The 57,671-nt window shown below is 68.3% G+C and carries 46 protein-coding genes (2 of these 46 only partly in view); 16 read left to right on the top strand and 30 right to left on the bottom strand.

Going from position 1 to position 57,671, the window contains the following annotated elements:
- Nucleotides 1-778, bottom strand: the 5' portion of a protein-coding gene (locus tag KEG38_RS02870; RefSeq protein WP_272417417.1) for a vWA domain-containing protein. The gene continues 734 nt to the left of window position 1, outside the view; only the first 778 of its 1,512 coding nucleotides appear in the window; it begins with the start codon at nucleotides 776-778; its stop codon lies beyond the left edge, outside the window.
- 136 nt (nucleotides 779-914) lie between these two features.
- Nucleotides 915-3,002, bottom strand: coding sequence for a beta-galactosidase (locus tag KEG38_RS02865; protein ID WP_272417416.1), 2,088 nt, complete (start codon nucleotides 3,000-3,002; stop codon nucleotides 915-917).
- Nucleotides 3,003-3,089: 87 nt separating this feature from the next.
- Here KEG38_RS02865 and KEG38_RS02860 point away from each other — a divergent pair, with 87 nt between their 5' ends.
- The 4 genes from KEG38_RS02860 to KEG38_RS02845 all read left to right on the top strand — a co-directional run bounded on the left by KEG38_RS02860 (nucleotide 3,090) and on the right by KEG38_RS02845 (nucleotide 10,934).
- On the top strand, nucleotides 3,090-3,614 hold the full coding sequence (locus tag KEG38_RS02860; RefSeq protein WP_272417415.1) for a hypothetical protein: 525 nt from the start codon (nucleotides 3,090-3,092) through the stop codon (nucleotides 3,612-3,614).
- A gap of 33 nt (nucleotides 3,615-3,647) precedes the next feature.
- On the top strand, nucleotides 3,648-6,212 hold the full coding sequence (locus KEG38_RS02855) for a delta-60 repeat domain-containing protein (RefSeq protein ID WP_272417414.1): 2,565 nt from the start codon (nucleotides 3,648-3,650) through the stop codon (nucleotides 6,210-6,212).
- Nucleotides 6,213-6,280: 68 nt separating this feature from the next.
- Entirely contained in the window at nucleotides 6,281-8,827 is a 2,547-nt protein-coding gene (locus KEG38_RS02850) for an NHL repeat-containing protein (protein ID WP_272417413.1), read from the top strand.
- Nucleotides 8,828-9,128: 301 nt separating this feature from the next.
- Nucleotides 9,129-10,934, top strand: coding sequence for an SMI1/KNR4 family protein (locus KEG38_RS02845; protein WP_272417412.1), 1,806 nt, complete (start codon nucleotides 9,129-9,131; stop codon nucleotides 10,932-10,934).
- A 29-nt stretch (nucleotides 10,935-10,963) separates the two neighbouring features.
- Here the strand turns inward: KEG38_RS02845 and KEG38_RS02840 are convergent, their stop codons facing one another.
- A complete protein-coding gene (locus tag KEG38_RS02840; RefSeq protein WP_272417411.1) occupies nucleotides 10,964-11,944 on the bottom strand; it encodes a Uma2 family endonuclease in 981 nt (326 codons plus the stop codon).
- Between the two features lie 9 nt (nucleotides 11,945-11,953).
- Nucleotides 11,954-12,658: a hypothetical protein gene (locus tag KEG38_RS02835; protein ID WP_272417410.1), complete on the bottom strand. Its 705-nt coding sequence runs from the start codon at nucleotides 12,656-12,658 to the stop codon at nucleotides 11,954-11,956.
- Nucleotides 12,659-12,798: 140 nt separating this feature from the next.
- Between KEG38_RS02835 and KEG38_RS02830 the strand changes: the two genes are divergently transcribed.
- Together KEG38_RS02830 and KEG38_RS02825 are read left to right on the top strand one after the other, a co-directional pair.
- The gene (locus KEG38_RS02830; protein ID WP_272417409.1) at nucleotides 12,799-13,536 is read left to right on the top strand and encodes a hypothetical protein; all 738 of its coding nucleotides are present in this window, start codon (nucleotides 12,799-12,801) and stop codon (nucleotides 13,534-13,536) included.
- 264 nt (nucleotides 13,537-13,800) lie between these two features.
- Complete coding sequence (locus KEG38_RS02825; protein ID WP_272417408.1) at nucleotides 13,801-13,956, top strand: hypothetical protein; 156 nt, start codon at nucleotides 13,801-13,803, stop codon at nucleotides 13,954-13,956.
- 1,527 nt (nucleotides 13,957-15,483) lie between these two features.
- On the opposite strand, the gene KEG38_RS02820 is transcribed toward KEG38_RS02825, so the two are convergent.
- The 7 genes from KEG38_RS02820 to KEG38_RS02790 all read right to left on the bottom strand — a co-directional run bounded on the left by KEG38_RS02820 (nucleotide 15,484) and on the right by KEG38_RS02790 (nucleotide 24,997).
- Nucleotides 15,484-16,059 carry a hypothetical protein gene (locus KEG38_RS02820; protein WP_272417407.1) on the bottom strand — a complete coding sequence of 192 codons (576 nt, stop codon included), beginning with the start codon at nucleotides 16,057-16,059 and terminating at the stop codon, nucleotides 15,484-15,486.
- Nucleotides 16,056-17,207, bottom strand: a complete 1,152-nt coding sequence (locus tag KEG38_RS02815) for a HigA family addiction module antitoxin (RefSeq protein WP_272417406.1) — start codon at nucleotides 17,205-17,207, stop codon at nucleotides 16,056-16,058. Before KEG38_RS02815 ends, KEG38_RS02820 begins: the two co-directional genes overlap by 4 nt.
- Nucleotides 17,200-17,466, bottom strand: coding sequence for a hypothetical protein (locus KEG38_RS02810; protein WP_272417405.1), 267 nt, complete (start codon nucleotides 17,464-17,466; stop codon nucleotides 17,200-17,202). Before KEG38_RS02810 ends, KEG38_RS02815 begins: the two co-directional genes overlap by 8 nt.
- A 585-nt stretch (nucleotides 17,467-18,051) precedes the next feature.
- Complete coding sequence (locus KEG38_RS02805; RefSeq protein WP_272417404.1) at nucleotides 18,052-18,861, bottom strand: hypothetical protein; 810 nt, start codon at nucleotides 18,859-18,861, stop codon at nucleotides 18,052-18,054.
- A 33-nt stretch (nucleotides 18,862-18,894) separates the two neighbouring features.
- Nucleotides 18,895-19,581, bottom strand: a complete 687-nt coding sequence (locus KEG38_RS02800) for a restriction endonuclease subunit S (RefSeq protein ID WP_272417403.1) — start codon at nucleotides 19,579-19,581, stop codon at nucleotides 18,895-18,897.
- Complete coding sequence (locus KEG38_RS02795) at nucleotides 19,574-21,154, bottom strand: type I restriction-modification system subunit M (RefSeq protein WP_272417402.1); 1,581 nt, start codon at nucleotides 21,152-21,154, stop codon at nucleotides 19,574-19,576. The genes KEG38_RS02800 and KEG38_RS02795 overlap by 8 nt, the downstream gene beginning before the upstream one ends.
- Nucleotides 21,155-21,157: 3 nt before the next feature.
- Nucleotides 21,158-24,997 (bottom strand): NADH-quinone oxidoreductase subunit M, encoded by a 3,840-nt coding sequence (locus KEG38_RS02790; RefSeq protein WP_272417401.1) that lies wholly within the window; start codon nucleotides 24,995-24,997, stop codon nucleotides 21,158-21,160.
- Nucleotides 24,998-25,121: 124 nt separating this feature from the next.
- Here KEG38_RS02790 and KEG38_RS02785 point away from each other — a divergent pair, with 124 nt between their 5' ends.
- Nucleotides 25,122-25,994, top strand: coding sequence for a PAS domain S-box protein (locus KEG38_RS02785; RefSeq protein WP_272417400.1), 873 nt, complete (start codon nucleotides 25,122-25,124; stop codon nucleotides 25,992-25,994).
- Nucleotides 25,995-26,021: 27 nt separating this feature from the next.
- Here the strand turns inward: KEG38_RS02785 and KEG38_RS02780 are convergent, their stop codons facing one another.
- The 3 genes from KEG38_RS02780 to KEG38_RS02770 all read right to left on the bottom strand — a co-directional run bounded on the left by KEG38_RS02780 (nucleotide 26,022) and on the right by KEG38_RS02770 (nucleotide 27,828).
- Nucleotides 26,022-26,639, bottom strand: a complete 618-nt coding sequence (locus KEG38_RS02780; RefSeq protein WP_272417399.1) for an RNA polymerase sigma factor — start codon at nucleotides 26,637-26,639, stop codon at nucleotides 26,022-26,024.
- A gap of 107 nt (nucleotides 26,640-26,746) precedes the next feature.
- The gene (gene yihA / locus KEG38_RS02775; protein WP_272417398.1) at nucleotides 26,747-27,496 is read right to left on the bottom strand and encodes a ribosome biogenesis GTP-binding protein YihA/YsxC; all 750 of its coding nucleotides are present in this window, start codon (nucleotides 27,494-27,496) and stop codon (nucleotides 26,747-26,749) included.
- Nucleotides 27,493-27,828, bottom strand: coding sequence for a gamma-butyrobetaine hydroxylase family protein (locus KEG38_RS02770; protein WP_272417397.1), 336 nt, complete (start codon nucleotides 27,826-27,828; stop codon nucleotides 27,493-27,495). The genes yihA and KEG38_RS02770 overlap by 4 nt, the downstream gene beginning before the upstream one ends.
- A 91-nt stretch (nucleotides 27,829-27,919) precedes the next feature.
- On the opposite strand from KEG38_RS02770, the gene KEG38_RS02765 reads away from it, so the two are divergent.
- Entirely contained in the window at nucleotides 27,920-29,068 is a 1,149-nt protein-coding gene (locus tag KEG38_RS02765; RefSeq protein WP_272417396.1) for a metallophosphoesterase, read from the top strand.
- Here the strand turns inward: KEG38_RS02765 and KEG38_RS02760 are convergent.
- The 3 genes from KEG38_RS02760 to KEG38_RS02750 are packed head-to-tail and all read right to left on the bottom strand — an operon-like array spanning nucleotide 29,034 to nucleotide 33,011.
- Nucleotides 29,034-29,993: a Gfo/Idh/MocA family protein gene (locus KEG38_RS02760; RefSeq protein WP_272417395.1), complete on the bottom strand. Its 960-nt coding sequence runs from the start codon at nucleotides 29,991-29,993 to the stop codon at nucleotides 29,034-29,036. The two genes, KEG38_RS02765 and KEG38_RS02760, sit on opposite strands and share 35 nt — an antisense overlap.
- A gap of 60 nt (nucleotides 29,994-30,053) precedes the next feature.
- Nucleotides 30,054-31,001, bottom strand: coding sequence for an acetyl-CoA carboxylase carboxyltransferase subunit alpha (locus KEG38_RS02755; protein ID WP_272417394.1), 948 nt, complete (start codon nucleotides 30,999-31,001; stop codon nucleotides 30,054-30,056).
- Between the two features lie 12 nt (nucleotides 31,002-31,013).
- Entirely contained in the window at nucleotides 31,014-33,011 is a 1,998-nt protein-coding gene (locus KEG38_RS02750; protein WP_272417393.1) for an adenylate/guanylate cyclase domain-containing protein, read from the bottom strand.
- 175 nt (nucleotides 33,012-33,186) lie between these two features.
- On the opposite strand from KEG38_RS02750, the gene glpK reads away from it, so the two are divergent.
- Both glpK and KEG38_RS02740 read left to right on the top strand, forming a co-directional pair.
- Nucleotides 33,187-34,698, top strand: coding sequence for a glycerol kinase GlpK (glpK, locus tag KEG38_RS02745; protein WP_272417392.1), 1,512 nt, complete (start codon nucleotides 33,187-33,189; stop codon nucleotides 34,696-34,698).
- A gap of 360 nt (nucleotides 34,699-35,058) precedes the next feature.
- Entirely contained in the window at nucleotides 35,059-35,865 is an 807-nt protein-coding gene (locus KEG38_RS02740; protein WP_272417391.1) for a UPF0158 family protein, read from the top strand.
- A gap of 6 nt (nucleotides 35,866-35,871) precedes the next feature.
- On the opposite strand, the gene KEG38_RS02735 is transcribed toward KEG38_RS02740, so the two are convergent.
- Nucleotides 35,872-36,549, bottom strand: coding sequence for a hypothetical protein (locus KEG38_RS02735; RefSeq protein WP_272417390.1), 678 nt, complete (start codon nucleotides 36,547-36,549; stop codon nucleotides 35,872-35,874).
- Between the two features lie 65 nt (nucleotides 36,550-36,614).
- Between KEG38_RS02735 and KEG38_RS02730 the strand changes: the two genes are divergently transcribed.
- Nucleotides 36,615-37,664 (top strand): BMP family lipoprotein, encoded by a 1,050-nt coding sequence (locus KEG38_RS02730; RefSeq protein ID WP_272417389.1) that lies wholly within the window; start codon nucleotides 36,615-36,617, stop codon nucleotides 37,662-37,664.
- A gap of 3 nt (nucleotides 37,665-37,667) precedes the next feature.
- On the opposite strand, the gene KEG38_RS02725 is transcribed toward KEG38_RS02730, so the two are convergent.
- Genes KEG38_RS02725 through folP form a run of 3 tightly spaced genes read right to left on the bottom strand, consistent with a single transcriptional unit; the run spans nucleotide 37,668 to nucleotide 40,729 of the window.
- Nucleotides 37,668-38,612, bottom strand: a complete 945-nt coding sequence (locus tag KEG38_RS02725) for a CdaR family protein (protein WP_272417388.1) — start codon at nucleotides 38,610-38,612, stop codon at nucleotides 37,668-37,670.
- Nucleotides 38,609-39,904, bottom strand: a complete 1,296-nt coding sequence (gene cdaA / locus KEG38_RS02720) for a diadenylate cyclase CdaA (protein WP_272417387.1) — start codon at nucleotides 39,902-39,904, stop codon at nucleotides 38,609-38,611. Before cdaA ends, KEG38_RS02725 begins: the two co-directional genes overlap by 4 nt.
- 3 nt (nucleotides 39,905-39,907) lie before the next feature.
- On the bottom strand, nucleotides 39,908-40,729 hold the full coding sequence (gene folP / locus KEG38_RS02715) for a dihydropteroate synthase (RefSeq protein WP_272417723.1): 822 nt from the start codon (nucleotides 40,727-40,729) through the stop codon (nucleotides 39,908-39,910).
- 361 nt (nucleotides 40,730-41,090) lie between these two features.
- Between folP and KEG38_RS02710 the strand changes: the two genes are divergently transcribed.
- The 3 genes from KEG38_RS02710 to KEG38_RS02700 are packed head-to-tail and all read left to right on the top strand — an operon-like array spanning nucleotide 41,091 to nucleotide 45,594.
- Complete coding sequence (locus tag KEG38_RS02710) at nucleotides 41,091-42,821, top strand: HDIG domain-containing metalloprotein (protein WP_272417386.1); 1,731 nt, start codon at nucleotides 41,091-41,093, stop codon at nucleotides 42,819-42,821.
- A 37-nt stretch (nucleotides 42,822-42,858) separates the two neighbouring features.
- A complete protein-coding gene (locus KEG38_RS02705; protein ID WP_272417385.1) occupies nucleotides 42,859-44,586 on the top strand; it encodes an acyl-CoA dehydrogenase family protein in 1,728 nt (575 codons plus the stop codon).
- A 39-nt stretch (nucleotides 44,587-44,625) separates the two neighbouring features.
- Nucleotides 44,626-45,594 carry a GNAT family N-acetyltransferase gene (locus tag KEG38_RS02700; RefSeq protein WP_272417384.1) on the top strand — a complete coding sequence of 323 codons (969 nt, stop codon included), beginning with the start codon at nucleotides 44,626-44,628 and terminating at the stop codon, nucleotides 45,592-45,594.
- Between the two features lie 4 nt (nucleotides 45,595-45,598).
- On the opposite strand, the gene KEG38_RS02695 is transcribed toward KEG38_RS02700, so the two are convergent.
- A complete protein-coding gene (locus KEG38_RS02695) occupies nucleotides 45,599-46,237 on the bottom strand; it encodes a hypothetical protein (RefSeq protein ID WP_272417383.1) in 639 nt (212 codons plus the stop codon).
- 81 nt (nucleotides 46,238-46,318) lie between these two features.
- Entirely contained in the window at nucleotides 46,319-47,521 is a 1,203-nt protein-coding gene (locus KEG38_RS02690) for an exo-beta-N-acetylmuramidase NamZ family protein (protein WP_272417382.1), read from the bottom strand.
- Nucleotides 47,522-47,688: 167 nt separating this feature from the next.
- Between KEG38_RS02690 and KEG38_RS02685 the strand changes: the two genes are divergently transcribed.
- Together KEG38_RS02685 and KEG38_RS02680 are read left to right on the top strand one after the other, a co-directional pair.
- Nucleotides 47,689-49,167 carry a serine/threonine protein kinase gene (locus KEG38_RS02685; protein ID WP_272417381.1) on the top strand — a complete coding sequence of 493 codons (1,479 nt, stop codon included), beginning with the start codon at nucleotides 47,689-47,691 and terminating at the stop codon, nucleotides 49,165-49,167.
- A gap of 141 nt (nucleotides 49,168-49,308) precedes the next feature.
- A complete protein-coding gene (locus tag KEG38_RS02680; RefSeq protein WP_272417380.1) occupies nucleotides 49,309-50,874 on the top strand; it encodes a serine/threonine-protein kinase in 1,566 nt (521 codons plus the stop codon).
- Nucleotide 50,875: 1 nt separating this feature from the next.
- On the opposite strand, the gene KEG38_RS02675 is transcribed toward KEG38_RS02680, so the two are convergent.
- The 7 genes from KEG38_RS02675 to purN all read right to left on the bottom strand — a co-directional run.
- The gene (locus KEG38_RS02675; protein ID WP_272417379.1) at nucleotides 50,876-52,252 is read right to left on the bottom strand and encodes a trypsin-like peptidase domain-containing protein; all 1,377 of its coding nucleotides are present in this window, start codon (nucleotides 52,250-52,252) and stop codon (nucleotides 50,876-50,878) included.
- A 76-nt stretch (nucleotides 52,253-52,328) separates the two neighbouring features.
- Nucleotides 52,329-53,162, bottom strand: coding sequence for a tRNA pseudouridine(38-40) synthase TruA (truA, locus tag KEG38_RS02670; RefSeq protein ID WP_272417378.1), 834 nt, complete (start codon nucleotides 53,160-53,162; stop codon nucleotides 52,329-52,331).
- 16 nt (nucleotides 53,163-53,178) lie between these two features.
- The gene (locus KEG38_RS02665; protein ID WP_272417377.1) at nucleotides 53,179-53,550 is read right to left on the bottom strand and encodes a hypothetical protein; all 372 of its coding nucleotides are present in this window, start codon (nucleotides 53,548-53,550) and stop codon (nucleotides 53,179-53,181) included.
- A gap of 25 nt (nucleotides 53,551-53,575) precedes the next feature.
- On the bottom strand, nucleotides 53,576-54,157 hold the full coding sequence (rsmD, locus tag KEG38_RS02660; RefSeq protein ID WP_272417376.1) for a 16S rRNA (guanine(966)-N(2))-methyltransferase RsmD: 582 nt from the start codon (nucleotides 54,155-54,157) through the stop codon (nucleotides 53,576-53,578).
- 25 nt (nucleotides 54,158-54,182) lie between these two features.
- On the bottom strand, nucleotides 54,183-55,322 hold the full coding sequence (locus tag KEG38_RS02655) for a PEGA domain-containing protein (protein ID WP_272417375.1): 1,140 nt from the start codon (nucleotides 55,320-55,322) through the stop codon (nucleotides 54,183-54,185).
- A gap of 100 nt (nucleotides 55,323-55,422) precedes the next feature.
- Nucleotides 55,423-57,018, bottom strand: coding sequence for an NAD(P)-binding protein (locus KEG38_RS02650; protein ID WP_272417374.1), 1,596 nt, complete (start codon nucleotides 57,016-57,018; stop codon nucleotides 55,423-55,425).
- Nucleotides 57,019-57,031: 13 nt separating this feature from the next.
- Nucleotides 57,032-57,671: the 3' portion of a phosphoribosylglycinamide formyltransferase gene (gene purN / locus KEG38_RS02645; RefSeq protein ID WP_272417373.1), read on the bottom strand. 26 nt of this gene lie beyond the right edge of the window; the window shows 640 of its 666 coding nt (coding positions 27-666); the start codon falls outside the window, past its right edge; it ends in the stop codon at nucleotides 57,032-57,034.

The following is a 57,671-nucleotide window of genomic DNA, read 5'->3' as shown; positions in this document are numbered from 1 at the left end:
AATGCTGGCCCGCGAGCTGATAACCGACCGCGAGGCCCGTCGAGAGATCGGTGCCGCCGCTCGCCTCGATGGATGCGGCCATCGCGAGCACCTGCGGATCGTTCGGCCCCGTGACCTTGTGGCCGGAGAGGACGATGTTGTTGCTCGTGTTCCAGGTGACGGCATTGACGATATCCCCCTCGGCGAGGCTCTGCGCGATGGCGGTGATGGTGGCGCGCTCGCGCTCGATGGGCTCGCCGCCCATGGAGCCGGAGGTGTCGAGGACGAACGTGATCGTCACGGGGCGGCGAGGCTTGACCGCGTCGTAGGAGCGGACGCCGAGCTGGAGGTCGAGCTCGCCCGCGACCTTGGTCTCGCCGAGGTGCGGGAGGATCGAGAGCTCGCCGGTGGGCGGCGCGGGGTACTGGATGCGGTAGTAGTTGAGGAACTCGTACGTGCGCACGAGGCTCGCGGACGGGGTGATGCCCTTGTTCAAGAGCTCGCGGATCTGGACGGGAGAGCCCATCGAGTTGGAGTCGTCCGCCGAGAGGTAGAGGATGACAGGGCTGTCCTTGTCGAGGCCATCACACGCAAAAGGTGCAGCGGCGTCGGTGCCCGCGTCGGTGCCCTCCGAGGGCGGCGGGGCCGGTGGCGGCGCGACGTTACCGCCCGAGGATTCTCCCGGCGGCTCCGAATAACCCCCGAAGTCGCTGCCAGCCTCGTCGGCCCCGCACGCAGCGAGACCCACGGCGACGATCAGCGAGAGGGCGGCCGAGCCTATGAAAACGACGTTCTTCATCGAGCACCTCCGAGCCTCACCCCCAACCCCTCTCCACGCGGTGGAGAGGGGCAAAGAGGCATTTCATCTCCCCTCTCCACCGCGTGGAGAGGGGGCGGGGGTGAGGTCTGGAAAGCAACGGACATGCCCTCCGCGATCAACGCAATGCCAGCATACGCACCGTACGAGGCTTCATGCGCACTTCGAGCGTGCCCGCGCGGGCCTCGAAGGTGGAATCGTCGATGAGGTCGGTCGCCTTCGTGCGCGCAGCGCCGGCGCTGACGCGGGCGACGATGTCCCGCTCGGAAGGATTGACGATGAAAAGCACGCGCGGCGCGCCCGAGGCATCCTCGTGCACGGTGACGTAGACGCCGCCAGGGTCGCAGGCGTACGCGGGGAGGCCGAGCGTCTCGATCGCATGCGAGACGGCCGCGTCGGCCGCAGCGGGGACGTCGCCCGTGAGGAGGCCGTCCTCGCCGAGGCGGCGTAGATCGAAGGGGACGGAAAGGGGCCGGAAGGCGCCGTCGAAGCGAGGTTCGCGCGGGCCGATCGTGACGCGCGCGCCGCGCTCGTGGGCCTCGGCGAGGCGCTCGAAGAGCTCGGGCTTCAAGGCGCCGGAGGTGGCGCAGATGAGCCAGCGCGCGTCGCCGAGCGCGATGTCGCGGTCCTCGCCGCCCACGACGGCAAACGGCACGCCGCGCGCTTCGAGGGCTTGCTCGAAGGCGCGGGCGAAGTTGTCGGCCTCGATGGCGAGCGGATACCCGAGGCCGAGGTCGTCCTCGACGCAACGCTCACGCGCGCCGGCCCCGACGATCGAGAAGAACGCGCCGGAGAGCGGGCCAAACGCGTGCATGACCCGCGCGAGCCTGCGCTCGGTGCGAGGAATGAGGATGCGGACCGGGGTTTTTCGGCGCAGGTCGTGGAAGCTCGTCTGTTCAAGGGCGGCCGAGAGCTTCCGCCAGAAGACGGCATAAGGCCGCGCGCGGCCGTGGCGATCGATGGGCGCGCCGATCCATCGGTCGCGCTCGACGGCCATGTAGACGTTGAAGCCACGCAGGCCGTACGCGAGGGCGCAGAGGACGGTGAAGGCGCCGTCGCGCTCGTCGAGGGGCGGGAAAAAGGGCGGAAAGCCCGCGCCCATCTCGCAGGCGAACGCAGGGACGGAGAGGGCCTCCGAGCGCGTCGCGAGCTCGCTCGTGCGGCGCGCGATGACGGCGCGGCTCGTGGGATCGGCCGCGTGGTAGTAGTCGAGCCCGACGAGGTCGACGACCTTGGTGACACGCGCGGCGTTGAGCGGCGTCGCGTCCTGGCCCGGCGGGAGGTTGTGCGTCGTGGGCAGCCCCTCCATGCCCGCCGCGGCGAGCGCGCGGCCGAGGCGCTGGAACGCGGTGGCGAGCAGGTGCTCGTGGAACTCGGACCAGTCGAGGTGGCGCGCGAGGTCACGCGGGCGCTCGGCGTCGAACTTGCGCGGAGGGTCGATCGAGGAGAAGCGTTTGACCTCGCCGCGGCGGCTCGACGGGACCTCGCCCTCCGCGAGCTCGGTGCCGTAGGAGGCGCGCAGGGCGTCGATGGTGCCGTATTTCTCCCGGAGAAACTCGCGGTAGAGGCGGATCGCGTCGGGGTGGTAGTCCTGGTCGTAGGCGCCGTCGCGGAAGTAGAGCGCGCCTTCGTTGTCGATCTGGAAGAGGACGATCGGCCCGTTCGGGTAGAGGAGCGGCGTGAGCACGGGGCCGAGGGCCTGGAAATACCGGGCGGCCTCGTCGTGGAAGGCGTCGCTCGCGTAGCTCGGGACGGGGAACGCGAACGGGAGCATGGGAAGCATCACCGGGTTCTGGTCGGGCGATCGCGCCTGGCAGGCCGGGTCCCAGACGATGCGCTCGGGGAGGCCGAAGTACGTGAGCTCGGCGTTGATGTGCGGCCCGGGACGGGCGATGACGTACAGGCCGAGCTCCTCGGCGATGCGGCAGAAGCGGGTGATGTCGCGCTGGGGGTCGGTCGCGCCGAGCTCGAGTTTGCCGGGGGCGACCTCGTGAACGCCCCAGGGGATGTAGATGTCGACGAGGCGGAGGCCCATGGCCTTGACGGCTTCGAGGCACGCGCGCCACTCGTTCGGATCGAGGCGCCAGTAGTGAACGGCGCCCGCGCGGAGCGGAACGACCTCGCCAGCGATCTCGAGGCCCCCAGGGACGAGACGCACCCTACGATCGAGGCCCTCGCCCCCTGCCCTGTCTTCACGTGCGGTCATGACGGCGGGAGCGAGGGTAGCAAAGAAGGGACGAACCCGGTGAGCTTCAAAGGCGGACGAGGCGCCGAGTTTTGGTAGTGTACGCCCATGGCGAGCAAGACCCACGTCGACGGCAACAAGGTGACGATCGACGACAGCCTCTACCACGTGAGCTCCGCGGGCGGTCAGTACGCCGTGAACGACGAGTTCGGCGTGCGAACCGGCTACTTCTCGGTGCGCGGCCGCGTCGTGACGCCGGAGGACTACGGCGTGGAAGGCGCGCACCCCATCTTGCAGATCGGCAAGTTGTGGGCCGCGGCGAACCTGTGGAAAGCGAACGAGAAGTCGGCGTCGTCGGTGCCCACGAAAGGTTTCTGCCGGGTGGTGACGCACGAAAAGGCGAGCGACGCGGACCTGGAGAAGGCGCGCGCGCACCGCGCCTGGATGCGAAAGCAGCCCGGATGCAAGGCAAGTTATTTCGTGACGGATCCGGCGACCGGAAAAGGAATGACGATCAGCATTTGGGAGACGCGTGATCAGCTCAATGCGTTCAAGGAGGCAAGGCCGCCGGAAGGCGCCGTCGCGCTCAAATCGCTGAGCGTGGAGGTGTTCCCGATGGTGGAGGAGCCGTGAACGTGAGAATGTGATCTCCCACGCGGAGGTCACATGCGTCGACACTTCTTTCTTCTTTCAATGGTCCTCGGCGGCTTCTGCCTGCATTGCGGCGGTGGAGGCGACGCCCCTTCATCGAGCTCCAGTTCATCGAGCTCCGGCGGCTCCGGCGGCGCGGGCGGCTCCGGAGGCGTGGGCGGCTCCGGCGGCAGCGGCGCGTCGGGCGGCGCGGGTGGCGCGGGCGGCGGCGCGGGCGGCGGCGAGACATTCTTGCCGCTCGACCCGAGCTTCGGCGCGGCGGGCCTCGCCACGACGGCCGGGAGCCAGCCGAACAGGGATATCGTGTATGCCTCCACGCGCCAGCCAGACGGCAAGACCCTCGTCGCAGGCGGCACGTCGGACACCTCCTACGGCGAGGGATTCCTCTTCCGCGCCAACGCCGACGGCACGCTCGACAAATCCTTCGGCGACGGCGGCAAGGTGCTCGCGACGACACGCAGCCGCGCCGCGTTCCACGGCGTGGTCGTCGCGCCGAATGGAGACGTCCTCGCCGCGGGCCTGGCTTCGCCGCAAATCAGCCTCAACCTCACCCGCGTGCTCGTCGCGCGCTTCGATGCGACCGGCAAGCCCGTCGCTTCCTTCGGCGAGGGGGGCCTCGTGCTCGGCGCCTCGGGGACGGCGTTTTCGATCGCGCTCCAGCCCGACGGCAAGATCGTCGTCGCTGGCCTGCTCCTTCCGCCCTTCCAGCAGCCCGGATACCTCGTGCAGCGCTTCCTCCCCGACGGGAGCGTGGACATGGCGTTCGGGAACGCGGGCATCGTCGAGATCCCGTTCGAAGATGGGTCGTTCGCCTCGGCCGTGGCCCTCACGAACGAGGGCAAGATCGTCATCTGCGGCATGCCGGGCGATGGCTCCGGCACGACCCTCGTGCGGCTCCTGCCGGATGGAGCGCTCGATCCGAGCTTCGACGAGGATGGCATCCTCATGACCTCGCTCCTCGACCTGTACGATGATGCGAACTGGACGTCGCCCCTCTCCGGCTCGATCTGCGGCGTCGCGCCGGACGGCAAGATCCTCGTGGCGGGCGGCAGCCCCCTCGCCACGTCGGTGCTCCGCCTCGATTCGAGCGGCAAACCCGACACGACGTTCGGCGGCGGGGACGCGCTCGCCTCCCTTGCCATTGCGGACGGCGGCTCGGCTTGGGCCGAGTCCTTGCGGATCCTCCCGGATGGCTCGGTGCTCGTGGCATTCCGAACCGACGATGGGCCCTACGCCGTGGCGCATTTCTCCGCGGACGGGACCCTCGACACGAATTACGGCACGGCGGGCCTGGCCAAGTTCCCCACCATGGGCGCGGTTCGCGAGATCACCCTGGCCCCCGATGGAAGCGTCGTCGGCGCCGCCCGCTCGAGCTTTTCGAACATCGGCACGACGCTCGCGCAGCTCACGCCTTCCGGCGCGCAGGACACCACGTATGGGCAGGGGGGCATCAGCACGCTGCAATCGGGCGCGACGCGTGACGTCGCCTTTTCGGTGAAGCTCGCCGCGGACGGCAAGATCGTCTCGGCCGGCACGATGGGCGCCCAAACGGTCGCCACGAACGCCATGATCACGCGGCACCTTTCGGACGGCACGCCCGACGCGGGCTTCGGCGCGGGGGGCGTCGTCCTGCTCGACAAGGTCTCGCCGGCCGTGGACCTCGCGCTGCAACCGGATGGCAAGACGCTCGTCATGGGGGCTGCCTTCGGCACGAGCTCCTACGGGGTGGCGCGGCTCGACGCGTCGGGCGCGCCCGACACGAGCTTCGGCGTCAATGGAACCGTCAACCTCCCGGAATCGATGGCCACGGCGATCACGCTCGGCGTCGACGGCGAGGGGCGCGTCGTGGTCGGAGGGATTGGAATGGGCTCGCCGTATGGGATCCCCTCGTTCGCGAGGCTGCTCGCGACGGGCGCGCTCGATACGACCTTCGACGGCGACGGGGCGGTCACGCTGCCGGCGACGTTGGGACAGGTCCACGACCTCGTGGCGCTCGACGACGGCACGATCGTCGCCACGGGCTGGAAGGATTACACGAGCTCGTTCGTGGTCCGATTGCTCCCGAGCGGCGCGCTCGACCCGTCCTTCGGCGACGGGGGCGTGACGACCGTGCAGAATGCATCCGCGCTGAACCGGCTTTCGCGGGAAACGAACGGCGGATTTTTGGTGGCGGGCATCTTCATCGTGCCGGGCGCCCTCGACGGCTTCGAGATCGGCATCGCGCGTATCGACGACAAGGGCGTGCGTGACATGACGTTCGGCGAGAATGGTCTCGTCAAGCGGAGCGTCGAGGGCGTCGTGACCTCCGACGTCCCCGCGGTCATACCGCTGCCGGACGGCGGTTTTTACGTCGCGACCACGGCGGTGCTCGACCGCGAGACGATGGTGGTCTTCAAGTACCTGCCCGACGGCAAGCCCGACCCGAGCTTCGGCAATGCAGGGCGCGCGCTGGTCTCGGCCCCGGGGCCGTGGGGAGCGTACGATGGGCTTTTGCAGCCGGACGGGAAACTCGTCCTCGCCGGGCGCGGATTCTCGCCGAAGAGCGGTACGGATTTCGGGCTCGTGCGGATCGCGCCGTGAAACGCGTGATGTTTCCAATGGTGGTAGCTTTGCAAACATGAGAATGTGACCTCCTTCGCGGAGGTCACATGCGTCGACACTTTTTCCTTCTTGCAATGGTCCTCGGCGGCTTCTGCCTGCATTGCGGCGGCGGAGGCGGCTCCCCTTCTTCGAGCTCCAGTTCGTCGAGCTCCGGCGGCTCCGGCGGCTCGGGCGGCTCGGGCGGCGTGGGCGGTTCCGGTGGCGTGGGCGGCTCCGGCGGCTCGGGCGGCTCGGGGCCGAACGTCCCGGAGGCCGTCGTCGCGCTCGACCCGAGCTTCGGCACGGACGGCGTCGCCACGGCGGCCGGAAACAAGCCCAATTGGGATCACGTCCACGCCTCGTTACGCCTTCCGGACGGCAAGCTCCTCGTCGCCGGCGGCACGTCCGACACTTCATTTGGCGAGGGGTACCTCTTCCGGGCCACCGAAAGCGGCACGCCCGACTTCTCGTTCGGCGAGGGCGGCAAGGTGCTCACGAGCAACCTGACCCGGACCTCGTTCCAGGCGGTCGCGGTCGCTCCGAATGGAGACATCCTCGCCGCGGGCCTCTCCGTGCGCGGCACCGAGCAGAGCCACGTCCTCCTCGCGCGCTTCGACGCGACCGGCAAGCCCGTTTCTTCCTTCGGCAAGGCGGGCCTCGCGCTCGGCGAACAGGGGGTGGCGGTTTCGATCGCGCTTCAGGGCGACGGCAAGATCCTCGTCGCCGGCCGGAGCGGCGAGCCTCTTTCGCCGGGATACCTCGTGCAGCGGTTCCTCGCCGACGGGAGCATCGACTCGAGCTTCGGACAGGGCGGCGTCCTCGAACCCCCGTTCGAGAATGGATCGTTTCCTTCGAGTGTGAACATCACCGGCGACGGCAAGATCGTCCTCTGCGGCAAACACGGAAACTTCGATGGAATGGCATTCGTGCGGCTCTTGCCGAGCGGCGCGCTCGATCCGAGCTTCGACGGCGACGGCAAGGCCGTGGTGGAGGAGCTCCGCCTGTTCAATTACGACCCCGCGACCCCGGCCTATGCGTCGTCATTCTGCGCCGTCGCGCCGAATGGGAAGATCTTCGCGACCGGGGAGGCCACGGGGGGTACCTCGGTCCTGCGGCTCGACGCGGATGGAAAACTCGACCCGACGTTCGGCGACGGGGATGGCATCGCGACCACGTCGGTCTCCGCGAACGCCGCGGAATCCATGCAGCTCCTTCCGGACGGCAAGGTGCTCACGACGTTCAACGGCTCGGGCGGGTACAAGGTGGCTCGGTTCGACGCGAATGGGATCCTCGACAAGACGTATGGCGTGGATGGGATTGCGCCGGTCCATCCGGCGTGCAGGGTCCGCGACATCACCGCGGCCCCGGACGGGAGCGTCATTGCCGCTGGGCGGTGGGACTTCCCGCCGAGCACCGGCACCACGCTCTCGCGGATCACGCCGGACGGCGCGCAGGACGACGCGTACGGCCTGGCAGGGCTCGCCACGCTGCAATCGGGCGCGTCGCTCGACGCAGCCATGTCCGTGAGACTCGCCGCGGACGGGAAGATCGTCTCGGCGGGCACCACGGATTATGGCCATGGATACTTCACGAACGTGATGATCACGCGGCACTTACCGGACGGCGGGCTCGACGGGGTCTTCGGCCCGGGGGGCGTCGTCGTGCTCGATTCGCTCTCGAGAGCGCTCAGCGTCGCGCTGCAATCGGACGGCAAGACGCTCGTCGCGGGCGTTGCCCTCGACCCGTCCGTCCGCCATCTCGTGCGGCTCGGCGCGACGGGCGCGCTCGACCCGAGCTTCGGCGACAATGGCGTGTTCAACATACAGCACCCGCTCCAGGGCACGCCGAATCCGATCGCCGTCGACGGGGACGGGCGTATCGTGATCGGAGGGACGACGAAGGGCCCGTTCTTCAACATCCCCTATGTCAAAAGGCTCCTCGGGACGGGCGAGCACGACACGAGCTTCGCCGTCGACGGGTTTCTGGCGCTCCAGTTGACGGAGGCGCTGATCACGGACCTCGTGGTGCTCGCGGACGGCACGATCATCGCCTCGGGCCGGAGCGGCGCCACGACGTCCTACGTGGTCCGTGTCCTCCCGACCGGCGTGCTCGACACGTCCTTCGGCAATGCGGGGGTGACGACGATCGAGAATTCTTTCCCGGCAACCCGCCTGGCGCGCCAAACGAACGGAGGATTCCTCGTGGCGGGCCTCTTCATGAAGCCGGGCGACGTCGACGCCTCCCATCTCGGGATCACGCGCCTCGACGACAAAGGCGCGCTCGACATGACGTTCGGAACGAATGGCCTCGTCGAGCAAAGCATCGGGAGCCTCGCGCCCACGGGCGTGCCCGCCGTTGTGCCCCTGCCGGACGGCTCGTTTTTCGTGGCAACCGAGGCCGTGCTCGACCGCGAGACGATGGTGGTCTTCAAGTATCTGCCGGACGGAAAGCCCGACGCGAGCTTCGGCAATGGTGGGCGCGCGGTGGTATCGGCCCCGGGGTCGTGGGGCGCGTACGATGGGCTCTTATCGCCGGACGGAAAGGTCATTCTCGCCGGTCGTGGGTTCTCGCCGAAGACCGGGACGGATTTCGGCCTCGTGAGGCTCGCGCCGTAGGGTCAGGTGGAACGCGGCGCCGGGCGCGTAGGGGGGGTTCGCGCCCGGCGCCGCGTCATGCTCTGCCTCGGGTCATCGAGCGAATCATGGCGTCGCTGGGACCGAAGGGTCTATGCAGAGTAAGAATCGACCCACGGAGCGTCAAGGGTCTGACGGTGCGGAGTCCGGTAGGAGAGCAAGATTCCAGCGGATGCGCACATGGGGACGGCGGACAAACGACGCCGACGCGCGCTCGGCGGACGTCGACACGAGTCCTTGTGAATGTTGAGGTTGTCCCAGGTGACGATTAGCCTCCGCGGCCATGTCCGACGCCTGGCTCGACCCCACCCTCGTCCGCAGCCGTCTGAACGGTCCCGGCGAGAACGCGCTCCGCAAGGCATTCAAGCCTGACAACGAAGCTCACGCCGCGACGCTCCTCGCCCTCGACGACGCCGAACGTATAGGCCTCCTCGAACGCTCCGATGCGTTCGGCTCCTTTCGTCGCGCGTTGAACCAGCTCTCGCACGCGTGCGCGAAGACCCGGCCGCGCGACGCGCTCGTGATCTTCGATGCGCTTCTCCAGGGGAAAAATCCCGACCTCGCCACGTACTGCAACGCGCTGTGGGCGGTGCAGGACGACAACACGCACCTCGGCAAGGATCCCGAACGCGCCCGCAAATACCTCGCCGCCTGCCTCCCCCACGGACCGAAAAACCCCGCGATCTTTTACAATGCCGCGTGCGTCGCCATCGAGCTCGACGATCTCGACGCCGCGCTCGGCTACGTCGAGGACGCAGTACGCTTCGGGTATGGCGGCCGCGAGGCCATGCGGACGGCGTTCCGCACCGAGGCGCTTTTCGCGAAGATCCGCGACGACCGCCGCTTCTTCGACGCGCTCGACGACCGCGGTCCGCAGGGCGTCGCGCTGGTCGAGCGCGTGATTGCGAAGGTCCGTGAGGAAGGCTTTTCAGCGCTCGGCGTCGAGGTCTCGAAGAAGAAGAAGCGCGCCTGGCCGAAACACGACAAGGACTTCCGCCCGCTCTCGCCGGAGGTCCTCGACGCGCTCACGCTCCCGAACGGCGCGCCGCTGCCGCCGAGCCTGAGGAGGTGGCTCGCCTTCGACGCGCAATGGCTCTCGACGCTCGGATGGTTCGAGCTCGCGCCGGCATTCCGGTGGACCCCGCGTTCCCTCGAAGCCATCGCCAAGGCCGAATTCGGCGACATGGACGAGCCTCCCTCCGATCCCGAGCCGGGCGAGGTCGAGGAGGGCGAGCAATCCTGGGCGTCCTTCTTCGACGTGCCGGCAATGGAGTACGGATTCCTCGTGCCTGGCGGGGCCGAGCACCGCCGCGTGTGGATGCTCTCGAATGCGCCGGATCGCGAAGGCGACTATCCGGTCCTTTACATGGACATCGACGACGTGCCCTCGCTCGGGCCGATGTACCCGGGCTTCGACGTATGGCTCGCGCAGGAGGCGAACGTCATTCGCATCTCGTACGAGACGTACTCGAGCGCATTCGAGGACTTCCGCTTCGCCTCCCGCCTCCGGCACCACGCGCGGACGATGTGCGACGGCGCGGAATACGTGCAATGCCCGTCGGTGGCGCTGCGCCCGCCGCACCCGGACGACGGTGTCCGGGTGTCACTCGACCGGGACGACTGGTTCGAGCGTCTTCTCGCGCTGCGCGCGTCGCACCTGCCGGCCGACGACGCGCCGATCCGCGGCGCCTCGGCGGAGGACCTCACCTGGCTGCAAGAGCACCTCGGCGCACCTTTGCCCCCGGCCGTGGTCCGCTTTTACGAGCGGGTGAATGGCCTCTCGTGGGGACCGTTCCGCTTTCTCTCGATCGACGAGATACGCGACCGCGCGGCGCAGCGGAGCATGTTCGGAGAGGCGACGCCGCCGGCATCTCCGTTCGCCGTGCTCCTCGTGTCGCCGGGGACGGCCGACGGCTTCCTTCTCCTTTCGGAGGAGGGCATGGTCGACGGATACCAGTTCGCAGACGAAGATCTCTCCCTCACGTCGCCGAAGTCTGCGCTGGAAGAAGGGATCGAGAGCGTGCGGCATGCGGCGCTGTTTGCCGGGGAGGACGAGGAGGAGGTGGACGAGGACGAGGACGAGGACTGAAGGGGGCGTCGAGGGCGTAGCCCCGTGGCTCACCCCGATGGTGGCGGATCCGTAGGGGCGTCGACGGTGGCCCATAGGGCGGCGAGGTCGATGGTGAGGCCGTCAAGGCTGGGGGCGGGGAAACGCTCGTCGTCCGCGATCACGGCGAGCATGCAGTAGCCCTCGGGTCCGATCTCCGCAAATTCGAGCACGCGCGACACCGAGTCCAGGCGCCAGTACCATCGAACGCCGAGGTGGGCGTATTCGCGCGCCGCGTGTTGTCCGACGCGACGCAGATCGACCTGATTCCTCGTGAACACTTCGAGGATCAGAGCGGGTATCGAGGTCGCGTCGTTCTTCTTCGATGGGTCGCCTGGCATGTACACGCAGACATCTGGCTTTCGGCCGGTCGCGTGGGAGACGGCGAGCTTGTGACCCCGTCCGTGGACGACGCCACCGCGGGGGATGGCCCAGTCGCGCAGCGTGGCGAGAAACCACGCCGCAATCGCGTCCTCCCGCGGCGTCGAAATCTTCTCCGCGATGAGGAAACCGTCGACGAGCTCACCGGGGCCTTCATGGGCGAGCCATTCGTCGATCGTCATGGGTTCGGCGCGGAGGATGCGGGGCATGGCGGGAGGAGGAGGGGGCTCGGGTTCCTCGGAAGGGCCTTCCCAGCGATCCCAGCCTTCGTCGGGCTCCGGGATATTGAGCGCTTGGAGGACCCTGCGCGCCGCGTGCACGATGGGCTCCGGGGCGGGGCTCCTCGGCTCCCAGGTCGCGACGTGGCCGCGGAGCTCGCAAAGCGCCTGGGTGAGCCCCGTGGAGTCGACGGAGGAGCCGAATGCCTTCACCGCATCTTCGAGGACCTTGGCGAAAGCTTCTCGGGTCGGGGTTTTCTTTTGTTGATGAAATGCATTCGCCAGCACCCGCGGCGCCGCGAGCAGCCCGGCGAGATTCAAAGCGTCAAAAAGGCCCGTCGCGAGGACTCTGGCGCGGTCCTCTAGAGCTTCCTTGGGATCGTCGTCCGCCATCGGTACGCCTCACGGCTCCTTGCAGATCGGGCCGACGAAGTAGCCCTTGAATGCAGAGATTCCACCGGCGCCGATGGCGACCACCTTGCGCGGCGCAAGCCCCGTTTCCTGGCACACGTAAGCGCACCAGGTGGTCAACACGAGGCTTTTCAAGAGGTCTGCAACCCAATCTGGACATATCGAGCACCTCGATTTGCCACAGTCCGTGACGGTGCACCGATGATTCACCGCGGGCGCGTTGTATTCGCAGCGTATGTTCGATTTGCAGTTGAAGTCGAATTCGCACGCCTCGCTGTACGGGGCGGTGTAGAGCGGGAGCGTCGCCGGATCGAGCGTTGCGAGCCACGCATCCGCCGAAGCCGACGCCGCGGGCAGGTACTGCGCCATGAGCTGTCCGAGCGCGTCGGCGTCGAGCGTACTCGGGTCGATCCCCGAGGACTCGGCCTGCGCGACGAGGTACGCGGTGGTCAACGACGACTTCGCCTGCACGAGCGCGAGCTCCTGGGGATCGATCCCCTCGAAGGGATCCGCCTCCTCCTCGGGCGTCGGCTGCGGCTCGTCCGGCTGGTCAGGCGTGTCCGTCCTCCCGTCGTCCGTGGTCTGCTCCTCCTCCGAGATGGGCCCAAACCTGATGACGCACCCCGGGATCGTCGAGTAGGCGGCGAACGTGGCGACGAGGCCGGCGAGTAGCTTCGACCGGATGGCTCTGTCCATGGGAACCCCTCCTTGGTTTCCTGCCGTACCACGAGACGACGAGACACGGCAAGACACCGGCAGGTCGCTTACAGATTCCCCTTGTCTGCCCCCCGCCCCCTCGCCTAGCGTCGTACGCCTTCCCACCTCCAGAGGAGACCATGGCAGACAAGAACATCGATCAGGACGAGACGCAGTTCTACGGCCCGTATGCCTCGAAGAAGATCCGTACGCGCCTCGTCGGGCAGATCCCCGCGTTCGATTCTGCCTTGAACTACATCGCCGATCGCCTCGACGACACCACGCACGCCGTCAAAGCCGCCGTCGATGCAGCCCGGGAGAAGGACGCCGCGCGCCGCAAGGGCACGCAGGACAAGCGGCCTCTCCTCAAGCAGGCTCGCCGATTGCTGGGACAGTTCAGCAAACATCTCGGTGCGCATGACGCAGGGATCGTGGATCGGAAGGTCTTTTTCGTCCGCGATGGCACCGCGACCGGCGTCGGCAATGCCGCGCATGATGTGCTCCTCGCCGTCACGCATATCACGACGAAGCTCGCCGATCCCAAGGTGACCGTCCGTGACGCTGCGCATTGGCACGGGCAGTTCGATTCCATGATGAAGACCCTCTCCCCGGTCGTCGCGTACGCGCAGGATGTGCAGGTCGATCGGCAATCGATCACGCCCGAGGTCGAGGCCGCGCGGCAGGCGTGGCTCAATCGGTACCTTGCCGCGCGGTCCCTCGTGGAAGGCGTGCTCCGGGAGCTCGGCCGGCTCGAACAACTGTCGCTTTTCTTCTACGACCTCCGCGTCCCCGCCGGCACCAAGCTCACCGAGCCCCCGCCGGACGAGCCGCTCGCGTCGAAGACGTCGGACGAGGACGATCAGGACGACGAAGCGTGACAGACGGGCCGATCGGCTACCCATCGGTGGCCCAGACCGAGACAGGTGGCTCGATCGGGGGCCGATCCGCTCGCCTGGAGCTTCCTAACGCCTCGATCGGCTGCCGATCTGCCTTCCTGGAGCCTCCAGACGCCTCGATGGGCTGCCGATTCGCTCGTCTGGCGCCTCCAGACACCTCGACCGGCTGCCAATCGGCCCACCTGGAGAAACCTACCGTCCGGATCGTGTGGAAGCAGACCGCCCGCCTGCTACCTGTAGAAGGCCATGCGCCGTGGCACCCTTCGGAAAGCCGCACGCTTGAACCCCGGCGGACTCTTGCGCCTCGCGCGCTTCCTGCGCCTGCGCGTCGAAGGAATGAGCCCGCGCCAGGTGGCAAGCCTCGTGTACTGGCGGATCACGCGAGAGCGCTATCGAAGGTAGGCGTCACGCAGAGAGGGACCTTTCGAGAAGGCGAATGGCGTCATGCCGCAATGACCCGTTGACGGGGGTCAGGGAAGGTTCATCGATGGCTCGTCCCTCGAGTTCCTCTATAACTACGAGCCGCTGATCGCCGATCTGTTTGATTCTGTGCACATTCAAGACATCAGCGCCAAAGGACCGCGCCGTCGCTCCACGATGGGGATGGCGAGGCCTTACGGCGGGCGCGGGGCGGGCAGCTGCCTATCCGTCTGCGATCACCCACGCTATAGCGAGAGTCAACGAGCGCAGGAGGGGCAACCGCCGGCACGCGACAGGCGTCGACGCGGGCGGAGACCGCGGAAATTATGACAATAGAGACAACCTTGACACGCAGCAGAGCCGAGCGGTGAGTGTTCTATTGTGCGTTGTGCCAGGTGCTCACAACGTCTCCGGCAACAACCCCAACGAATGCTGCTGAGGTTGTCTCGGCGCCCCCGTCGCAAGCTTTCCAAGAACATCAACCAGTGGGTTACCTATGACATTCTTGAGGCGACCACTGCTGCCCAAAGAACCGCCACACGATTCGCAGATATGCGTCGAGTGTGGAGTAAATGCCAGCTCACCTCTATCGAAGTGCGGCAGTCCACACGAGGCGCAGACGATGTGCACGACACGGTTCTCGATATGAGGCAGCGCGCGCTGGGCCATGAGAGTCTGAACCATTAACGGATCCAGGACGACCCCATCCACCACAACGCTAGCAAACGTATCATCTATTACGGGCAACTTGCTTTCTGCGGCGAATGCGAACGCATGAACGTGGATCCCATACTCTTCCGGCCGTTCACCCGTTCTGATGATGGCTGGATTGGATCCCCATAGCTGTATGCCACCAGGATATTCCGACTGCCGTATACGGCAACGACGCGTAGCTTTTCGAGGTTTTGCCGAACCCAGGCCGTACTGGGCTACACACAACGCAGGATTTCCAATTGCGGTATCGGCATCTCGAAATTGCTTCCCGCAACCTGCACATAGATGACCGCGATGTGGATGAACGCTAAACCAGTCCTTATCAAGGTGTGCCCATCCGCAGTAGGTACACTCGATGTACTTCATGGAAAAGCCGAACGCGGAGGTCACCATATAGTAGATTGCCTCTAGTTCGGATATTAGAACTCCGCCACTCGGCAAGCGTCCTTCCCCGTCGCACAGTCTTACGGCTCGGTAGGTACTATCTATGTCTTTGACTCCACCGGAGGCACGTCGGGCATGAACATGAATCCCGCGATCGAGCGGTAGGTTCGTTGTATCATACACCGGTGGAACCGCCCCCCATAGAGCAACACCACCCGGATAGCTTGCGATATCCAGGGACAGGATGTCTCGCTCCTGAATCGGAGGAACATGTGCGTAGCGACATAGTTGTGCTTGTCGACCGTACTTCGCCGTCGCGTCAGCCTTGTGTTTCAAGCACCAATATTTGGTACCACCGTCGCGACGCTTGCCCGTAGGGACTATCTCGCAGGTCGACATGATGGTCATCTCCTAGGCCGCTCGCTTTATTGACTGCAGCCATGCACGTAGAGCAAGTACCTGTTCCTCATTCAGCGTGGTCCCAAACCGGCCAACAACCTGCTTGGGCGACATCCCTTGCTTTTTAAGCACCTCACATAGAACTTCAAGTGTTTCGCTGCGCCCCCGCGCAATCTCTTGCGGTGTCACCAAAGCGATTGGGTTCTTGCCTATCAAATAGTTTTCGAGCCTTTGATCGAATCCATTATGCTTATGTGTATCCAAGGGGTGTTTGTGGCCCTCCGCGTTCACGACGACATTTCCTGTCAGTTGACCATCATCGAGCCTACGTAGACGTTGCTCTGGAAACGCTCGATACGCATCGTTCGCGTGTACCTTCGCAGCAACCTCAAATCCGCCCATCACGAACTGGGGAATTCCCCGAACCTTACCCGAGATAGTAAAGATGTGGTCTCCAGGGAAGACTTTCTTCCGTATATCGGGCCGACACGCACCCAAACTGGGCGAATCTCCTAGGTATGGGTCCTTCACGTGCTTACCCAGCTCAGGGTCGTATCCGCTTGAAGTTATGAATATCTTTCCGATCATTTGCCGCCTCCTACATCATTTGAATCCTCGTCACTCACACCCCACGCCAGCCGCTGCTTCAGCCTATTGCCCTGATGTGGTGATAGAATCTTGTCATGTTGTAGGCGCCCAACAACGATGCCAGGCCCTACACCCACCTCCTCAGCAAAATCGTGTATGCTTTCATTAGTAAACCTGCCAGCCCTCACGAACCTAGACAGGCTTTCGGGAGGAATCAACGTATCTGCCGCAAAGCGATTTGCCTCGTCTTCAAAACGCTGCATTTCGGGGTCGACAACATGGTCACCCAGGTCCTCGATTGCGTTATCAAGAACAAACGGACGATCCCGCCGGTGAAGGAGGATGTGCCCCAACTCGTGGAAAAACGTGAACCACAGCTGATCGTCCGTCTTGTACCGTAGCGTCAGGGCAATGAGAGCCCTGTTGCTAGACAACCATCGCGCGCACCCACTAATCCCGGTATTTGGAAGATCATGCACCCATACGACGGCAACACCTGCAGCCCCACACAACTCTTGCACAGGTGCCATTATCTGTTCCGCGCGCATACGTGTACATTGCCGCAGCTTGCTAATGACTGACCGGAGGCGCGCTTCATCAAACGGCGATGTTTCCAGTTCAGCAGCAGTAAGTTCGGCAGCTCTGACCCATGCTGCGGTCGCCTCCTCGCTCAGCTGAAACTTTCTAGTTTGGCGATAAGAAACATCAGCTGCCTGCCAAACTGAGGTCCAACTCTGAGGCGAAGACACGGCGAAGAAGGAGAGAAGTGCGTCCACGTCGTCTTGACCTTCTCGCACATCAAGCCATCCATACCGCTTCATTAGTTTCATGGGGAATTTGTCTGCCCAGTCCTTCCATCCGCTTGCCGCATCCCGCACGCGGCGCCGCGCCTCGGCTTCATCAAACTGTCGTTGCAGATTCAGCCAAAGATGCGCGGGGCGATGGAAGACCTTCTCAAGCGCAATGGCAGTGGCAGGCGTAATCGGAGCCTTCCCGGCACAAATTTCGCTGATGGTCTTGGGCGTCAAACCAGTCCGTCGAGCGAGTTCTCGCTGCGACCATGCGTTGAATTCAAGGTACTCGACCACCATACCGCCGGGATGCGGCACGATGTTCGGCTCGAATTTCGGTCCGCGCGTGTTATCCATGAGTGTCCTCGATCCCGACGATTTCGATTGCACGAATCAACTGCCACAGCTCCCGCTCGTCCACGGGCAGCGGCCCGGGAGGAAGGTCGAGAGGTACGAACAACAGCCGGTACGGCTGTTTCACGTCCATGGAAAAGGTCCCAGCGAGATCAGCCGTCAGCTTGTGGCAGCGCTCAGGGCCGGTTTTAGGCGGCCAGAAGTCGGCGAGTGTCGCAGCAGCGCGCAGGGCGGCCATGCGTAGCGTGATCTTCTTCGCCATCTCCATGCCGTACAGCTTCCTGCAGTCAGCGGGGCTCTCCAGCGCTGTCTGTAATTTTCGGCTCTTGAAGTATATGTCCATGTTCCCCACTGGGTGCACGACGCAGGCAGACGACGCGTTACCTAACGGGTAACACGAATCTGTGCGTCGCGCAAGGATGGGTTCGACAGCTTCCTCAAGCAGGGTCGAGATCTCGATGCTCCACACGGCCCACCAGGGCCAGGGAGGCAGACGTGACAGGGCGTCGCCTCCCCCCGAGGAGGCGGCGGCCGCAGGAGAGAGAGGTCGGCGCAGGAGATCAGGGCGTACATCCGAAGAGGATCCCCGACACCTCGCCGCCATCCTCCTTGGACCTCCTCTGCTACCACTCCCCTGTCTCGGACCCCGACCTCTCCGGGCCACCACCGGCGAAGCCTCGAGTGCCCGCACTTCAGTCACCGCCTCCCGGCGGAGCACGACTCGGCTCGATCATCGCTCCTCGCGTTCCGGCTGGACGCCTGAGCACATACGTCACAGCAGGGCTACCGCCGCCGCGACGCGAACCAACCGATCTCGAATCGAAGGCCGCAGCGTCGCGCTGATCGCTCACCACCCCGGCCCCTGCCCTCCAAGCACGATATGCAATCCCGCATCGTGACGTAGATCCTCGGCCCTGCCCCCCAGCGCTCGCTCCTGACCGTACGAATGCAGCACCACGTGCGGCACGAGCCCGAAGCTCAACACCTGCTGCTCTCCCTCCTTGCCCAGCGAAAACGCCACCCCCAGAGCCGCCGTCAATCGTGTCTCGTTCGAGAACACCCCGACGAGCTGGCCGCAGGGCTGCCACGGAGCTTCCTCGGGACAATCGTCGTCGCCCGGTAAATCGCGGTAGGCCGTGTTGTACGCCGCCCCGTGGCTCACGTAGAGGTTGAAGAGCGGCGCCACGCTGCCCAGGCGCATGCTCAGATCGAAGCCGGCGCGGCCCCAGGGGCCATTGCCGATCGCCGAGTAATACCCGCCGGCGCCGAACGCGAGGGAAACCGGGTCCCGGTTGTCCTCGTCGAGCAATGCGAAGCGCGCCTCGCCGCCGAGGCGCTGGAAGCCGAGGGAGGCGCCGAGCTCGAACCAGCGCGTGACGCCATAACGAAGGCCGACGTCGTACACGCTGAACCCGGCGCTCCAGAACCAGGGGAACGTCTCCGTCTCGGGGTAGATGTCCGCGCCGCCGGTGGAGACGGATTCGTCCTCGCCGGCGCCGCCCTCGAAGTGGCCCCAGCCGAAATTCCAGAGCGTGCCGTGGACGGACCAGCCGAACTTGCCGGCCGGCGTGGTGTCGCCCGTGCGTGGCGCGATGGCGGGGCTGCAGGCGGGGACGGTGAGGAGCAGGGGAAGGAAGAAAAGAAGATGCGGCTTCATGACCTCAGAATAAGGCCATGGGGCGCGTGATCGTCACGCTTTCTTGGATACGTCGAGCGCGCCCGAGAGCAGCAAAGGCAGGAGCGCGTCGCGGATGCTCGAGAGCCTTCGGTTTTGCGCTTGGAGCGCGACCATCGCCTCGGGGCGCGTGACGGATTGTTCGAGCGGGAGGCCGAGGAGCGCCGCGAATTGCAAGGCGCTCAGGACCTCGATGATTCGATCCTGGACGGGAAGCGGGGGTACGGCGAGCTCGAATTCGAAGAGATCGCTCTGGTACAGCTCCGGGTACGTCGAGCCGTTCGCCACCTTGTCGAGGTAGGGCCGGTTCGCGCGTAACCAATAGGCCAGGTAGAGCGGTCGTAATGCGGGGCCGCAACGAAAATTCAAAAACCCCTGGTTCGTGGCCATCGGGACGGCGTTCACCGCGACGGCGCCGACGGGCGCGCGCTTCGTCAGCATCACGGTTCCCGGCGGTAACAACTTCGCCGAGGAGTCTTCCAGGCCGAGCTGCGTGATCGAGCGCTCCGTGCGCGAGACGAAGAGGCCATCTTGCAGGCTCGTGATTTCCTTCGGGGTGAGCCAGGGGAGGTCACCGTCCCAGTATTCGTCGACCGACGTGCTCGGCGTGCCGCCGCTGTCGACGCGCAGGATCAATTCGCCGTCCGGCTCCAGCGTGCTCCGGCGCCAGCTCTTCGGGCAGATCAGATACGGCTCAGCCACGGAGGAGCTCCTCGAGGACACGCAAGGCCGCATTCGAGGCCCGATCGATCTCCTGGAATCGCGCGAGGATCTCGGCGAGCTCCGCCTGCAAGGCGCCATGATCCCAGGACGCCTCGGGGCGGCTCTCGAATCCCACGTATCGACCCGGGACGAGAACGTACTTGTGCGCGCGAACATCGGCGAGCGTCGCGGAACGAGCAAACCCGGGCACGTCGGCATACGCCGTGGGCTCACGCTCGCCGCGCCAGGCGTGGTAGGTGTCGGCGATTCTCTTGATGTCTTCCGCGGTGAGCACGCGTTTCACGCGGTCGTTCATCGTCCCCATCGTCCGCGCGTCGATGAAGAGGACGTTTCCGCCGCGGTCCTTCAGCCGTTTGCCCTGCTCGCCGATCCCGTTTTTCTTGTCGCGCGCAAGGATCCACAAGCACACGGGGATCTGCGTCGAGTCGAAGAGCTGGCCCGGCAGCGCGACCATACAATCGACGAGGTCCGCCTCGACGAGCTTCTTCCGGATCTCCCCCTCCCCCGATTGTTGCGACGACATGCTGCCGTTCGCGAGCACGAACCCGGCGATCCCCGTCGGCGCGAGGTGGTGCAGGAAATGCTGCACCCAGGCGAAGTTCGCATTGCCCGCGGGCGGCATGCCGAACGGGAAACGCGCGTCGTCGCGCAGGCGCGCGCCGCCCCAGTCCGAGTCGTTGAACGGCGGGTTCGCGAGGATGTAATCGCAGAGCAGGCCCTCGTGCAGGTCGCGCTGGAAGCTATCGGCCCATTCGCGGCCGAGGTCGCCGTCGATCTGCCGGATGGCGAGGTTCATCTTCGCGAGGCGCCACGTCGTCGGGTTCGACTCCTGGCCGTAGACACGAATGTCGCCGATACGCCCGCCGTGTTCCTCGACGAACTTCTCGCTATGCACGAACATGCCGCCCGAGCCGCAGCACGGGTCGAAGACGCGGCCCTTGTACGGGGCCAGCATCTCCACGAGTAGCTCGACGATGCATTTCGGCGTGTAGAACTGGCCGCCGCGTTTTCCCTCGGCCGCGGCGAAATGGCCGAGGAAGTACATGTACACATCGCCGAGGACGTCACGCCCGCGCCTCGCCTTGTCCTTGAAGCCGAGGTCGCCGAAGAGTTTTACCAGTTCGCCGAGGCGCGGCGTGTCGAGCGCGGGGCGGGCGTAGTCCTTGGGCAAGACGCCTGCGAGCGCGGGGTTTTCCCGTTCGATGGCGAGCATGGCCGCGTCGATGCGCTTGCCGACGCCGGGCTCGGCGGCGTGGCCCGTGAGGTACGACCAGCGCGCTTCCCGCGGGACCCAGAAGACGTTTTCGGCGCGATAGGTGGCCGGGTCCTCGGGATCGGCGCCGGCCGCGGCGAGGGCGGCGTGTGTTTCCTCGAAGGCGTCGGAGATGTATTTGAGGAAGATCAGCCCGAGGACGACGTGCTTGTACTCGGCGGCATCGAGGCTGCTCCGTAGCTTATCGGCCGCTGCCCAGAGGGTCGCCTCGTAATCGCCTACGCCTCCGCCGTCGGTAGCCTGTTTCGACGCGCTCGTTTTCGCCGTCCGGGAGGTCATCGGTCAGGCTCGGACGATTTCGCGGTCCTGCTCGGCCGCCGCAATCTGCAAGGGCCCGGGTCGATCCACGAGCCTGTGCAGCGAAAGGCACGCCTGGTCCACCATTCCGAGCAGCGGCCGCGGCGCCACGCCGAGCACCACGAGCCCAATCGCCAGCGGTAGCGCCGCCACGAGCTCACGGCCGTTCAGCGCGGGGAACTTGCCGCCGAACGGCTCCAGGTACTTGCTCGTCTGCCATTCTTCGCGGGCCTCGCCAAACAGGAGGTGCCCCATCGCGAAGATGTGCACCGCCGCGAGGGCCACGATTCCGATCGCTCCGAAGACACCAATCACCCGCTCCCGCGCGAACGCCCCCCACAGCGCGAGCAGGGGTCCCCAGAAGCCCGCGAGCAGCGGCAGTCCGAGCGACGCGAGCATGCCGAGACCAAACAGCGTCGAGAACAGCGGCATTTCCCGCGCGAGGCCACCGAATCGCCCGAGGTCCCGCGTCTGCACCCGCGATTCCAGGACCGAGACGAGCACGAAGAGCAGGCCAACGATCACGCCGTGCGTCGCCGCCACCACCACGCTCGCCTCGAATCCTTGCGGCGTGAGTGATCCAATCCCGAGAAGCGCAATCCCGCCGTGTGCACCGGCAATCCGCGCCAAAAACCGTTTCAGGTCGTTCTGCGCGATCGCCGCGAGCGCGGAGACGAGGATCCCCGCCGCGCCGAGAATCGAGATCGTCAGCGCGGCCCAGCGCATGCCATCCGGCAAGACGCCCACGTTGAGCCGCAGAATGCCATACACCCCGGTCGAGAGGAGCGCGCCGGAGAGGAGCACGCTCGTCGGCGCGTCGGCCTCGGCATGCAGGTCCGCGAGATACCCCGGGAACGGGAATGCGGACATGCGAAGCGCAAAGGCGACGAAAAGCGCCGTCCAGAGGACCTTCACGGCGGAATAGCCACCAACGGTAAGACCCTTTTCGACCCACGCGACACGCGCGAGCTCGGGGATCGCGGCCGCGCGGCGGACGGATTCACCCGTCGCGAGGTACGTCGGGTCGGCGTTTTGCCAGAGGAACCAGGAGGCGGCGCAGAGGAGCGCGGCGCCAATCAGGGAGGAGACGAGGACACGCGCGGCGGCACGGCGCGGGCCCGGGCCGCCGCGAAGCGCGACGAGCAGGCTCGTGGGGAGGACGCCGAGGAGAAAAAAGGCGCAGAACAAGAAGAGGTCGAGCGAGACAAGGACGCCGAGCGAGGCCGTGAGGAAGAGGCCCGCGAGGGCGTGGTAGGTGGCCGCGCGGTCGCGCAAGGTGGCACTCGCGATCGAGGCGACGAATGCGAGGAGGACGGCCGCCGCGACGAGCGCGAGCGAGATGCCGTCGACGCCGAGGAAGTATTCGACGCCGAGCGATGGGAGGAGGCGGGCACGTTCGAGGAACTGGAAGCCGTCGTTGCCGTCGGCGCGGCTGAAGGCGCGGTCGAAGCGAACGCAGAGCCAGGCGACGAAGACGAGGAGCGAGCCGTGGACGAGGGCGCTCGTCGTGGCGAGGACGCGCGGGTGATCACGTCGCGTGACGCGGAGGAGGAGCGCGAGGAGCGTGCCGAGGAGCGGGAAGAAGACGACAATGGAGAGCGGGTTCTTGCCGAGGAAGCCGAGGCCGAGCGGTCGTTCCGCGTGGATGGCGATGGCGAGGGGGCGGCCGGGTTCGCCGCCGTCGCTCAGGCTGTTCGATTCGACGAGGACCTGGCCGTAGAGCTCGCGGGCGCGGGCGGCCTCGTAGCGCCATCGGATGGTGACGCGTCGCTCCTGGCCGGGCGGGATGCGGGTGACCGCGCGGGAGCCTTCGACGGTGACGGTGATGCCGGGCGGGAGGAGCGGATCCGTGGCGGAGGTGCGGGCGTCGACGCGCGAGAGCTCGAGCGGGCCGGGGCCTTCGTTGCGAATGAAAAACGCGCCGGTCATGTGCTCGCCGTCGGGCGAGAGGGAGAGCTCGACGTGATCGCCGCCGAACTCGGGGCGAAGGGCGGCACGGCCCGCAGGTTCGTCGGCGAAGGCGGGAGCCGCGAGGCCGAGGATGACGAGCGCGGCGAAGAGGGAGAAGAGGCGCTCGAAGAGGCGCGCCGGGAGGCCGAGGACGAGGTCGTCGATCGTGGAGACGAGCTTCGAGGCGGCACGCGCGATCGTGTTGGCTGCTTCGAAGAGGGCCTCGCCGAGTTTTGCGCCGGGGCCGTCGAGGAGGGCGCGCGCACCGGGGAAGGAGAGGTTTTTCGCGGGTCGTTTCTCGCGTTGCTCGGGTGTTCGCAGGCAGGTCGCCGCGCGCACGAGCGCGTGGAGCGAGACGAGGACAACGGCGAAGGCAGGCTCGTCGAGGCCGATCGCGATGAAGGCGAGGCCGACGGCGGCAATCGTTACGAAGACGAAACGATGCGGGTGCCTGTGTTCGAGCGCGGCACGAAGCGCCGCGAGCGCGGTCGAGACCACGCCGAAGACGGTGACGACACTCGAGGCCGTGGGGCTCAGCGTGAAGAGGTCGGAGAATCGAACGAGGAGGAGCGGTCCTGGCGCGAGCGCGAGGCCGAGCACGAGCGCGAGCACAGGCGGAGAGAGAGACGACGCGGCGCTCGGGAGCCAGCCGGAGAAGGGAAAGGTCGCGCTCGTCGCGGCCGCGCCGAAGAAGAGCAGGAGGCACGCGAGCGTGACGAGGCCGATCGATCCAGCGCCGAGCTTTCCGGCGAGCGCACGAGCCACGGACTGCCGTCCCTCCGCGTCACGGATCACGAGCTGATCGTGGATCTCACGAAACGCGACCGTGGGGCCGAGCGGCGCGATTCGAACGTCTTCGCCCTCGGGGACGACGAGGCCCTCGATCCAGGCGGCCTCCAGGCCATCTCCCGTGACCGTGGCGCCGCCGCCCGGCACGATGACGACCGAATACGTGCCCGCGGCGATGTCCCGGCGCACGAAGGGCGCAACCGCGAAGGGCGCAGGGTTCTGCGCGAGCTGCGCGCGATCCGAGACGCCAAGGTACACACGCGCGCCCGGGTGGCTCGTGAACGTGAGGGTTCCGCGCTTCTCCGCGCGCTCGGCGATGATCTTCACGTCGCGCTCGCCACGCGGACGCTCGACGTCCTCGGCGAGCATCTCTTCGGCGGGGATGCGACCCTCGGCATACACGGGGACGAACCGCGCGCGGAAATCCGCGAGGAAATGGCCCTCGTCGAGCCACGCGCCGCCAAGGCCCCAGAAGAGGAAGACGAGGCCAGAGACGATCGCGGCGCCGCCGAGGCTCGCGACGACGCCCGCGCGCATGCCCGCGGATGCGGAGGCCTGCGAGGCCTTGCCTCCCACGATGAAGAGGCCCGTCGCGAGGACGACGGCAGCCCAGCCGAAGAGCCACACGATCGCATCGGCCGCGAGCGCGACGAGCGAGAGGCCGGACGCAAAGAGGGACGCTGTGGCGGCGAAACGAATCGCCGCGCGATCGTCTTCGATGAGCTTGCGCGCGGAGACGTGCGTGATCGCGACGACGAGGAGCGCGACGAGGAGAAAACCCGCGCCGAGCGGGTCGAGGACGAACGAGGCATTCGCGTCGAGCGAGCCGATACGCACGAGGCGGAAAGACACGTCGAAGAACGCGCGGCGCGCAGGATCGAGCGAGGCGAGGCGCGCCGTGTCGACGAGGGCGAGCGCGAGCGCGAGCAGCGTCGCGCCGAGGCCGAGGTGCGTCGCCCGGCGTCGTCCCATCCGCGCGCCGAAGAGGGCCACGACGATCGCGGCGAAGAGAGGCACGAGCGGCACGAGGCCGAGCGGCACGAGGGGCGCCTCGACGGGCGTGAGCGGACCGGCATACGCGGGCATGGCTGTCCGGAGAATGTCGCGCGCCTCGGAAGGCGCCAGCCCCGTTCGTCGGGCCCCGCAATCGAGCGGGCAAGAGCAGGGCGCCGTCGAGGCGAGGAGCGGGCGGGCGTGTCAGCATCAGCGGATGTCGACGGACACCGGCGTCGCATTCTTGGTCGACGAGACGGCGGGGGAAATAACCAGGCTGCGTGAGGAAAACCGGCGGCTACGCGAGGACCAGCGCCGCCTGGCCATGCTGGTCGAGGTGACGAACGACTGGATCTGGGAGGTCGACACGAACGGGGTCTACACGTTCGTGAGCCAGCGAATCCGCGATTTCCTGGGCTACGAGCCGGAGGAGGCGCTCGGAAAGACGCCGCTCGACTTCATGCCGCCCGAAGAGGCCGCCCGCGTGGGCGCCCTCCTCCGCCCGATCCTCGCGGCGCGCGCGCCGTTCAAGGACCTCGAAAACGTGAACCGGCACAAGGACGGCCGGCACGTGGTGCTGGAGACGAGCGGGGTGCCGCTCTTCGACGAGGCCGGCACCTACTGCGGATATCGCGGCGTGGACCGCGACGTGACGATGCGCAAGCTCGCCGAGTCGGAGCGGGCGCGGATGCAGGAGGAGATCATCCGCGCGCAGGAGTCGATGCTCGAAGAGCTCGAAACGCCACTCCTGCCCGTCGCCGAGGGCGTGCTCGTGATGCCGCTCATCGGCTCGGTGGACAAACGGCGCGCCGGGAGGATCGTCGACGCGCTGCTCGCCGCGGTGTCGTCCCGCGCGGCACGGTTCGCGATCATCGATCTCACGGGTCTGCGCGCCGTGGATCACGCGGTGCTGGAGCTGCTCTGCGAGGCGGTGCGCGGAGCACGGCTGCTCGGCGCGGAGGTGCTCCTGACGGGCGTGCGGGCCGAGGTGGCGCGCAAGATGGTCGAGCTCGACGTGGGCGAGATGCGGACGCTGAGCACGCTGGCCCGGGGGATCACGTTCGCGCTGGGGGCGCAGAGGCGGCGCTGACGAAGCAACGGCGCGAGGCCGGCGGGATCACTCGTCCTCGCCGCTGGTTCCCACGCCTTGCATGTCGAGCGGCCCTTCGAGGGCCACGCGCAGCGCCGAGAGGGCGCGCGCCGCGCGGGACTTCACGGTGCCGAGCGGCACGCCGTCACGCTCGGCGATCTCGGGATAACTGAGCCCTTCGAAAAACGCCGTCTCCAAGGTCGCGCGTTGCGCCGCGGGCAAACCGACGAGCGCGGCGCGCACCGCGCGACGTTCGAGATCGAGCACCGAGGTCGACTCGGGATCGATCACCGGCTCGATCGGCTCGTGCCGGAGCTCCTCGTCCGTGATCTGCGCCCTGCGCGTGCGTCGCCGCGCGCGATCGAGGGCCAGGTTTCGCACCGTGGTGACGAGCCACGCGACCACCGTGCCTCGCTCGGCGCGGTACTGATCGGCGCGCTCGACGATCGCGACGAACGCGTCGTGCACGACGTCCTCGGCCTCGAGCGCATCCCGCACGATCTTGAGCGCGAGGCCGTACGCGACGCTCGCGTGGCGATCGTAGATCTCCGCGATGGCGTCGTCGTCCCCATCACAGATGCGGCGCATGGCACGCGCGTCCAGCGCGTCCCGCTCCGCCCGGCTCTGGCGCCCACCCGCCGTCATGGCCACCTAACGAAAGGTGCACACTGGCCGAACGTCAACCGATTTACGGTGCGCATCGCCGTACGCTCCCGTGCTTCTGGGCATGCGTCCCAAGGATGGGCACGCCGTCAAGAAGGCTCCGGCTCCGCGTTCTTCGGGATGGACGTCGCCTCGGGCGTGCCGAGCGTGACCTTGCGCAAGAGCGCCCACAGCTCGGCGCGGCCCTCGCCCGTGACCGAGGAGAAATTGATCACCTTGCGCCCGGTGCTCTTCGCCATCGCCGCCGTCGCGCTGCGGCTCGCCGAACGCCCGATCTTGTCGACCTTCGTGGCGACGATGACGATCTCCACCGGCCGGCGCTGGACGTCCCGTGCCTCCTCCACGAACTGGATGAGCTCGAGGTCGTCCTCCTCCAGGCCGCGACGCACGTCGACCAGGATGACCAGGGCCGCGAGCGTAATGCGGCCCTTCAGGTACCCCTCGATGAGGTCCCCCCACGCCGTCCGTTCGGCCTTCGATCGTTTGGCGTAGCCGTAGCCGGGCAGGTCGATGAGGTGAAACATCGCGCCGTCCCTGGCGCGCGCCTCGAAGAGGTTGATCTGCCGCGTGACGCCAGGCGTCGCACCCGTGCGCACGAGGCCCTTGCGCTCGACGAGCGTGTTGATGAGGCTCGACTTGCCGACGTTCGATCGACCTGCGAAGGCGATCTCGGCCATCGTCGGGGCCGGGAGCGACGAGCCCGGCGCGGCCGCGGCGAGGAACTGCGCATGCACGATCTGCTTGGGATCGAGCGCCTTCTTTTTGCCTTCCGGCGGCGCGCTCGCCGGCTTCGGCCCCGCGGCCGGCTTCTTCTTCGTGGGCTTGGTTTTTTCGTTCACGGAACCGATCCTGGGCTGAACGTCGGTTTGCACGCGTCGCACTGGCAAAGCGAGCGGAGGTAGCGGAACGAGTAGATGCCCGTGTCGTGCTGGTCGCCCCAGGTGAACTGCAGGGCGTAGTTGCCGACCTGCTGGATCTCGCGAAGGCTGAGGTCGCCGCCGGGCACGAAATGGATGGTGCCGCCGTGCCCCTGGCAGACCGCGCAAGGGCAGTATCCGCGCAGGATCTCGTGCGGAAGCACGCTCTTGTGCCCGTCGGCCCACTCGATCTCCATGGTCCGCGCGCCATGCGGTGCTTTGACCATCGTGGGTTCGATCCTCGGATCGCTCATCGTGCCTGCTCCCTGTGATCTTGGGACCCGCGCGCTAGCATGAAGCTTCGGTCGACGTAAAGCAGCCATTTTCCTGCCGACCCCGAGGGTGATGCGAAGGTTCTGGACCGTCCTCTTTGCCGTGACGATCGCGCTGCACGTGACGTTCGCCGTGGCGGTCCACGCGATCTTCGTGCGTCTCGGCGTCCCCGCGCCGTGGTTCGTCGCGCTCGCGCTCTGCGCGCTCTCCGCTTATGCGTTTCGCGGACGGATCAAGCTCGCGTCGGCCGATCGTCCGGTCCCACGCCTGCAGCGGCTGCTCGTCGAGGAGCCGTATTACGCGCACTGGTGCGCGCTCGTCGCCGCGCTGCCGCTCTGGCTCGTCGGCCTCGCCCTCGCGATGCTCGCGAGCTTCGTCGTGCCGGCGACGCTCGTGCCGACGTCGGGCTCGCTCGCGATCGTGGCGTACGCGGTCGGGCTCGCGCTCGCCGGCTGGGGCGTGTTCGTGCGGCGTCGCTGGGTCCGCGTGCGCACGATCGACGTGCCCATCCGCGGTCTGCCGGCCGCCTTCGACGGCTACCGCATCGCGCACCTGTCGGACCTGCACATCGGCGCGCTCTGCCCACGCGAGCACGCCGATCGCTGGGCGGAGACCGTGCGCGCGCTCGATGTCGACCTCGTCGCGCTCACGGGCGATTACGTGACGAGCGGCAACGCGTTCCACGGCGAGATCGCCGATCTCGCGCGCTCGATGAAGAGCCGCGACGGGGTGATCGCCGTGATGGGCAACCACGACTACTTCGGCGACGGCGAGGCGCTCGTGGGGAAGCTGCGCGAGGCCGGCATCGGCGTCTTGCGGAACGAACGCACGGCCATCGAGCGCGGCGGCGAGCGCCTCACGATCGCAGGCGTCGACGACACCTGGTCACGCCGCGCGAACGTGCGCCGCGCGCTCGACGGCCACGATCACGGCGCGCCGCTCGTCGTGCTGGCCCACGATCCGCAGCTCTTCCCGGATCTATCCGCACGGGGCGCGTCGCTCGTGCTGTCGGGCCACACGCACTGGGGACAGGTCGGCGTGCCGTTTCTTACGAGGCGGTACAATCTGTCCGCCCGCGTGTATCGCTATCACGCGGACCTGTACCGCGAGGGCGACGCGTGGCTTTACGTGAGCCCGGGGCTCGGCACGACGGGGCCGCCGGTGCGCCTCGGCGCAGCGCCGGAGATCACGATCCTTCGGCTCGAAGCGAGGCCGGCCTGAGCACCCGCTCCGCCTGCCCGAGCGCACGCACGACGACCGCGCCCTCCTCGAACGGCGTGCGCGGCGCGCGGCGCTCCTCCACGCAATGCAGGAAGTGATCGATCTCCACGGCCATCGGCTCGCGCCACGGGACGCGGATCTCCTCGGTCGGCCCCTCGAAGAGTCCGTCACTCCGCAAAGGTGGACGGGAGAGAAAAATGCGATCCGGCGCGCGCACGTCGTCGAGCATCGCCACGGCGGATGAGCCCACGACCACGATCCGCCGCTCCTTCGTCGCATGCACGCGGGAAAGCTCGATCCGCGCGGCAAACCCGGTCGCGAGCCGCAAGCCGAGCACGACCGGATCCCCCTCCGGACCGCTCGTAACCTCGAGCGCCTCGATCCGGAGCGGCTCGATCGCATGCACGATCGAGAGATCGTGCGGCCCGAGCGACCAGAGCGCCGGCACCGATCGATCCCCACGAATGGAGAGCCGCGACGCCGCGAAGTGTCGGACCGTGCCGAGCGCGCCGTCGTGCACCATCGCGACGAGCCGCTCGACCGCCGGGTGATACCGCAAAAGGTGCCCCACCATCGCCACGCGACCGAGCGACGCCGCGCGAAGCGTGCATCGCTCCGCATCCGCCGCCGAGACCGCGAGCGGCTTCTCGACGAGCACGTCGAGCCCCGCATCGAGCGCCGTCAGCACGAGCGACGCATGCGAGCGCGGCGGCGTGGCGATCACCACGGCACGCGCGCCGAGCCCGATCGCCTCCTCCAGGCTCTCGACGATCGCCGCGGAGGGCGCCTTCACGCGCGCGACCTCACGCCGCGCCGCGCTCGTGTCGGCGACCGCGACGAGCTCGGCCCGCGGGCTCTCGCAGAGCACCCGGAGCAGGTTCTCGCCCCACGCGCCGCAGCCGACGAGAGCGACGGGTACGGTCACGGCCGCTCCCAATCGAAACGCATCCGCCGCGTATAGCGCCGGCCCGCTGTCCGGGAAAGGTCAGGCGAGGAAAGACCCGAGCGCGCGGAAGCGACGGTACCGATCGTCGACGAGCTCGTCGCCCGAGAGACCGTCGAGCGAGGTGAGCGTCTGCCACAAGGTCAGGTCGAGCATCCGCGCAGCCTCGTCGTGGTCTTGATGCGCACCACCCGTCGGCTCCTCCACGACGATGTCGACCACGCCGAGCTGGAGCAGCTCCGGCGCCGTGATCTTGAGCTGCGCCGCGGCCTCATCCGCGCGCGCGCCGTCGTTCCACAGGATCGCCGCGCACCCCTCGGGCGTGATGACCGAGTAGCAACCGAACTCCATCATGATCACGCGATTCGCCACGCCGAGCGCGAGCGCGCCGCCCGACCCACCTTCGCCGATGATCGTCGCGACGATCGGCACGCGCGCCCTCGCCATGGCCGCGAGCGCCGCGCCGATGGCCTCGCTCTGCCCGCGCTCCTCGGCGCCGATGCCGGGATACGCGCCGGGCGTGTCGATGAACGTGAGCACGGGCAGGCCGAACTTGTCGGCGAGCTCGTACATGCGAATCGCCTTCCGGTAGCCCTCGGGGTTGGGCATGCCGAAGTTGCGCTTCACGTTCTCCTTCGTGCCGCGCCCCTTCTGCTGACCGACCACGACGACGCTGCGGCCGTGGTACGTCGCGAGCCCCGCGACGATCGCCTGATCGTCGGCGAAGCGCCGATCTCCTTTGAGCTCAACCCATCCGGTGAACAGCCGCTTCACGTAGTCGAGCGTGTAGGGCCGGTTCGCGTGGCGCGAGAGCTGGACCTTCTGGATCGGCGTGAGGTCCGCGAAGATCTCGCGCGCGAGGCGCGAGGTCTTCTCTTCGAGGCGCTGGAGCTCGGGTTCGAACCTGCGATCGGAGGCGGCGAGCGCGCGCAACGCCCTCACCTTCTCGACGAGGTCTGCGATCGGCTTCTCGAACGGCAGCACGAACATGGCAGCCCGTGGTCACTCCGAGATCGTCGGTTCCGCGACGATGTTCGCGGGGACCTGCACCGACGTCGCCGCGCGGATCACGTTGAACACGCGCAGCGGCTTCTCCTTGCCCTTCACCTTGGCCGACGGGAGCTCCTCCGTTTCGAAGCGCCCCGCGAGCCTGTCGTGCGTCATCTCGCTGACCACGATCTGCCCCGCCAGCGCGACCGAGCAGAGCCGCGCCGACGTGTTCGCCGTGTCGCCGATGACGGTGTACGAGAGCGCTTTCGAGCTCCCGATGTAGCCCGCGACGAGCGGGCCCGTATGGATGCCGATGCCGATCGCGAGCGGCGCGAGGTCGCGCTGCAGGCGCCTTCGGTTGAAGTCGCCGAGCACCTCGCCCATCTCCAGCGCGCATTGCACGCTGCGGATCGCGTCGTCGGGGTGGATCACGGGCGCGCCCCAGATGGCCATGATCCCGTCGCCCATGAATTTGTCGAGCGTGCCCTCGTACTTGAAGATCGTGTCCACCATGAGCTCGAAGTACTCGTTCAGCATGTCGACGAGCTCTTCGGGCGGGGTGTTCTCGCTCATCGCGGTGAAGCCGCGGATGTCGCTGTTGAAGACCGTGCACTCCTCGACGCGCTGACCGCCGAGGCGCACCTCGAGCTGGCCGCTCATCACGCGCTCGGCGATGTTCGGCGAGAGCAGCCGCGAGAAGCGCTCGCGGGCGATGATCTCGTTCTCGATCTTCTTTCCGAGGATGTTGATCTCGATGAACATCGAGGCCTGGTGGGCCACGGCCACCACGAGCTCGAGGTCCTTCGGCTGGAACTGCGCGAGCGTCTCCGAGTCGAGCCAGAGCACGCCGAGCACGTCCTGCGTGTTGTTCGGCGCGACGAGCGGCACGACGATGGCCGAGCTGATCCGGTTCAGGATCATGCTCTTGCCCTTGGAGGCGGCGAAGTCCATGGCCGCGTCGTGCGTGAGGACGGCCGCGCGCTCCTTGACCACGTGGTTCAGGATCGTCGACGAGACGCTGATCGGCGCCGTGGTGCCGTCGCGGCGCTGCGAGGCGCGCGGCATGAGCTCGCCGTTCTGGTCGTCGCGGAGGAAGATGACGCCGCGGTCGGCCTTGATGAACTTGATGATGCTCGCGAGGACCTTGTCGAGCAGCTTCGACGTGTCGCGCTCGGAGGCGATGTCGCGCGCGAGCTCGTGCGAGAGGCGCAGACGCTCGTAGTCGGCGCGGAGCTGGTTGTGATCGTTCGCGAGGCGGTCGAAGGGCAAGAACCCCTTCTCCACCGCGGCGATCTGCGTGCCGATCTGGCGCGCTTGATCGTTCAGGTCGATGCGCGTGCCCTGCGCGACGTACGAGTGCGGGCCCGTGATGAACGTGTGCGCGCCCGAGCCCTTCCCCATCATCGTCATGTTGGGGTTCGCGTTCGGGATGCCGAGCGCCGGGTTTGGCGCCGGCAGCCCAGGCCCCTGCGGTCGCGGCGCAACACCCGGATGCGGCTGCGCGTGCCCAGCTTGCGGCGGCGGAGGGCGCGGTGGCATCGGCGGCGGCGCGAACGCACCGGGCGGCGGCCGGTTCGCGGGGACGGCGGGCACGGCAGGCAGGACGTGCGCCGACTGCGCAAGGGGCGAAGGCGCGACGGGCGCGGGCCCGGGCGTCGCGGCCCACGCTTGCGGCTGCGGCGGCGGAGCCGGAACGGGCGGCGGACCAGCGGCCACGCCTGCGACGGGCGTGTCGTCGAAGCGGCCGCGCGTCGATCCGAGGGCGATCTCGTCGCCGTGCTTCAGGGGAGCCTCGCCGCGGACCCGCTCGTTGTTGATGAACGTCCCGTTCAGGCTGCCCAGATCACGCAGGTAAAACTGCGTCCCGCGGAGCTCGATGATGCAGTGCTCCTTGGAGACGATCTTGTCGAGCAGCTGGATCGAGTTGTTGGGGTGGCGCCCCAACGAGTTCACGGGCCGCAGCTCGATGGCCTGCTGCCCTTCGGCGGTCTGCAGGATCAGTCGAGCCATCAGGTGAGCCGTTGCGCTTGCATTCCGAGAACCACGGGAGGCCCTGCCCACACGAATGCAGACGGCCGCCGAACCGGTACGGGCAGAAGTGTATTCCTTCTCGTGACATTAAGCGAGGGGTTCGACGCGCCGATCGTCCTTCCCCCGGCGCGGCCGCCAGGCTAGGCCCGAAACCATGGCCGCCGACCTTCTGCTCGCGATCGATCAAGGGACGACCGGGACGACCTCGCTCGTGCTCGACACGGCAGGGACGACCCGCGGACGCGCGACGCGCGAATTCCCCCAGCACTTTCCGCGCCCCGGCCTCGTCGAGCACGAACCCGAGGACATCTGGCAAAGCGTGCTCGAATCGGTAGAGGCCGCGCTCGCCTCGGCCGGCGTCAGAGGGGATCGCATCGCCGCCGTCGGCATCACGAACCAGCGCGAGACCACGCTCGTCTGGCAACGCGCGACCGACAAGCCCATCCACCGCGCGATCGTCTGGCAAGACCGGCGCACCGCAGATGCGTGCGCGAAGCTGCGCGAAGGCGGCCACGAGCCCGCGGTCAAACGCACGACCGGCCTCGTGCTCGATCCGTACTTCAGCGGCACGAAGCTCACGTGGCTGCTCGACAACGTCGACGGCGCCCGCGAGCGTGCCGAGCGCGGCGAGCTCGCGTTCGGCACGGTCGACAGCTACCTCGTCTGGCGCCTGTCCGGCGGCGCGATGGGCGGCTCGCCCGTGCACGCGACCGACGTGACGAACGCCTCGCGCACGCTGCTCATGAGCCTCGCGACGCTCGACTGGGACCCGGCGATGCTCGAGCTCTTCCGCGCCCCGCGCAGCGTTCTGCCGAAGATCGTCGACTCGGCCGGGCTCATCGCGAAGACGCTTGGTTTCCCGCACCTGCCCGACGGCGTGCCGATCACGGGCATCGCGGGCGATCAACAAGCCGCGCTCTTCGGCCAGGCGTGCTTCGATACGGGCGACGCGAAATGCACGTACGGCACGGGCGCCTTCGTGCTCGTCAACACGGGCGCGCAGCCGATCGCGAGCCGCTTCGGGCTGCTCACGACCGTGGGCTGGAAGGTCGGAAGCGAAGTCGTCTTCGCGCTCGAAGGCAGCGCGTTCATCGCGGGCGCGGCCGTGCAGTGGCTCCGCGACGGGCTCGGCATCATCCGCAGCGCGGCCGAGATCGAGCCGCTCGCCGCGAGCGTCCCGTCGAGCGAAGGCGTGACGTTCGTGCCCGCGCTCTCCGGCCTCGGCGCGCCGTACTGGGATCCGGACGCGCGCGGCATCATCCACGGCATCACGCGCGGCACCACGAAGGCGCACCTCGCGCGCGCGACGCTCGAAGGCATCGCGCTCGAAGTGACGGACCTGCTCCGGGCCATGTGCGACGACCTCGGCAAACCCCTCGGCCGCATGCGCGTCGACGGCGGCGCCGCGAACAACGACCTGCTCATGCAGTACCAGGCCGACACGGCGGCCATCACGATCGAGCGCCCGATCGAGCTCGAATCGACCGCCCGCGGCGCCGCCATGCTCGCCGGCGTCGGCGCCGGCCTCTTCAACGGCGTGCGCGACGCCGCCCGGATGTCCCGGGTCGAGCGGACATTCGAGGTCGGCATGTCCGACACCGATCGAAACGCCCATCTCGCCCGCTGGGCCGACGCCATCGCCCGCACCCGGTCGTCGCGCACTTGACGCCCTGGATCCGCCGCCCGGGACAGACGGACTCCGGCCGGACACGCCCGTCCGCTCGCTGGACGAGCATTTCCGGCGCGAACCTGCTACCTCGCTGTATTCTGGGAACAAGACGTGGGACGCTTGGCAAGCCGGCACACCCGACGCCCGAGACGAACCGGTCTTGGGGGGGCCCATCCCACGGAGATGGCCGAGCTTCCGGCCTGGGGAACAGGCACTATGTTGCGAGAGTTCACCCCAAAGCGACCTCACAGAGCGTAAAATTCTATGTCAACGGAGAGCTCCCGTTCTCACTTGGTTCCCCTGCAGAGGCCCGGCCGGCCCGCCACACGTCGGGTCGTGTCGCTCGATGAGGAGGAAATGCCGAAGCCTGAAAATCCTTCCACCTCGGGGGTGGTCTACCGGGACATCCCGATCGATTGGGAGGCGCTGGAGGACGCGTTCGAGAACAACGCGCCCGAGGTTCACTCTTACCTTCACCTCGTGACAGGTGATGTCCTCCGTGTCGTCGACGGAGTCGCGGACCCGCAGATGCACGCACGCATCGCGGCCGACGCGAACTACCTCCGCATCGATCCGGTGAGCTCCCGCGAGCAGTATCGCTGGATGGAGCGGTTCATCCCGATGGTGGAGGACCCGGAGCTGCAGGGAAAGCTGACGCAGGCGATCGACGGAAAAGGCGCCTTCCGCCGCTTCAAGGACGTGCTGATGAGCTACGGCCCGGAGCGCGAGCGCTGGTTCTCGTTCCGCAGCGAGCGTCTCCGCATCTTCATGGAAGCGTGGCTCAACGCGCACGCGCTGAACCCGATCGCACGCCCCGTGTGGGTGCCCGAGCAGCCGCCTTCCCGCGCAGAAGGACAGCCCGCGGACACCGCCGCCGCGGCCGCGCCCGTCCCGAGCACGCGCGAGATCCGCGAAGAACCGCCGCGCGAGCTGCGCCGCGGCAAGAGCGTCGAGACGCTGCGAAAGAATCTTCGCGACATCGCCGACGCCCTCGGGCCGCGCGACCTCGACACGCTCACGGCCTTCGCGGAGTTCTTGAAGGCACGTCGCGCCGCGCGCTCGTTCGCCCATCATTACGAGGGCAGCCACGCGCACACCGAGGAAGAGCCCGCTCCCGCCTCGCAAGAGATCGTCGGCGGCGAAGTGCGCTCCGCTTCGTCCTGACGCGCGCTAGCGCGAGCGAACGATCGTGACCGTGACGCGCGAGCGCGCGGTCTGGAAGTAACTCGCGATCGCTTCGCCGAGCCGCTGCGAAACGACCCACCGACCGAGCGCGACCGAAACCTGTTCGTACGGACGACCCGTGAACGGCGTCGTGCCCGTGCGCAAGAGCGCGCGGAGCTCGGGGTCGCTCGGCGCGAGCATCGGCGCGACCATGCGGTCGAGATAGAGGCTCGCGCGAGCCTGGCGTCGCAGGAGCGCGTCGATCTCGTCCGAGCCGATCCCTTCAGCCTTCGCCGCGGCGATGAGCTTGTCCCGTCCCTTCACGCGTTGCTCGAGCACCGCGCGCGCGGACTCGGCGCGGCTCGCGATCTCGGTCGCGTCGGGCGCAGGCAGGACGGGCAAGCTCGCGAGGAGCGTCTCGGCGATATGGCGATCGAGCGCCGCGCGTACGTGACGATCCGTGAACGGAGCGGGATCCGGATCCGGATCGGCCAGGGCCTCGAGGCGCGCTTCGAACGCGAGCTCGCGCTCGTAAACGAACTGCGGACGCGTGACACCGCCCGTCTCGGGCGCATGCCAGCGGACGACCACACGATCAAGCAGCGCGGGCTTCGTCTCGGTCTGGGCGCCGGCGGGCGCGGCGAACGCGAGCGCGGCGAGGACGAGCAGGACGGCCGGACGCATCGAGGCGCGAACTATACCGCGGGCGCGCCGCTCCATCGAGCGTGGCGCTGCGCTAGCCTCGCTCCATGGCCGAAAGGAGCACCCCTGCCGCATCGAAGCTCGCCGTGGTCACGCTCGTCGTCTCGCTCGCGGCGGCCGCGTCGACGCTCCTTCCGGCGCGCGCAGAGGAGCCGCTCCCGGAAGGGCCACACGCGAACGTGCGCGTGGGCCTCGTGTTCGACGTCGGCGGGCGTGGCGACAAGAGCTTCAACGACGCGGCGTACGAGGGCCTGTCGCGCGCGGCGCGCGAGCTCGGTGTGACGACGGAGGTGCTCGAGCCGAGCGGCGCAGAGGATCGCGAGGCAGCGATGCGCCTCTTCGCGGCGCGTGGCTTCGACCTCGTGATCGGCGTGGGGTTCATCTTCTCGACCGACGTGAACGTGGTCGCGCGTGATTTCCCGAGCACGCGCTTCGCCTGCATCGACTACGCGCCGCCGATGGAGGGCGTGATGCCGCCGAACATCGCGGGTCTTCGGTTCCGCGAGGAAGAAGGCTCGTTCCTCGTCGGCGCGGTCGCGGGGCTCATGTCGAAGACGGGCCACGTGGGGTTCGTCGGCGGCATGGACATCCCGCTCATCCGCAAGTTCGAGGCGGGCTACCGCGCCGGCGTGCACGAGGTTTGTCCGCGCTGCGAGGTGCACGCGGGGTTCGCGGGGACGACCCCCGATGCGTTCCGCGATCCGGTGAAAGGCAAGGCGCTCGCGAACAGCGAAATCGCCGCGGGCGCGGACATCGTCTACCACGCGGCCGGAACGACGGGGCACGGCGTCTTCGAGGCGGCGCGCGACATGGGCGTGAAGGCGATCGGCGTGGATACCGATCAGCACGACGAGATGCCCGGCACCGTGCTGACGAGCATGATCAAGCGCGGCGACGTCGCCGTCTTCGACACGATCCGCGACGTGGCCGAGGGCCGCTTCCAGGCGGGGCTACGCACGTTCGGCCTCGCCGAGGACGCCGTCGGCTACGTCGACGAAGGGCCACACGCCGCGGGCATCCCCGAGGACACGAAGCAGAAGGTCGAGGCGCTCGCGCAGCGCGTGATCCGCGGGGAGATCAAGATCCCCGAGCGCTGACTTTCACCACTTCACGAGAACCTTCGGCGGATCGACCACGACCTTCACGTGCGGCACCTCGAGCAGCACGTCGAGGTACGCGCTGCCCGGCTTGCTCACGTCGGCGCCGGAGCTCTTCGGCTCCACGCGTGGCACGAGCGACTCGGGCGAGACCGCGTTCACATCTTCGTTCGATCCGACGAGGCGCACCTTCACCGTCGGCGGTGTCGTCTGGGCGCGCGGCAGGCCCACGACCTCCACGCGCAGGTTCGCGAACTCCTTCTTTGCGAGCTCACGCGCGATCTCGACCGTCGCGATCACACTCTCGACGTCGTAGTTCACGAGCTTCGGCGGCTTGTCGAGCGGCAGCGGCCGACGGTAGACGCCCTCGGTCAAACCCGTCACGTCGAACGGCGCCGCGCGTGCGTACTGCATGACGTCGACGATCGAGCGAGGGCCGCGCGCCTGCACGGCCTTGGGCTCGGAGCCGATCACGCCCTTCACCGCGAACGTCTGCGCGGGTTCGCCCGTGCGCGCGATCTGCACGGGGATCTCGCGCTGGACGACGTCGTCCCAGCGGAGCTCGATCGAGGGCGGCTGCACCTCCTCGATCTGCACGCCCGTGGGCACGCGGAACATGCTCGGCTTGAGGTCGATGTTCGTCTCGCGCCCGCTGCGCAGGTTGAGCTGGAGCGTGCCGAGATCGTCGCTGCGCAGGTCGTCGAGCTGCGTGCGCGAGCCGCGCAGCGTGACCTTCACCTCGTTCGGGATCTGCGTCATGAGCTGCCGGTTCGCGCTCTCCGGCGGCATGATCGACACGACGCTGACCGAGAACGTGCGCTGCGCGTTCTCGGCGCCGTGGATGAACGCGTAGATCCCGAGCGCGCAGAGGAGCGACAGGATCTTCAGCCCGATGTTGTCGAGCAGCGCCGCGCGGACGCTCTCGCGAAGCCCGTCCTTGGCCGTCATGAGTCGTCACCGTGGCTGGGGCTGCCGGCGCCTTCACCCGAGCGCGCGGTGGGCTGCGTGCCCGGCGGCGCGCTCGAAGGCGGACCGGGGGGCGCACTGGGAGGCGTGCTCGGCGGCGTCGTGGCTTGCGGCCCCGCAGGGACCACACCGGGCGGCGGCATCGTGGCCGCGGCCGTGGGCGCGGGATCCGAGGACGGCGGCGGCGGCGGCACGGTCGCCGTGGGCACGAACGTGTTCGGCCGCAAGGTCGGCGCCGCGACCGAGGCCGGCGGCATCTCCGTGGTCGTGGCCGGTCGCATCGGCATCGCCGCGCTCTGCGGCATGCGCGGGGCGGGCGGGACCGGCGCGCCGGGCATCGGCGTCGCGCCGACCGACGGGGGCGTCGGGATCGACGGGCGCACGGCCGGAGCCGGCGCCGGGATCGGGGGCGTGCGCACGGGCTGCGGCGGAGCCGGCGTCGACGCGGACGGTGGCTTGCGCGCGGCGGCGGCCTTCTGCTTCTTGCGCGACGAGCGCCCGAAGAGGCCGAGCAGCGCGTGCCGGAGCGACTGGCCGTCGAGGTTCGACACGATGTTGCCGCTGAAGCAGAAGCTGATCGTCCCGCGCTCCTCGCTCACCACGACGACGACCGCGTCGGTCTCCTCCGTGATGCCGAGCGCGGCGCGATGGCGAGAGCCGAGGCTCGCGTCGAGCACCTTCGTCTCGGGCATCGGGAAGAACACGCCGGCGCGCGCGATCTTGAGGTCGCGGATGAGCACCGCGCCGTCGTGCAGCTTGTTCACCGACTCCGGCACGAAGAGGCTGACGAGCAGCTCGCGCGTCACGACCGAGTCGAGGGCGATGCCCTCGCTCTTGCAGAACTCGAGCACGTTCGCGTCCTGCTCGAACGCGATGATCGCGCCCATGCGATGGCGCGCGAGCTCCGTCGCCGCCGCCACGACCTCGTCGATGACGCGCGACTGCTGTTCGCGCCCGCCGGCGAGCCACGCCTTCGATCCCATGCGGATCAGCGCGCGGCGGATGTCGTTCTGGAAGACGACGACGACGATCAGGATGATCGACGAGAGCAGCCACGAGAGCAGGTGCAGGAGCGTGGCGAGCTCGAACGTCTTCGCCGCGAGGTAGAGCAGAAAGACGATGCAGAGCCCGATGCCCATCTGCATCGCGCGCGTCCCGCGCATCACGAGCAGCGCGCGGTAGATGACGTACGCGACGATGAAGATGTCGATGAAGTCCCGCAGGATCTGCAGGAACGGGCGCGCGGCGAAGAGGCGAAGCAGACCGTCGAGCATGGCTCAGGCGTCCCCTCCCCGGCGCGCGTCGATCGCCGCCGCGACCGCGAGCGCTTGCACCACCTCTTTCACGTCGTGCACCCGCACGATCGAAGCTCCGCGCGCCACGCACGCGAGCACCGCGGCGATCGTCCCGCCGAGCCGCTCTGCCGGCGGCGCGATCACGCTCGCGTCCGGCGACGCCGCGCGCGCGACGAACGACTTTCGGCTCGGCCCCACGAGCACCGGGAAGCCGAGCTTTGCGAGCTCGTCGAGCCGCGCGCAGAGCTCGATCGAGTGCCGCGCGTTCTTCGCGAACCCGAGCCCCGGATCGAGCACGAGGTCTTCGCGCGCGAGGCCCTTCGCGAGCGCCCGCTCGGCCGCTTCGGTCCACTCGCGCGCGACGTCCGCGACGACGTCCCCGTAAGCGGCGTCGTCGTACATCGAGAAGCCGCGCATGTCGGTCATCGATCCGCGGCAATGCATAAGGACGAGCGAAGCGCCGAAGTGTGCGCAAAGTGCGCCGAGCTCGGCCGCCGGTTCGAGCGAGACCGTGTTCACGATGCGCGCGCCCTCGCCGAGGGCCCACGCGGCGACGTCGGGCAGCGTGGTGTCGATCGAGACCACCGCGCCGAGCTCCACGCTCGCGCGGATCAGCCCGCCGATGCGCCGGATCTGCTCGGCCGCGTCGATCGGGGAAGAACCCGGCCGCGTCGACTCGGCGCCGATGTCGAGGATGTGCGCTCCTTCGATCACGAGCCCCCGCACATGCGCAACGGCTGCCGCATCATCCAGGAATCGTCCCCCATCCGAGAAAGAGTCCGGGGTCCGATTACAAACCCCCATGACGAGCGCGCCCCGTCGGCTCGAAAAAAGCGCGCGGAGCGGGGACGACATTGTGTGTGCGTAGCAAGTTCCGAGCCGGCCGGCAATCTTCGACGGTGTGCGGCAAAAACGCCGCGCTCCATCCGCGAAATCCTTGGACTTTTTCGAGGCCGAGTCGGACGCCGTGCGGGCTCGGCCCCGAGGTTCGTGATCTTCGGGTGGCGCGACACGTGCGATCTCCCTGACGCGCGGCGAAATGCCTGCTACGGTCGGCCGATCCGCGTGTCCGAGGCGTCTCGGGCCGCATTCGGCCGAGGCCACGCCGCGGCCCGAGCGAATGATGCTAGCCACGCGTGTTCGAGCAGGGGCGACGGCCGGCCTCGTGCTGAGCCTGATTTTCGCGGCACTGTTCACGGCCATCGGGACCTTCGAGCTGTACCTGCCCTCCATGGCGCCACGCCTCGGAGAGACGGCGCCGGTCACGCTCCGCATTCCCTACGGCCCGCGTATCGTCCGCGACGCTCGCTCCGGCCGTCTCGCGTACGAGCACGCCCGTGTGATCGTGCCGCGCGGCACCCTCCTCCACGAGGACAACGACGAGCACCGCGCCGCCTTCGCCTACGAATCGACGCGCAGGCCGCCGGCCACGGCGCGGCTCGTCTCGGTGTTCGTCATCCATTTCATCGTCTGCCTCATGCTCACCGCGTACCTGCGGCGCTTCGGGCAGAACCGCGTGCGGCTCCTGCGCGCGCAGATCGGACTCCTGAGCCTCATGGCGGGCAGCGTCGCGCTCGCCAAGGGCATGCTCCTGTTCACGGCGCTGCCCGAGTTCTGGGTGCCGATGGCGGCGCTGCCGCTCTGGGTCGCGCACGCCTTCGACAGGCGCACGGCCTTCCTCGTCGACCTCGCCGTCGCGTTCGTCGCGGCCTCGCTCCTGCGCTTCGACAACATCCTCCTGTCGGTGCTGCTCGTGCGCGGCGTCGCGGCCACGCTCTTCTTCTTCGATCGCAAGCACGCGCGGCAGATGCTCGTCGCGGGCACGCTCGCGGGCATCTCGGGCTCGGTCGTGTTCATCGCGCTCACCGTCGTCTACGAGGGCCGCTTCAACCTCCTCGCCGACATCTTCCGCGGCACGAGCTCGAACGTGCTCGGCTGCATCGGCGGCGGCATGCTCGCGGGCATCCTGGCGCGCGCGCTGCGCGATCCGGCTGAGCGCGCGATGGGCCATGTTTCGCGCGAAAAACTGATGGATCTCACGGACCTCGAACAGCCGCTCTTGCGAAAGATGTCGGCCGAGGCGCCGGGGAGCTGGGAGCACGCGCGCGCGATGGCGAACCTCGCCGAGGCCGCGGCGAGCGCGATCGGCGCCGACGCGCTGCTCACGCGGGTCGGCGCGTACTACCACGACCTCGGCAAGACCGTGCAGCCCAAGTACTTCGTGGAGAACCTCGCGCACGGCGAGAAGTCGCCGCACGAGGAGCTCGACCCGGAGGTCTCGGCCGACGCGATCATGGCGCACGTCGTGATGGGCACGAAGATCCTGCGCGACGGCCGCATCCCCGAGCCCGTCGTCGAGTTTGCCTACACGCACCACGGCACGCAGGTCGTCGAGTTTTTCTGGCACAAGTGCAAGGAGCAGGGGAACCCGCGTGGCCTGACGCAGGAGTACTTCCGCTACCCGGGCATGAAGCCGCAGACGAAGGAGACGGCGATCCTGATGCTCGTCGACTCCATCGAGGCCGCGAGCCGCACGATCTGGCCGCCCGAGCAGAAGAAGTTCGAGGAGATGATCCAGCGCGTCATCTTCACGAAGCTCTCGAGCGGCCAGCTCGACGAGTCGGGCCTCACGCTCGAGGATCTGCGCATCATCACGACGCGCATGGCGACGACGCTCGTGAACCTCTACCACGGCCGCATCAAGTACCCGTGGCAGCGCGACAGCGCGAAGCAGGAGGCCGAGAAGACGCCCATCGTGACCGGCGCGCAGGCGACGCCCACGGTCGTGCACTCGCCCGCCGAGCTGCCCGAGCCCAAGAGCTCGAAGGACGGCCCGAAATCGACCGAACCGAAGGGCGAGGGCAAGCCCGCGACGACCGAGGAGTCCGCGAGCTGACGGCGATCCTCGCGGGAAAACTTGCTACAAGAAGCAAGTGCCCCCGCTGATCGAGCAAAGCTTCACGAAGGCGCTTTTCCACGGCGTGATCGCCGAGGACATGATCTTCCCGTACCCGGAGATGACCTCCGAGGAGCGGCAGAACACGTCGATCATCCTCGACAGCGTGCGCCGGTTCTTCGCGGCGAACGTGGACAGCGCGAAGATCGATCGCGAGCAGGAGATCCCGAAGGAGGTGATGGACGGCCTCCGCTCGCTCGGCCTGTTCGGCCTGCAGATCCCGACCGAGTACGGCGGCATTGGTCTCTCCACCGCGGCCTACGCGCGCGTGATGCAGGAGATCGGCGGCATGGATGCCTCGATCGCGGTCACGCTCGGGGCGCATCAGTCGATCGGCTACAAGTCGCTCCTGCTCTTCGGCACGCCCGAGCAGAAGCGACGGTATTTGCCGAAGCTCGCGACGGGTGAGTCGATCGCGGCCTTCGCGCTCACCGAGCCCTCCGCGGGCTCCGACGCCGCGGCGATCAAGACGCGCGCGGAGGTGGTCGACGGCGGCGCGGCCTACGTGCTGAACGGCTCGAAGATCTGGATCACGAACGGCGGTTTTGCCGACGTGTTCACGGTCTTCGCCCGCACGAGCACGCTCGAGGAGGGCGCGAAGCCGAAGATCACCGCGTTCATCGTGGAGCGCGGCATGGGCGTCACGAGCGGCCCGAACGAGCACAAGCTCGGCATCCGCGGCTCCTCGACGACCGAGATCTTCCTGGAGAACGTGCGCGTGCCCCGGGAGAACGTCGTCGGCGACGTGGGCAAGGGCTTCAAGGTCGCGATGGAGGTCCTGAACTCGGGGCGCCTCGGCCTCGCCTCGGGCTGCGTCGGCATCTGCAAGACGCTGCTCCGCCTGGCGATCGCGCGCGTCGAGGAGCGGCGCGCCTTCGGCCGCAACATCGGCGACTTCGGCCTCATCAAGGACAAGATCGCGCGCATGCTCGCCGAGACGTACGCGCTCGAATCGATGACGTACCTGACGGCGGGCCTCGTCGACTCGAAGATCGCCGACTACTCGCTGGAGAGCGCGATCTGCAAGGTGAAGGGCTCCGAGACGCTCTGGGGCGTGGTCAACGAGACGCTCCAGATCGCCGCCGGCATCGGCTACATGCAGGCGTATCCGTACGAGCGGATCCTGCGCGACTCGCGGGTGAATCTCATCTTCGAGGGCACGAACGAGATCCTCCGCTGCTTCATCGCGCTCTCGGGCATGGCCGCGCCGGGCAAGGCGCTCGCCGAGGTCGCGAAGGCCATGCGCGAGCCCATCAAGGGCTTCGGCTTGCTCAGCGATTTCGCGCTCCGCAAGGCGCGCGCCGCGCTCGGGAGAGAGCGCATGACCCGCGTGCACCCGCTGCTCGGGCGCGAGGCCGTGATCTTCGAGGAGTACGTCTCCGAGCTCGCCGTGCAGGCGGAGAACGTGCTGCGCAAGCATGGCCGCGACATCGCCGAGATGCAGTTCACGCAGCTGCGCATCGCCGACATGGTGATGGACCTCTTCGCCGTGGCCGCGTGTCTCACGCGCACGACGCGCGCGATCGAGCGGCGCGGCGAGGACGGGGCGCGGCGCGAGATCGATCTCTGCTCGCTCTACCTGAACATGGCCCACAAGCGCCTGCGGCAGAACGTCTCGGACTTCGCGCGCAACGACGACGAGCTGCGCAAGGCGATCGCCGGGCGCGCCTACATCGATGGCGCGTATCCGTTCGACGTGCTCTAGCGCGGGCGGCCGGGCGCGTGCTTTGCACCGCGTCCGGGCGTGACGACTTCACCAGGCTTTCTCATCGAACGCGCCGACGCACGGCACCGCGACTTCGTGCTGCATTTGCTCTCCGAGCACCTGCCCGGGTCGGACGTCGGGCGCAGGTACACCTGGCTCTACGAGCAGAACCCGCACGGGCGGGCGGTGACCGCGATCGCCCGCGACGAACGGAGCGGCGAGCCGCTCGGGCTCACCTCGGTCTTCCCGCGCCGCATGCTCATCGCCGGCCGCATGCGCCTCGGCTCGATCGGAGGCGACGGCTACGTGCGCCCCTCGGCCCGACGTCGCGGCATCGCCACCGCGATGCACCGCGCCTCGCTCGAAATGATGCGCGCCGACGGTGTCGAGGTCATGTTCGGCCCGCCCGAACCGCACAACCTGCGTGCCCTCGAACGCGCCGGCGCGCGCGTCGTTTGCCACGTGCGCCGCTTCGCGCGGCCGCGCATCGTGCAGAGCCTTCTCGGCCCGCTCGGTCGCCTCGTCGCTCGCGGCGCGCGCCTCGTGCCGATCGAGGGACGCGACGCCCGCGTCGATCGGATCTTCGAACGCGCCGTCGACGACACCGTCGTCACGCCCGTGCGCGACGCCGCCCATTACGCGTGGCGCTTCGTCGACAGCCCCGCCCGCGCGCAGCGCGCCTTCGTCGTCCTCTCCCGGGACAAACTGCTCGGCCTCTGCGTGCTCGAACGCGCGGGAGGGCGCGTCGCCCTCGTCGATCTCGTCGCGCATCCGGACGATTTTGGTCACGCGCTCTCGATCATCGCGTCGAGCTCGGGCGCGGACGCGCTCGTGACGCAGCTCAACGAGCGCGGCCCGCACGCGCGCACCCTCGGACGCGCCGGGTTCTTCGCGCGCGAGGGCAAACCCTTCCAGGTGCACGCGAGCGAGGGCATGGATCCCGCGGTGTTCGACGCGCGCCGCTGGTACTACGCCTGGGGCGACGGCGATCTCGATCGCGTGCTCTGAAGATTCAGCGCACCGCCATCGGCCCGATCACCTCGAAGATCGGTTCACTCTCCAGCACACGCGCGAACCCCACGAGTGACACGCGCTTCTTCGACCCCGTGCTCGCCTCGTTCACCCCGATCCGCCCCGACGTGATCGCGTCACGTAACGTCATGAGCGCATCTCGATGTTGCCCGAGCGGACCTTCGCTCGGATCGAGCGTCGTCTCCGGCTGCACCTTTCGGCCAGGCAGCTCCACCTCGAACATGCGACCGCTGCGGTTTTCGACGATCCCGTAGACGTACACGCTCATCTCGGGCGCGGGCACGACGCCGAAGGTCCGCTCGAGCTCGTTCAACAACGTCGCGAAACGCGCGCCATCGAGGCCCGTCGGCAGAAGCACGCCGTCGCGAGAGAGCTCGACCATCCGCTCGTGCAGATAACCAAGCAGCATGCCGCGCAGGCGATCGGTGAACACGGGCGACGACGCGCGCCCCGACGCCGCGTTCACTGCCTCTTCCACGGCCGTGATCAGATCCTCCGCGGGGAAGATCGACACTTCGATGAGCAGATCTTTGCAGAATGCGTGAACGAACGCGGCGGCGTCTTTTCGGATCCCCTCATCGAACCCTGCGAGCGCCTTCGTGACCGGCTCGGTGATCATGCAGGTGGGCCTCCTCGGTCGACGCTCCAGCGTAGCGCCAAAAATGCGGCGCAGGTAGCTGTGCTCCCGGGAAGTCCGTGCTCAGATCGCCGCTTCTTGCAGGGCCGCGCTCGCCTCCGCCATCACGTCCGGCCAGGCCGGATCCGGCGTCGACACGAATTCGGCGATCGAACGCGCGTCCTCGCCCGCCTCGATCGCGCGCCGCGCCTGATCCGAGCCCGTGAGCAGATCGAATGCGGGGATCGTGTCGATGTATTCGTACCGCTCGGTCCGGAACGCGAAGCTCTGCGGGTTCTGCCGGCGTGCCAGGGCGACGAGCGCCGTGTACGTGGCGACGGGGCGGAACGTCATCCGATCCGCGACGTGGATCTGCACGCCGCCGCAGATCTGCCCCGCGTGCTTCTGGAAGGTCGGACGGAACGTGAGGGGTCGCGCGACGAACCCTTGCAGGCCCGTTGCCCTGAGCCCCTGCGCGAGCTGATGCCCGTCGAGCCACGGCGCGCCGACGATCTCGAACGGGCGCGTCGTGCCGCGTCCCTCCGAGAGGTTCGTCCCTTCGAGCAAGCAGCCGCCCGGGTACACGATCGCCGTGCAGCACGTCGGCATGTTCGGCGACGGCATGACGAACGGTCGGTCCCACGTATCTGCGTACTTCTCGCGATCCCAGCCCTCCACGGTCACGATCGAGAGCGCGTCGCCGAGCGGGATGCCCTCGCGGCGCGCGAAGAGCGCCACGGTCTCGCCAATCGTGAGCGAGTGACGAACCGGAATGGGCTCGAGGCCGACGAACGAGAGGAAACCCGGCGCCTGCGTGCGGCCTTCGACCGCGCGGCGCGAGCCCGTGATCGGGTTCGGACGGTCGAGCAGGATCACTGGCACGCCGGCTTTGGCCGCGGCGCGCGTGGCGAGCAGCGCGGTCCATACGAACGTGTAGTAGCGAGTGCCGATGTCCGCGAGATCGATGAGCAAAACATCAATCGACGCGAGATGCTCGGGCCGCGGCGAGAGGTCTTCGAAGTTATCGCCGTAAAGGCTGATGATGGGAGCGCCGGTGCGCTTGTCTCGCGCGTGCGGCACGTCGACCATGTCCTGCGCTTCGCCGCCATAGCCATGCTCGGGTCCGAAGAAGAGCGCTGGCTTGGCGCCGATGCGGGCGAGCACGTCGCCGATGTGCTCGATGCCCCGATCCACGCTGGCCGGATGCGCGAGCACGCCGAATCGCGTGCGGTTGAGACGGGAGGTGACCGAAGGGAGGCGAGGGAGCCGATCGAGTCCTACGAGCACTTTCCGGCCGTACCCCGGCCCTAGCCAGTCGTCTAGGGGGTGAGCACGAGCCTTACCAGGCGACCCACAAAAACCAAGGAAATCAAAGGGGTTAGCTAATGTGCAGGCGCACAATTTCGGCGCCGTGGTACGTTGGCTTTGGTCGCGGAGGAGTGTGGGGCCGATCGATGGCTCTCCAGATTGGCCAGATCTACGGGGGCAGGTTCCGCATCCTTCGCGTGCTCGGCGAAGGCAAACACGGCCCCGTGTACGAAGGGGAAAACGTCGAGATCCATCGACGCGTCACGGTGGAGGAACTCGCGCCGTCGTGGTTCACACGCCCCGCCGCCGCGCTCGCCTCGTTCGCCCACGACGCACGTGCAGCGAACGGCGCGCTGTCACCACACATCGACAAGATTCTCGACGAACTCGAAATTTCGGGCGGCACGCGCATCCTCGTGAAGGAGCCCCGCGAAGGCGTGACGCTACGTCAACGCATGCGCGAACGTGGCCGCCTCGACGCCGACGAGACGAGCCGCATCGGCATCGAGGTCGCTCGTGGTCTTGCTGCAGCGCACACGGTCTCCGTCGTGCACCGCGCCCTCGACCCCGAAAGCATTTTCCTCGCGCGCGGGCACGAGCCCCGCATCGAGCTCGTCAAGATCCTCGATTTCGGCGTGGCCCATATCACGGAGAAGCAACCGCCCGACCACGCCACGCCCTACACGGCCCCCGAACAGATCCGCACCACGAACGAGATCGACGCGCGCGCCGACATCTACGCGCTCGGCGTGATCCTCTACGAATGCCTCGCCGGGCAGGCGCCGTTCGCCACGAGCGCCGAAGATGAACTTCTTTTCAGCATTGTGATGCAGGACCCTGCACCTCTGAAGAGGCTCGCGCCGGACGTCGACCCCGAGCTCGCGACGATCGTGCACAAGGCCATGGCGCGCGACCCAAGGGTCCGGTATCAACGCGACCAAGACCTCGCGCAGGCGCTCGCCACGTTCCGGGCTCGACGTGGCCTCGGCGCCGTCCCCGAGGTGGCTCTTGCACCGCACCCTCCGCGCCCGCCATCGCCCTCCATGAGCGCCCCCGGGGACGACGACGACGACCTGATGATCGCGGACCACGGCACGGTCATCATGGACCGCAAGCCGCACTTCCCCACGCATCAGGCCCCTCCAACCCCGCCGCCTCCGCCAGCCCAGGCCCAGCCGCCCCCGTCCGTGCGGCAGCCGCCCCTCTCGGGCCCGGCGCCCGCGGGGCTGCCCGTCCTGCCTCCCGCGATCACCGGCGTGCCCGCACGACCGCAGCCGCAGGCCGGTCGTCCTTCCCAGGCGCTCGCCCCGATCGTCGGCGGCGCGGCGTTCGTGATCGTGTTCGTCCTGGGCGCGCTCATCATGCTGGCCGTGCGTTTCATGCAGGATCCGATCGAGGAGGCCGCGACGCCTGCGCCCTCTGCTTCCGCAGCGCCCGCGCCTTCCGCCGTGCTCCCCGCGGTCACGCCGGTGGAGCCCGTGCCGACGTCGGAGGCGGTCGAAGGGAGCACGCGGATCATCACGCCGCCGCCGACGTCCGCCACGAGCACGCGCGGCACGGGGCCGACGCGCACCGCGCCGACCACGAAAGGCACGGGCAAGCGCCGCATTTCGGACGACTTGTGAGCGCGCCTCGGGGATCACGCGAGGCCCTCGTCCCGGCTGTCAAGAACTCGACTCCATGCGCCTTTCGCGCGTTATGATGAAACGCCCGCGCGTGCTCCGGAAACGATTCCGGACCTTCCTCCCGACCCGACAAGGCAGTCGATGACGCTTCAGCCCGGCAACATCATCGAAGGCAAATACCGCATCCTCCGGCTCCTCGGGCAGGGCGGCATGGGCGCGGTTTACGAGGGCGAGAACGAGCGCATCCATCGCCGCGTGGCCATCAAGGTCCTGCACGCGTCCGTCTCGGGCAAGGAGGACGTCGTCCAGCGCTTCGAGCGCGAGGCGCAGGCCGCGGGCCGCATCGGCTCCGAGCACATCGTCGAGGTGCTCGACCTCGGCAACCTGCCGACCGGCGAGCGCTTCATGGTCATGGAGTTCCTCGACGGCCAGAGCCTCGGCGATCGCATCAAGAAGCGAAAGCGCCTCACGCCGCAGGAGCTCGCGCCGCTCATCCACGGCCTGCTCGAAGGGCTCGCGGCCGCGCACGACGCGGGGATCGTCCACCGCGATCTCAAGCCCGACAACGTCTACCTGATCAACAACAAGAACCAGCGCGACTTCGTCAAAATCCTCGACTTCGGCGTGTCGAAGTTCTCCGCGCTCGACACCGACATGAGCATGACCAAGACCGGCGCGGTCATGGGCACGCCCTACTACATGTCGCCGGAGCAGGCGCGGGGCGGCAAGATCGACGCGCGCAGCGATCTCTACTCGGTCGGCGTGGTCATGTACCAGGCGATCACGGGACGCCTGCCGTTCCAGGCGCAGACGTTCAACGAGCTCGTCTTCAAGATCGCGCTCGAGTCGCCCGACCCGGCCGAGCTCGTCGTGCCGAACCTCGACCCGAACTTCGCCGCGATCATCGCGAAGGCCATGATCCGCGACGCGAACATCCGCTTCCAGACGGCGCGCGAATTCCAGGCCACCGTCGCGCAATGGATGATGGCGAACCCGGCGGGCCCCGAGCTCAACGCGGGCCGCATCCCCACGATCCAGCCGGGCATGTTCGACCCGCGCATGAGCCAGCAGAACCCGCTCGTCGGCACGGGGCCGCTCGGTTTGCCCGCGGGGTTCGACCCGCGCATGAGCCAGCAGGGCCCGATGGTCGGCGGGGGCATCCCCGGGACGTTCGATCCGCGCATGAGCCAGCAAAACCCGATGGTCATGGGTCAGCCCATCCCGGGGACGAGCCTCGGCATGTCGCACCCGAACCTCGGCATGTCACATCCCGGGCTCACGGTCGTCGGCGCGCCGCAGAAAAGCGGCAACGGCGCGATGATCGCGATCGGCCTGCTCGGCACGCTGCTCGTGGCGGCGAGCGGGCTCATCGTCTGGAAGTTCGTACTCGACAAACCCCCGGTGACGCCGCCGGCCGTGACCACACAAGCCGCTGCGACCAACCCTCCGCCGATGCCGACGCCCACGCCGACGCTCGCGCCGACGCCCGCGGCCACGCCGACGGAAGCGCCGACGCCGGCCGAGACGAACACGGCCGCGATCGGTACGGCGACGCCGCCGGTCGGCACGGGCGGGCCGCTTCCGACGGGCGCACGCACGGGCGGCACGGCGCCACTCGGCACGGGCACGGGGACCGCGAAGAAGCCGCCGCCCACGCCGACGACCACGTCGACGGGCGGCGGTCGCAAGATGGGCAGCGACCTCTGATCTAGCGGACGGCCGTGTAGAACGTCGCCTTGTCGCGACGAACCCGCAGGAGGAGTCGCCCGTCCTGCGCCGCCTTCTGCACGTCCGACGACGACGGCAGCCGCGCGAAGTCCGCCTCGAGCACGACGTCGCCGCGCTTGAGCCCCGCCCGATCCGCTGGCGAGTCCGGCGACACGGCCACGATCTGCGCGAGCGTGCTCCCGCCATCGCCATCCACGTCGCGCAGCGTGATCCCGAGCCCCTGCGGGCTCGACGCTTTCCGCTCGACCGGGAGCGCAGGCGGAGAGGTCTCGCTCTTCGCTTCGAGCGTCACCTTCGTCTGGTAGCGCTTGCCGCTGCGGATCACTTCCATCGCGAGGACCTCGCCGTCGTCGTGCAGGAAGAGCTCGCGGATCACGTCCTGCGCGTCGGCGATCGTGCGCGCACCGATCTTCGTGACGATGTCGCCCGGCTCGAGGTGCGCCTTCTGCGCGGGCCCGCCGGCGACCACGGTGTTCACGAGCGCGCCCGCGGTCGGCGCGCTCGGGATCTCGGCCGCGAGCTGCGGCGTGAGGTCCTGGATCCCGATGCCGATCCAGGCGCGCATCACGCGCCCCGTCTTCAGGATCTGCGTGGCCACGCGCCGCGCGATGTTCGAGGGCACGGCGAGCCCGATGCCCTGACCTTTGCTCACGATCATCGTGTTGATGCCGAGCACCTGGCCGTCGAGGTTCACGAGCGGACCGCCGGAGTTGCCCGGGTTGATGCTCGCGTCCGTCTGCAGATAGTCCTCGATCGCGTTCATCCCCACGCCGCCGCGTCCCTTCGCGCTGAGCACGCCGGTCGTCACCGTGTGCCCGAGGCCGAAGGGCGATCCGATCGCCACGACCCACTCGCCGACGCGCGCGGCGTCGCTGTCGGCGAACGTCGCGACGGGCAGGTTCGTCGCGTCGACACGGAGCACGGCGAGGTCGGTCGCGGGATCACGGCCGGCCACGCGCGCGGACAAGGTGCGGCCATCCTTGAGGCGCACGTTGATCGCGCGCGCGTCCTCGATGACGTGGTTGTTCGTGAGGATCGCGCCGTCGGCCGAGAAGATCACGCCCGAGCCCATGCCACGCGTCGTCGCGTCGGCGCGGAACCAGCGGCCCGCGGAGCTGTCGCCGCTCGAGACCGTCACGTCGATCTGCACGACGGCCGGGCTCGTCTTCTCGGCGACCGCGACGAACGTATCGCCGAGCGCGCGCACCTCGGCTGCCGTGGGCAAACCTCGCGCGGGCGCGGGGAGCGCGGGCGGCGGCGGGGCCTTCGGGCGCGGGACTTGCGCAGAAGCGACCGAAGAGGCCGAGCCGAGCCCGGCCATGACCAGCATCGAGGCGAGCATGCAGCGAGGGCGCATCGTTCCTCCGAGGGAAGGCAGGGGTTCGATTATGGATCTCTCGGGGCCGCCATGGCACGCGGAAGACGCGCGCCGTTCACGTCCCCGTCTCGCTCGGCCACGCGTCACGCCCCTCGTCGGCGAGCGTGACCGAGACCAGGTACAGCCCATCCGGCGGCGCGGTGATGCCCGCGTCGTCCCGGCGCTTCGAGGCGAGCGCGCGCGACACGGCGCCGGGCGCGAGACGCTCGCGTGCGACGTCCACGAACGTCCCCACGAGGATGCGCACCATGTTGTGCATGAACGCGTCGCCCTCGACCTCGATCCGGACGAGGCGTGGATCGTCCCGGTCGACCTCCACCGACACACGCCGCAGCGTGCGCACCGTGTTCTCCCGTGGATCCGCGGCCGATCGGAACGCGGCAAAATCATGCGTGCCGACGGCGAGGCTCGCCTCGGCCGCCGCGCGCGCAATCGATGCATCGTCCCTGAGCTGCTCGACGCGCCAAACGCGACCTTCGAGGAACGGATCCCGCACGAGATCGCGCAAGAGCAGATACCGGTAGCGCTTGCCCTGGCTCGCGAATCGCGGCGTGAATCCGCGCGGCACGAGCGACGCGCGACGCACCGCGATCTCCTTCGGCAAATGCCTCGCCGTGCCGAGCACCCATCCACGCGGCGGGACCACGCGCGTCGGATCGAACGCGACACGCTGGCCGAAGGCGTGCACGCCCGCGTCGGTGCGACTCGAACCGCGGATCTCGCGGATCGTCGGGTCGAGGGCGCGGAGCGCGGCGAGCAGCTCGCCGGCGATCGTGCGGCGATCGGGCTGGTGCGCGTAGCCCGAAAACGTGCGGCCGTCGTACGCGACGGTGAGAAGAATGCCGTCGGGGAGAGAGCTCGGGCCGCCCTCGTCAGCGGGCTCGTTCATGGGAAGAGATGCTTGGCTAGTTGCCGTCGCCGCCGCCGTCGCCGCCGCTGCCGCCGCTGCCCGGCGCGGGCCCGGCGCCGTAGCCGTAGAGGCAGGCGTCGCGCGCGTAGCCCTCGAGGGGGTTGCCCTGCAGGTCCTCTTTGCAGCACTCGTCCGGCGGCGAGACCTTGCCGTTGACGACGCAGGTGGCGAACGGGTTGCAGCCGTTGTCCACGTTGTCGATGTGCCCCTCTCCGTCGAGGTCCTGGTTGCACGAGGGCGTCGTGCCCTCCTCGGAGGCGCACGCCGAAGCGCCGCAAAGCAGCGCCACGAAGAGCGCCGCGAGGAGCGGAGAGGCCGGGCCTTTACCTTTCGGGGAAGCGAAGGGTTTCATCGAGGTCGTGCTCATGGCTGGAAAGGGGTGAGGCGATACCTTACCCATCCGCGGCCTCGGAGGGAACGTCCTCCGCGCGCGTGTACAAGGAGATCGCCGTATCTCCGTAGATTCGCGTCTCGTCGAGGACGAGGCGCCCGGGCTTCGGCGGGGCGTCGCGGCTCGCGTGTTCGAAGACGACGCGCGCCCCGGGCGCCGCGAGGTTCGACGTCTCGGCCGCGATCGCTTCGAGCACGCGCGCGGCCTCCGCGAGCGCGGCATACGGCGGATCGAGCAGGATGAGCTCGAAAGGGCCGAAGGGCGAGAGCGACGCGAGGGCGCGCGTGACCGGCTGCGTGATCACCCGCGAGGTGCCTTCGATCCCGAGCGACGCGAGGTTTTGCCGGAGCGCCGCGAGCGCGGGGCGACCGTTTTCGACGAACACCACGCGCGAAGCGCCACGCGAGATCGCCTCGATCCCGAGCGCGCCCGTGCCTGCGTAGAGGTCGAGCACGGCCGCGCCGGAGACGTCGCCGAGCACGTTGAAGAGCGCCTCGCGCACGCGATCGCTCGTCGGCCGCGTGGCATGCCCCGACGGGGCGACGAGCCTGCGTCCGCCGAGCGAGCCGCCGATCACGCGCATGGGAGGAGGGGTAGAGCGTTTGCGGTCAGAAGCGGAAACCGACGTCGAGCTTGCCGCCGGTCCGATCGACGCGGGGCAGGACCATGAAACCCGTCGTGGGTTTTTCCTTCGACGCCGTACCACTCGTCGCGACGAGGAAGACGCCGGCGCCGGCCGCGATGGCCGCGAGCGGATAGAACACGAGCTGCAGGAGCTGGCCCGTCTCGCCCGTCGAGCAGAGCTCGCCCACCCGCACTTTGTTGAAGCCGGGGACGACCGGCTCGCTCCCGCGCGCGAGATCGCAGATGTTCGTTTGCTGGTCGTAGAGCGCCTGGTTCTGATCGTAGTCGGGATTCTTGTTGACCCCGTTCACGGTCACGGTGCCGTAGATCCCGACCGCGCCGAACGCGACGCCCGCGCCGATCGCGGCAAAGCCGCCGATGCGCTTCCAGTTCGTCGGCGAGGTATCGCCGGCGGGCACGGGCGCGACGACCACGTCCGTCGGCGAGTTCGGCTTGACCGTGACCTCCGTGGACATGTCGGCGTATCCGGGCGCCTTGACCACGAGGTTGTGCTTGCCCGAGGGGACGAAGAACGTGCCTTCGCCGTTCGTGAGCGCGCCGAGCGGCTGACCATCGACGAAGACCTGGCCGGCCACGGCGCCGGCCTTGACCTTCACCTCGCCCTTGGGCGGGCCGTCCGTCAGCTTGTTCAGCGCGTCGGTGGCGATCTTGCGCAGCGCCTCGTCCTGCGATTCGGTCAGGTTCGCGCTGTATTCGACCTTGTGGTCCGTCGTGCCCTTGCCACGCACCCAGAAGTGCAGCTCGCCCGTGACGTTGCCGCCTTTGCCCTTGTCGAGCTTGCCCCACACGTACCGGTCGGCGCGGATTTGATCGGCGATGCGCGACTGACACCCGGCGTCCGGCGGATCCGGGCACTTCAGCGAGAGCGTGAGCACCTCGAGCGAGTAGTCCCCTTCGCCCTGCGACCAGCCTGGAGTTGCCCGGACCGCGTTCCGGAGCGCCTTCGTGAGCGCCTCGGCCTGGTCGTCGGCGTCCATCGTTTGGATCGAAATGATGTGGATCGGAAGCGTATCCGGCCCTGGCTCGGAGGCCTGGGCCGCGCCGATGGACATCCACGTCGCAAGCGCGAGCGTCGTCGCCAGACCGTATCGGGGTGCGCGCATGGTCATCTTGCCGCTCTCTCTCCTCCGCGCGACCACGTTATCCTCCCTTGGGCTCGTTCCGCAATTATGCGGTGACGGGGCGAGGAGGATCGGGCTTGGCTCAGCCGATCTCGACCTTGCTCCACATGTCGCGGCGCATCTTCTCCTTGCGGCGATCGGTCCGCGTGACGAGCCGTGCCGCGCCCCACGCCGCGAGGAGCTGCCCCTCCTGCCCGAGGCCGGGAAGGACGCTGCGACCGACGAGCAACGTGCGCTCGATCGGCCCCCGAATCGGCTCGCCGCCGAGCCCGAGGTACCCCGGCGGATCGACGTCGAGTTGCCGCACCATCGGCTCCGCCGCGATCGCCGCGCCCGTGAGCGAGCCTCGATCCACCGAGCGAAATCGGCCGTCTTCGTACACCCAGACCGGCAGCCCATCGTGCACCGAGTCGACGACACGCAGATGACGCTCGAGGAACGGCAGCTCCGCGGCGAGCGTCGACAGCACCACCTCGCGCATGCCGAGGAGCTGGATCGGACTTCGATCCGGCAAGAGCACCTCGGCGACGAGCAGCGACTCGCCCCGCACGCCGGGCATCGCGTGACGCTCCAGGTGAATCACGGGTCGCAATGCGCCCGGCGGTGCGCTCGAACGAGGACCCGCGGCCGGAGCCGTGCGTGCTGGGTTCCGGAGCGAGGGCCGATCGCCGGGGAGCACAAAACTCTCGACGCCGAGCGGCGCGGGCAAACCTTCGTCGCGCACCACGAGCGACACGACGAACCTGCCGACCGACGACGTGATCCGCGGCCACTCGCGCTGGGCGCGCTTGTGGATGCCCTCGCCGCCGGAGAGCGCCGCGAGGCCTTCGCCGTCGAGATCGGTGATCACGAAGCTCGCGCCCGTCGGCCCCTCGTCGCCGTCGACGATCACGCCCGCGGCCGACCCGCGTCGCAAATGGAGCGCCCGCGCGCGGGCCGACAGCATGCAACGACCGCCGTGCGCGGCGATGCGATCGACGAGGAACTGTTCGAGCTCGTCCTCGCCGCCCGGGAGCGTGTAGAGGCCACGTGTCCACGCGCCGTGCAGGCGAGCGACCGCGAACGGTGGCGGCAGCGTGGCGAGGTCGGTCGCGAACGACACCGACGACGTCACCACCTGCCGGAAAAAGTGCCCGCGCGGCAGCTCGACCAGGAGATCCGCGTCCGGCTCGGCGCGCACGTACGGCAGCATTGCTGCATATCGCCCCGTCTCGCGCCGCTCCCAGAACGTGCCCGGTGGCCAGACCGCGTCCCTTTCGAACGCCTCGTCCGCCGCGCCGTTCACGCGGGCGAGCTCGGCGTAGAGATCGTCGACCACGCGGCGCACCTCGGGCATCTCGCGATCGATCTCGCGGCCGAAGAGCACGAGGTCGGGCGGGATGTCGAGCCTGCGCCGCGGCGCGAGCACCTGCATCATGGGGCTCGCCGCGACCACGCGCCGCTTCCACGTCTGCGACTGCGCGAGCTCCACGAGCACGCGCGTCCACGCGGGCGAGGTCGCCGCGAGCATCGTGAACGCGCGCCTGCGCAGCGTGCGCTCGCCAAGCTTGTAACTCGCGGGCCTGCCGCCCTGACCGAGCACGAGCACCGTGAAGTCGCGCCGCGCAAGCAGCGCGGCCGTCACCAGCGCCCCGAGCGATCGGCCGAGGACGACGACGTCGAAATGCTTCGAGGTCACGACGCGCTCTCCCTCAATCGTCCGTCGCCTCGACGCCGAGCGCGCCCGGCACGCCGACGAGCTCGACACGAGGCCTCGCCGCGGCCGTGGCCGGCGGATGCACCGTGAGATGTCCCGCGGCGATCGCGGCGAGCACGTGCACGAGCAGCGCGTGCTCGCGGGCGAGGATCCGCGTTGACAAACGCTCCTCCGTATCGTCCGGCAGCACCGGCACCGCGGCTTGCGCGAGGATCGGCCCCGTGTCCGTCCCGACGTCGACGAGGTGCACCGTGCAGCCCGTGATCCGCACGCCGTGCGCGAGCGCCTGCGCCTGCGCACTCACGCCCGGGAACGCGGGCAAAAGCGACGGATGGATGTTGATCACGCGGCCCGGAAACGCGTCGAGCAGCACGCTCGTCACGATCCGCATGAAACCCGCGAGCACCACCCACGAGGCGCCGGCTTGCTGGAGTGCGGCCACGAGCGCGGCGTCGAACGATGCGCGGTCCGGGTGATCTTTGTGGCTGATCACAACCGTCGGCACGCCGGCTTCGCGGGCGCGGTCGAGTCCCTGGGCGCTGGGACGGTTCGAGATCACCAGGCGGACGCGCGCGTCGAGCTTGCCCGCGGCGATCGCGTCGAGGATCGCCTGGAGGTTACTGCCGCGGCCGGAG

The organism is Polyangium jinanense, assembly GCF_028435265.1.
In the GTDB taxonomy this organism is placed as follows: domain Bacteria; phylum Myxococcota_A; class Polyangia; order Polyangiales; family Polyangiaceae; genus Polyangium; species Polyangium jinanense.
This window is presented reverse-complemented; position numbering and strand designations above follow the sequence as displayed.

Excerpts from the sequence above, each read along its gene's own strand:
- KEG38_RS02845 (WP_272417412.1), top strand. The coding sequence starts at position 9,129 with ATGTCCGACGCCTGGCTCGACCCCACCCTCGTCCGCAGCCGTCTGAAC.
- KEG38_RS02825 (WP_272417408.1), top strand. The coding sequence starts at position 13,801 with ATGCGCCGTGGCACCCTTCGGAAAGCCGCACGCTTGAACCCCGGCGGA.
- KEG38_RS02750 (WP_272417393.1), bottom strand. The coding sequence starts at position 33,011 with ATGGCTCGACTGATCCTGCAGACCGCCGAAGGGCAGCAGGCCATCGAG.
- rsmD (WP_272417376.1), bottom strand. The coding sequence starts at position 54,157 with ATGCGCGTGATCGGCGGCTCGCTCGGCGGACGCAGGCTCGTCGCCCCG.
- KEG38_RS02755 (WP_272417394.1), bottom strand. The coding sequence starts at position 31,001 with ATGTTCGTGCTGCCGTTCGAGAAGCCGATCGCAGACCTCGTCGAGAAG.
- KEG38_RS02840 (WP_272417411.1), bottom strand. The coding sequence starts at position 11,944 with ATGGCGGACGACGATCCCAAGGAAGCTCTAGAGGACCGCGCCAGAGTC.
- KEG38_RS02830 (WP_272417409.1), top strand. The coding sequence starts at position 12,799 with ATGGCAGACAAGAACATCGATCAGGACGAGACGCAGTTCTACGGCCCG.
- KEG38_RS02865 (WP_272417416.1), bottom strand. The coding sequence starts at position 3,002 with ATGACCGCACGTGAAGACAGGGCAGGGGGCGAGGGCCTCGATCGTAGG.
- KEG38_RS02695 (WP_272417383.1), bottom strand. The coding sequence starts at position 46,237 with ATGATCACCGAGCCGGTCACGAAGGCGCTCGCAGGGTTCGATGAGGGG.
- KEG38_RS02835 (WP_272417410.1), bottom strand. The coding sequence starts at position 12,658 with ATGGACAGAGCCATCCGGTCGAAGCTACTCGCCGGCCTCGTCGCCACG.
- KEG38_RS02730 (WP_272417389.1), top strand. The coding sequence starts at position 36,615 with ATGGCCGAAAGGAGCACCCCTGCCGCATCGAAGCTCGCCGTGGTCACG.
- KEG38_RS02815 (WP_272417406.1), bottom strand. The coding sequence starts at position 17,207 with ATGGATAACACGCGCGGACCGAAATTCGAGCCGAACATCGTGCCGCAT.
- KEG38_RS02725 (WP_272417388.1), bottom strand. The coding sequence starts at position 38,612 with ATGACGGCCAAGGACGGGCTTCGCGAGAGCGTCCGCGCGGCGCTGCTC.
- KEG38_RS02785 (WP_272417400.1), top strand. The coding sequence starts at position 25,122 with ATGTCGACGGACACCGGCGTCGCATTCTTGGTCGACGAGACGGCGGGG.
- KEG38_RS02820 (WP_272417407.1), bottom strand. The coding sequence starts at position 16,059 with ATGATCGGAAAGATATTCATAACTTCAAGCGGATACGACCCTGAGCTG.
- KEG38_RS02675 (WP_272417379.1), bottom strand. The coding sequence starts at position 52,252 with ATGCGCCCTCGCTGCATGCTCGCCTCGATGCTGGTCATGGCCGGGCTC.
- truA (WP_272417378.1), bottom strand. The coding sequence starts at position 53,162 with ATGAACGAGCCCGCTGACGAGGGCGGCCCGAGCTCTCTCCCCGACGGC.
- KEG38_RS02735 (WP_272417390.1), bottom strand. The coding sequence starts at position 36,549 with ATGCGTCCGGCCGTCCTGCTCGTCCTCGCCGCGCTCGCGTTCGCCGCG.
- KEG38_RS02685 (WP_272417381.1), top strand. The coding sequence starts at position 47,689 with ATGGCTCTCCAGATTGGCCAGATCTACGGGGGCAGGTTCCGCATCCTT.
- KEG38_RS02740 (WP_272417391.1), top strand. The coding sequence starts at position 35,059 with ATGCCGAAGCCTGAAAATCCTTCCACCTCGGGGGTGGTCTACCGGGAC.
- glpK (WP_272417392.1), top strand. The coding sequence starts at position 33,187 with ATGGCCGCCGACCTTCTGCTCGCGATCGATCAAGGGACGACCGGGACG.
- folP (WP_272417723.1), bottom strand. The coding sequence starts at position 40,729 with ATGGGGGTTTGTAATCGGACCCCGGACTCTTTCTCGGATGGGGGACGA.
- cdaA (WP_272417387.1), bottom strand. The coding sequence starts at position 39,904 with ATGCTCGACGGTCTGCTTCGCCTCTTCGCCGCGCGCCCGTTCCTGCAG.
- KEG38_RS02770 (WP_272417397.1), bottom strand. The coding sequence starts at position 27,828 with ATGAGCGATCCGAGGATCGAACCCACGATGGTCAAAGCACCGCATGGC.
- KEG38_RS02860 (WP_272417415.1), top strand. The coding sequence starts at position 3,090 with ATGGCGAGCAAGACCCACGTCGACGGCAACAAGGTGACGATCGACGAC.
- KEG38_RS02795 (WP_272417402.1), bottom strand. The coding sequence starts at position 21,154 with ATGACCTCCCGGACGGCGAAAACGAGCGCGTCGAAACAGGCTACCGAC.
- KEG38_RS02665 (WP_272417377.1), bottom strand. The coding sequence starts at position 53,550 with ATGAGCACGACCTCGATGAAACCCTTCGCTTCCCCGAAAGGTAAAGGC.
- KEG38_RS02805 (WP_272417404.1), bottom strand. The coding sequence starts at position 18,861 with ATGAAGCCGCATCTTCTTTTCTTCCTTCCCCTGCTCCTCACCGTCCCC.
- KEG38_RS02780 (WP_272417399.1), bottom strand. The coding sequence starts at position 26,639 with ATGACGGCGGGTGGGCGCCAGAGCCGGGCGGAGCGGGACGCGCTGGAC.
- KEG38_RS02790 (WP_272417401.1), bottom strand. The coding sequence starts at position 24,997 with ATGCCCGCGTATGCCGGTCCGCTCACGCCCGTCGAGGCGCCCCTCGTG.
- KEG38_RS02810 (WP_272417405.1), bottom strand. The coding sequence starts at position 17,466 with ATGGCGAAGAAGATCACGCTACGCATGGCCGCCCTGCGCGCTGCTGCG.
- KEG38_RS02855 (WP_272417414.1), top strand. The coding sequence starts at position 3,648 with ATGCGTCGACACTTCTTTCTTCTTTCAATGGTCCTCGGCGGCTTCTGC.
- KEG38_RS02765 (WP_272417396.1), top strand. The coding sequence starts at position 27,920 with ATGCGAAGGTTCTGGACCGTCCTCTTTGCCGTGACGATCGCGCTGCAC.
- KEG38_RS02680 (WP_272417380.1), top strand. The coding sequence starts at position 49,309 with ATGACGCTTCAGCCCGGCAACATCATCGAAGGCAAATACCGCATCCTC.
- KEG38_RS02850 (WP_272417413.1), top strand. The coding sequence starts at position 6,281 with ATGCGTCGACACTTTTTCCTTCTTGCAATGGTCCTCGGCGGCTTCTGC.
- KEG38_RS02655 (WP_272417375.1), bottom strand. The coding sequence starts at position 55,322 with ATGCGCGCACCCCGATACGGTCTGGCGACGACGCTCGCGCTTGCGACG.